Origin of the sequence: Streptococcus nidrosiense (assembly GCF_042140045.1) — a bacterium.
Lineage (GTDB): Bacteria > Bacillota > Bacilli > Lactobacillales > Streptococcaceae > Streptococcus > Streptococcus nidrosiense.
This window is the reverse complement of the sequence record NZ_CP152419.1, coordinates 115,343-173,013: the sequence shown is the minus strand read 5'-3', so window position 1 is coordinate 173,013 and position 57,671 is coordinate 115,343. Positions and strand designations below refer to the sequence as shown.

The following is a 57,671-nucleotide window of genomic DNA, read 5'->3' as shown; positions in this document are numbered from 1 at the left end:
CAGATGACCCGTATTTTTATTTAATTTATACCGAATCATAAATACCTACAAATCTCTTCCATTTCATTTAACATCTTACGACGCATAAGTTCAAAATACATATACGAACGAATGAAATCAGTGTAACGACCGTTTGAGTAAACCAAACTCAAATTAATAAAAGATGAAACTCGTCCTTCAATTTCAGAATTAATGTATGCTGATAAAATCTTTCGTAGTTCAATGGGCAAGTCTAAAGCTGATAAATCATCTAATTCTTTATAAATATCTTGCATATCTATTTCCTCTTTACTTTAAACTAACTTCGTTGACATCTTCAGCCCAAACTTCTATAACATCATAACTTTTATACTTGTTTTTTCCTCTGGGATTGACTAACTGATATAAATGTCTAAACTGAATCTTGTTCGCAATCTCCAAACTTGGAACAACAAGACTAATCAATTTAACCGAACCGTCATCGCGAGGCATCGAAAGAAACACTTCGTAGCCGATTGATTTGTCTGAAAAGACTGGGGCGTTTTTACCATTACTATTTTTCTCAAAACCGATAATTGGGAAGAATGGCTGTGGCTCAGTAACGCTAACAGCTACGCAAGTTGAGATGTTTGTGAGCAATGGGGCAATGCGACGATCGTTTACAATTGAACCTTCTGATTGTTTTGAATTGCTTCCAAACAATCCTGTTTGCAATAATTTGTCATTAACCTGTGACATTGGTATAACCTTTACTAGCTTCAAGCTAGTTCTTTCCGTTGAATCTTTCTTGTAAATATTTGAACCTTCTTATTTACATTTCAAGTGTATCATGATTAAAATTGACTGTCGATTGAGAGAGAAAACAGACATTTAAAAACATTCTCATACAACTATTTTAAACATGTGACATGAAATGAAATTAAGTGATTCATCATTCACAAGATAAGTATATCAAAAAACAAATTGTATTTTGTTGAAATAAAACAGACGGTAAATCAAATAAATTTCATACAACTATTATAATTATGCAACCTAAAAAACCAGTATATAAAGAAAAATATAGTTGTATAGAATAATTTAAAAAATAAACCACCGAAACAGTTGCTATATACAATCTATTGTGTTATACTCAAAATATAAACTTATAGAAAGTTGGAAATTAAATGTTTAAAAACACAGTAGAATTTGTAAAACGTGCAACGATAGATGCAGTACCTGAAAAGGTTAAAATCTTCAAAGATGAACAATTGCAAAAAGGACTGAAATATTATTGGTATATGTTTTTGCATGACGAAAGAATTGGAGAAGTATCTGATATATTTGCATATTACGGCGGAAACAAAGACACAGCTAAACAAAAAATGAGTCGATTAATGAAAGATAGTCGAACTCATTTGTCTGACAATATTTTAGAGTTGCTTGCTAAGAATATGAATGTAAGTGTTTCAGAATTGTTATGGGGTAATGAAGAAAACTGGAAGAAATTGCTTCCAAGTCTCTTTTATTTAATTATTTTTGAATCTATCAGCACATCTGATTTTAAAACAATTAGAGAGCAACAATTGAAATCAAATATGCTTGAAGTTTTGAAAGAGTCTGTCTTGTTTTCAAGTGAATTAGCTAAAAAAGAGATCGAAGCAGACTTATCTGATGGTATTGTTGCATTTGATATTTTTGATAAGAATTTATTTAAAGTTATTTCAAGACTTTATCAAAATGAAGTGGAAGAAAAATTTTACAGACTATTTCAAGAATTCTTTATTGAAAAAAACTATTGTTTGAAAAAATTAGATAATAGAATAATTGATTTTGCAGAACGAGTGTATGAAGATGTTATTTTTGATAACAAGAAAACAGAAGATTCACTAGGGATTCAGGTTTATCAGACTTCAAATTTATTTTTGAATGCGGATTATAGAGAATATAGAGCAAGTACTATACAAAAGAACTCCTTGAATGAACTAGTACTAGAAGATGGGCAAGTATTAGAACATTATTTAGAGGAAGAACAAAGAATGATAGTTGAACAAGTTTCAAAATTTGTAAATGGTTTAGATAAGATTCAAAGAAAACAAGATGAACGCTTAGGCTATCGAAAGAACAACAAAACTTTATTCAAATATGGATTTGATTTTGTTCAATTTGATGAAAAATATTTTAAGGAATCAGATGAGAAAGTAGAAGAAACTATATTATCTACTGAACAAATGACCGCAGATTTGAAAAAATTAGATATGTAAAAAAAACAACCGTTAAGATTTCATTCTTAGCGGTTGTTTATGTTATTTAATAGGGTTGCTACTGCATCAATTATATCTGTTTTTTGTGGTTCTGGTATTTGTTCAAGTTGATTGATAATATTTTCAATTTCTTTACTCTTTTCTGGAAAACCGAAATTAAAAAATGTTTTTTCATCTACTTCAAGAGCTATTAAAATTTTGTTTAGTGTTTGTATTTGAAAATTATATTTTTCATTTTCAATGTTATGGATATGCTTAGAACCTAAGCCAGCCAGTTCAGAAAGTTTTTCTTGGCTAATTCCTTTGGTTAATCGCAAATATCTAATTCTTTTGGCAATGAAAGTTTGTAAGTTATTTTGATTCATAGTTTTTACCTTTATTTATTATTTTAAAGATAAAAATTATAAATAATAAGTAGCACAAATTACACTTATATATTAAATAAGTGTTGCATATTACACTAAAAAATGATAGAATAGTGTAGTAAAATTATAAAAAAGCTCACTTTATTAGTTTTTAAAGGAGAATTGATGAAGAAACTGCAAACAATTACCACTTCAACAGCTATTGCGCTTGCATCAGTTGGTGGAACTGCATTTGCTCAAGAAGCTCAAACGACTTCAGTACCTGCTGACACTGCTGTCAATGAACCAGCTCTTGTTGCTAAGTCACAAGTGAAACCACTTGAAAAGAGCCAAGTTCCTGCACCTTCTACGGTAGAACCTGCACTTAATGCACAAAAAGCTGTTGTTAAAGATGCTGAAGCTAAAGTTGAAACAGCTAAAACTGATGTTCAAGCAAAAGAAGCTACTGTTGCTTCAATTGAAACAGAATATACTAATGCAGATAAAGCTGTTAACGATGCTGAAGCAATTGCTTCTCAAGTAACACCTGCAAAAGTTGCTCAAGTAAAAGAAGCTCAAGCTAAGAACCTTGACGCACAAACTACTAACCAAGAAGCAACTGAAGCTACAAACGAACAAATCAAAGCTGAGACTACTGTTCTTGCTGAAAAGCAATCAGACGTGGCAACAGCTAAAGAAAATCTTGACCAAGCTGAAAAAGATGTCCAAACAGCTGAACAAACAGTCGCAAATGCAGAATCTGCACTTGACGGAACTGGACTTACTCAAGCTGAAAACGACTTGAAAGACGCTCAAAAAGGTGTCAAACATGCTGAAGCTACAGTCGCTGAAGCTGAAGATGCTTTCAAGACAGCAAAAAAAGCTGATGAAGCACGTGAAGATACTATCAAATCAGCTGAAACTGATGTGAATACTAAAAATGATGCTGTCAAATTGGCGAAAGAAAAATTAACAACCGCTAATCAACATGCTGAATCAGTAGACGCTAAGTTGCAAACAGCTCAAGACGAGTTAACAAAAGCTCAAGACGCACTCAAAAATGTTGATATTGTCAAAATTGGTAATCCAACACTACCATTGTCTGCACTATCTGAAAAAGAACGTCAATCACTTGGTACATCTTTAAATGAAATTACATTTAAAGAAGCTTACGATTTATGGCAAAATAAGGATAACGAACTTACTAGAGAAATTCTACGCGCATCCGCAGTAAACATGGTCAATGCTTCAACCATCAAAATCAGCGAAGCTGATAAAAATCGTCCAATCGATTTAAATAACCTAACTGATAACCAATTAGTGGAAATCAGCCAGTTCTATGCTAAACTTGTAACTCAGTTGAAACATAATTTTGGTCAAAATTCAAGCAAAAACGTTCAAACTACACAAAAAATCTTAGAACATTCAAAATCAGTTGCTAAGAAATATGAAGAACGTGCTCTTGACCCAAATGTAGCTGGTCACATCCCAGGTGGACTTGAAAACCTTATGCCAATGAGCAACGGTAATCAAGTAACTAATATGTATGCACTCAAACACTCAGTAATGCGTTCATTCAAACTATCTTCATTCGAAGATGAACCATCTAAATGGGAGCATCTACGCAACAACTTGTCTAATGAAAACAGCAAAACTGTTGCTCTAACTGTTGCTAACATCAATGGTAAATATTGGATGATTACAACATTCGGAAGTCTCTATAATTTTGACAACGATACAGTCATCGAAGACAAAACAGACATCGCAACTCTTGAAAAAGCAGTCGCAACAGCTGAATCAAACCTTGAACAAGCTAAAACTGCATCAGAAAATGCTAAGAATGCTTTAACAACAGCTTCAACAGATTACGCAAGCGCACTTAGCTTGAAAACTGAAGCTGAAAAAGTCTTGGCAGACGCAATGGCTACGCCATTGCAAGCTCAAGTTGCTGAAAACAACCTACGTTTGGCAAACATTGCTCTTGAAAATGCTAAGAAACGTGAAGCTCAAGCAAATGAAGCAGTCGCTAACTTCTCAGCAAGTCTAGCTGACAAGAAAGCTACTCTTGAAAAGGCTCAAGACGCACTTAAATCAGCTAAAACGGCTAAAACAATTGCGTCACAAGCTCTTGAAAATGCTTCAGCTAAACTTGAAGACCAAGAAACTAAACTAGACAACTTGAACAAACAAGTTACAAAACTTCTTGCTGAAAAAGATGCTCTTGTTAAAGAAGCTAAAGAATTGGCTGAAACCTTGCAAGCATATTTGGACGCACCAGTTGCTCTAACTAAAGCAAAACAAGCTAGAACAGCCGTTAGTGTCAAATTGGAACTCGCTAAATCTGACCTAGAAATGGCACAGTCTAAGCTTGAAAACTTGTTGACTGCACAAAAAGCTGAAGAAGCTAAACTTGCAGAACTTGAAGCAACATATGCTAAACTCGTTGACCTTGCAGAAAAAGCTCAAGAAAACGTTGTTGCAACACTTCCTGACGGTACAGTAATCGCTGTCCCTAAAGTAGCACCAACAGTTGAAACACTTCCTGAGTTGAATCTTGATGCACTTGTCAAGGAAGATGCTAAAGATAGCATTGTGAAACAACTTCCTGACGGAACAATTGTTGCTGTTCCTAAAGATGCACCAGTTGCTGAAACTCTTCCTACTGTCAATGTTGACGAGTTGAAGAAAGCTCTTGATGCAGGTAAAGAAGTGACTATCGATACACAAGGGAATGTTGTTGTACGTGCAACAAAACCAGCTACTGATGAAAAACCAGTTAACGTTGATCGTCCACAAGTCAATAATGATAAATCAAATAAAGATTATGCAAGTGATAAAAACGTTACTATTGATAACAAAGGAAATGTTATCACAAAAGGTCAGACTTACACAAGTCAACAACAAGCATCAAATAAGACAACTTATTCACGAGTAGAACGTGCAAAAACATTACCAAATACAGGAGAGTCATCAAGTGTTGCAATGTTGGTACTCGGTGCAATTCTTGGAACATTTGGACTTGTAACAGTACGTAGAAAAAATTAGAATAATACAAAAATCTTCTTATTATAGGCTCATTGTCAACTGTAGTGGGTTGAATAAAAACTAACATCTGGAGAGGACAATTGATGTCCTCTTCATTTTTATATTCAGAGCGATGAAAATTCGTTTCTTAAAGTTGTCAAAGTTCCTAAAACCAAAGGCATTTCGTTTGATGAGTTTAATGAGATTATTGGTTGCTTCCAATTTAGCGTTGGAATAGGGCAATTGAAGGGCGTTGACAATTTTCTCTTTGTCCTTGAGAAATGTCTTAAAGACAGTCTGAAAAAGAGGATGAACCTGCTTCAGATTGTCCTCAATAAGTCCGAAAAATTTGTCAGCTTCTTTATTCTGGAAGTGAAAAAGCAAGAGTTGATAGAGATTATAGTGGTGTTTCAAGTCTTCTGAATAGCTCAAAAGCTTGTCTAGAATCTCTTTATTCGTTAAGTGCATGCGAAAAGTAGGGCGATAAAAACGTTTATCACTCAGTTTACGGCTATCTTGTTGGATGAGTTTCCAATAGCGCTTGATAGCCTTGTATTCATGAGATTTTCGCTCAAATTGATTCATGATTTGGACACGAACCCGACTTATAGCTCGGCTTAAGTGCTGAACAATGTGGAAACGATCAAGTACAATTTTTGCATTAGGAAAAAGCTGTTTAGCCAAGTTATAGTAAGGACTAAACATATCCATAGTAATGATTTTCACCTGATAGCGAACAGCCCTATCGTAGCGAAGAAAGTGATTGCGGATGATAGCTTGTGTTCTTCCCTCAAGAACAGTAATGATATTGAGCTTGTCAAAATCTTGTGCAATAAAGCTCATCTTTCCCTTGGTAAAGGCGTACTCGTCCCAAGACATAATCTCTGGAAGACGAGAAAAATCGTGCTTAAAGTGAAAGTCATTGAGCTTACGAATGACAGTTGAAGTTGAAATGGATAGCTGATGGGCAATATCAGTCATAGAAGTCTTTTCAATCAACTTTTGAGCAATCTTTTGGTTGATAATACGAGGAATTTGGTGATTTTTCTTGACGATAGAAGTCTCAGCGACCGTCATTTTCGAGCAATGATAGCACTTGAATCGACGCTTTTTAAGAAGAATTCTGGTAGGCATACCAGTCGTTTCGAGGTAAGGAATTTTCGACGGTTTTTGAAAATCATATTTCTTCATTTGACATCCGCACTCAGGGCAAGACGGGGCGTCATAGTCCAGTTTAGCGACGATTTCCTTGTGTGTATCCCTATTGATGACATCTAGAATCTGGATATTAGGGTCTTTAATATCGAGTAGTTTTGTGATAAAATGTAATTGTTCCATATGATTCTTTCTAATGATGGTTTGGTCGCTTTTCATTATAGATCTTATGGGACTTTTTTTCTACACCAAAATAAGCTCCATAATATCCATAGGGGATTTACCCACTACAAATATTATAGAGCCTTATTATAAATAGGAAGATTTTTTGGATTCACAAAAATAGTTTAAAAGACTACGCTATTTAGACCATTTTTGAGAATGAATATTGGACTATACCGATTGTGCCGAACACGGTATTGAACTATGTATAAAAAATTGTGATTATTAAATTCCAAGGCTATAAAATTAAAGCAAAAGTTTAAAATTTATTTGGTCAACCACTGGTCAATTTCCTCAATTTCAATACTAATTAGCGTGTGATAATATCTTGATTTAATCGTTTCTTGGTTATTTATTTTAACTTATTTTAACGCTAGTTTGTTGGCCGCCGGTATAGTATTAAAGACAAGGTTTTTAGACCTTGTCTTTTTTGTTGAATAATTTATTAAAATTTCACTAAAAAAGGTCTATACCATTTACAAATCGTTTTGAAAGGTTTATAATGTAATTGACATAATAAATAGTAGATTATTTCTTAAGGGGGTTATCATTATGCCTAAATATATTAAAGCTGATCAATTTTTCTATCCACATGGTATTCGTCGTGGAGGTTATTTGGAACTTATTGATGGCAAGTTTGGTAAGCATGTTGAAGAGATTTCTGGGGATGCTGAAATTTTAGATTATTCTGGTTATAGCATCGCACCTGGTCTCGTTGATACACACATTCACGGTTTTGGTGGTGTGGATGTCATGGATAATAATATTGAAGGAACTCTTCATACGATGAGTGAAGGTCTTCTTAGCACAGGTGTTACTAGTTTCCTACCAACTACACTAACTTCATCATACGAACAATTGCTGGCTGTTACTGAAAACATTGGTGCACGCTATCAAGAAGCATCTGGTGCTAAGATTCGTGGTATCTATTTTGAAGGGCCATATTTTACTGAGGAATTTAAAGGAGCTCAAAACCCTGCTTACATGAAAGATCCTCGTATGGATGAGTTCCGTGCTTGGCAGAAGGCTGCTAATGGTCTTCTTAATAAAATTGCTCTTGCACCTGAACGTGATGGTGTTGAGGACTTTGTACGTACTATTACTGGTGAAGGTGTAACTGTTGCTCTTGGTCACTCTAATGCTACATTTGATGAAGCTAAAAAAGCTGTTGATGCCGGGGCTAGTGTTTGGGTTCATGCCTATAATGGAATGCGTGGCTTAACACACCGCGAACTCGGTATGGTTGGTGCGATGTATGAGTTACCACACACTTATGCAGAATTGATTTGTGATGGTCATCACGTGGATCCTAAGGCCTGCGAAATTCTTCTTAAACAAAAGGGAACTGAAAATATTGCCCTTATCACTGATTGTATGACAGCCGGTGGTTTGCAAGATGGCGATTATATGTTAGGTGAATTTCCAGTTGTAGTTGCAAATGGGACTGCTCGCCTTAAATCTACAGGTAACTTGGCAGGTTCCATTCTCAAACTTAAAGATGGTTTGAAAAATGTCGTTGAGTGGGGAATTGCAAATCCTCATGAAGCAGTCATGATGGCTAGTCTGAACCCAGCTAAATCAGTTCATATCGATGACGTCTGTGGACAAATTCGTGAAGGCTATGATGCTGACTTTATCGTGCTAGATAAAGATTTGGAATTAGTAGCAACTTATCTAGACGGTGAAAAACGTTATCAAGCATAATTTCTAAAGAAGAAACTAGTTTAGTTTCTTCTTTTTTTAAAATAAATTTGTTATTTCTTTCACAAATCACTTGATTTTTTCAATGAAAAGGCTTACAATTATGATATAAATAATACAAATAAAAAAGTGGAGGATTGCTTATGAAAGCTTATACTTACGTTAAACCAAGCCTTGCGTCATTTGTTGATGTAGACAAACCAGTTATTCGCAAGCCAACAGATGCTATTGTGCGTATCGTTAAGACTACTATTTGTGGTACAGACCTTCATATTATTAAAGGCGATGTTCCTGCTTGTAAGAGTGGAACTATCCTAGGACATGAAGGAATTGGTATTGTAGAAGAAGTCGGAGCAGGAGTTTCAAACTTCAAAAAGGGTGATAAGGTTTTGATTTCTTGCGTTTGTGCATGTGGCAAGTGTTACTATTGTAAAAAAGGAATCTATGCCCACTGTGAAGACGAAGGTGGATGGATTTTTGGACATTTGATCGACGGTATGCAAGCAGAATATCTTCGTGTGCCTCATGCTGATAATACTCTTTATCATACTCCAGCTGACTTGTCTGATGAAGCTTTGGTTATGTTATCTGATATCTTGCCAACTGGCTATGAAATTGGTGTCTTAAAAGGGAAAGTTGAGCCTGGTTGTAGTGTAGCTATCGTTGGTTCAGGGCCAGTCGGATTGGCAGCTCTTTTGACGGCACAATTCTATTCTCCAGCTAAATTGATTATGGTGGACCTAGACGATAATCGCTTGGATACTGCAGTTTCTTTCGGTGCTACTCATAAGATTAATTCTTCAGACCCTGAAAAAGCAATTCAAGAAATTTATGATTTGACAGATGGTCGAGGTGTAGATGTCGCTATTGAGGCGGTAGGAATTCCTGCAACGTTTGATCTCTGTCAAAAGATTATCGGTGTAGACGGAACAGTAGCCAACTGTGGTGTGCATGGTAAACCAGTTCAGTTTGATTTGGACACTCTTTGGATTCGGAACATTAACGTAACTACTGGATTGGTTTCTACCAATACAACTCCTCAGCTTTTGAAGGCCTTAGAAAGTCATAAAATTGAACCTGAAAAATTGGTAACTCATTATTTCAAACTTAGTGAAATAGAAAAGGCCTATGAAGTATTTAGTAAGGCCGCCGATCATCATGCGATTAAAGTGATTATTGAAAACGATATTTCAGAAGGTTAATCTTGTTTTAAATCCAGTTATTCGTTTTTGAATAGCTGGATTTTTTGAAAATGTTATATAATTCGTGAAAATGAGCAAAATTCTTTCATTGTTCTTAAAATTTCGCTATAATATACGGTACAAAGGAAGTTAAACTATGTATCGAGTTATAAAAATGTACGGAGATTTTGAACCGTGGTGGTTTATAGAAGGCTGGGAAGACGACGTCATTGCGAGCAAAACATTTGATAACTATTATGACGCCTTGAAATATTATAAGTCTTGTTGGTTTGAGTTAGAAAAGGAAATTCCCCTTTACAAAAGTAGAGGAGACTTGATGACTATTTTTTGGGATCCAGAAGATAAACGCTGGTGTGAAGAATGCGATGAATTTCTTCAGCAATATCATTCCTTGGCTTTGTTGGAGGATGGTCAAGTCATTCCTGATGAAAAATTTAGACCTGGTTACGAAAAGCAGACTGGTTTAGAAATCCACCGTACTTGTCGCATCAAAAAAGAAGAAACAACTTTTTAATGAAGTTGTTTCTTCTTTTTTTATATTTTCTTCGAATAATAAGAATGAGGAGGAAGATATGGTACAAACACTTGCACAAGAATTGATTACACTGGCCAAAAAACAAGGAGCTCAGGACATCTATTTTGTTCCTAAAGAAAAGATTTATGAGCTACATATGCGAGTTGGAGATGAGAGACATTTGATTAACACCTATGACTTTGAAAAGTTGGGGGCTGTCATTAGTCATTTTAAGTTTATTGCGGGGATGAACGTTGGAGAAAAACGCCGTAGTCAGCTTGGTTCCTGTGATTATCAGCATGGAGATAAGGTTTCTTCATTACGCTTATCGACGGTGGGAGATTATCGTGGTCATGAGAGTCTAGTAATCCGGCTTTTGCATGATCAAGAACAAGAGTTGCGCTTCTGGTTTCAGGACCTTATAGAACTGGAAAAGGGCTTTAGGCAACGCGGGCTTTATCTTTTTGCAGGCCCCGTAGGAAGCGGCAAAACTACTTTGATGCATGAATTAGCCAAGTCATTGTTTAAGGGACAACAGGTCATGTCCATTGAAGATCCGGTTGAGATTAAGCAAGAAGCAATGCTACAATTACAGCTCAATGAAGCTATCGGACTGAGCTATGAAAACTTGATAAAACTTTCCCTACGACATCGTCCAGATCTTTTAATCATTGGAGAAATCAGGGATAGTGAAACAGCCCGTGCTGTTGTACGAGCTAGTCTGACAGGTGCCACGGTATTCTCGACAATCCATGCCAAGAGTGTTCGTGGTGTCTATGAGCGTCTTTTAGAACTGGGTGTCAGTGAAGATGAACTAGCAGTTGTTTTACAAGGCGTATGCTACCAGAGGTTAATCGGGGGAGGAGGAATTATTGATTTTGCAAATGGAAATTATCAAGAACACCAGGCAGAAAAGTGGAATGGACAAATTGACCAGCTTCTTAAAGAAGGACATATCACTGCCCTTCAAGCTGAAACGGAGAAAATTAGCTACCAGTAAGCAGAAGAAAATCATCACTCTCTTTAACAATTTATTTTCTAGTGGTTTTCATCTGGTAGAAATCATTTCCTTTCTAGATAGAAGTCTCTTGTTGGAAAAGGCATATGTATCGCAGATGCGCCTAGGACTTGCGCAAGGAAAGTCTTTTTCGGAAATGATGGGTCATTTAGGTTTCTCGAGTGCGATTGTCACGCAACTTTCATTGGCTGAAGTTCATGGGAATCTCCATTTAAGTTTGGGTAAAATCGAAGAATATTTAGATAATCTAGCTAAGGTCAAGAAGAAGTTAATCGAAGTTGCGACCTATCCAGTCATTTTGTTAGTTTTCTTACTGCTCATTATGATGGGTTTGCGTAATTATCTCTTGCCTCAACTGGATAGTAGCAACATAGCTACCTTAGTGATTAGTAACCTGCCACAGATTTTTCTTGGGCTTGTTCTAGCGTTAGGTCTAGTATCTTTAACAGGACTGATATTCTACAGAAAATCTAGGAAGATACAAGTATTTTCTTTTCTAGCTAGAATCCCCTTTCTAGGTGTGTTTATTCAGTATTATCTAACTGCCTATTATGCTCGAGAATGGGGTAATATGATTGGTCAAGGTCTGGAGCTATCACAGATTTTCCAGATGATGCAGGAGCAAGGAAATCCTCTTTTTAGGGAAATAGGACAAGATTTAGATCAAGCCTTGCAAAATGGGCATGAATTTTCGAAAGTTGTGCAACATTATCCTTTCTTTAGAAGAGAGTTGGGTTTAATCATTGAATACGGAGAGGTCAAATCCAAACTGGGGAGCGAATTGGAAATCTATGCAGAAAAAACTTGGGAGGCATTTTTTACCCGAGTCAATCGTACCATGAATCTAGTTCAACCGCTGGTATTTATTTTTGTAGCCCTGCTAATCGTTTTATTGTACGCAGCCATGTTGCTGCCAATGTATCAAAATATGGAGGTAAATTTTTAGATGAAAAAGATGATGATGAAATTAAAAGAAGCCAAGGCAAAAGCTTTTACACTGGTCGAAATGTTGGTCGTGTTGCTCATCATTAGTGTCCTACTCTTACTGTTTGTGCCAAATTTGACGAAGCAAAAGGATGCAGTCAATGATAAGGGGAAAGCAGCTGTCGTTAAAGTGGTAGAAAGCCAAGCAGAACTCTATAGTCTGGATAAAAATGAAGATGCTAGTCTAAGCAAATTACAGGCAGATGGACGCATCACTGCTGAGCAAGCGAAAGCCTATAAGGAATATCATGCAAAACAAAAGACAAGTCAAACAGTTGCGGATTAGGGCTTTTACTATGCTAGAAAGTTTATTGGTCTTAGGAATAGTCAGCCTGTTAGCCTTGGGTTTGTCAAGTTCAGTTCAATCAACTTTTGCAGCTGTAGAAGAACAGATTTTCTTTATGGAGTTTGAGGAACTTTATCGAGAAACCCAGAAACGAAGTCTGGCTAGTCAACAAAAGATGAATTTAGTGTTAGAAGAGAGGAGCATTAGTAATGGCTATCAAAAGTTAGCCATTCCTAAAGGGATTCAACTACAGTCCACTCAGTCAATCACTTTTGACAAGGCTGGAGGAAATTCGTCTCTTTCAAATGTAAGATTTCAAACGAGGAAAGAAGTGGTTCGCTACCAACTATATCTAGGAAATGGAAAGATTAAACGTATTCAAGAAGCAAAAAATTAAGGCGGTTATTTTACTGGAGGCAGTGATTTCACTAGCTATTTTTGCCAGTATTGCAACTCTCTTGCTAGGGCAGATTCAAGAAAGTAGACGACAGGAAGCAAGACTTATAGAACAGGAAGAAGTTTTGCGTGTGGCTCGTATGGCTTTGCAGACTGGACAAAAGCAGTTGACTGTCAATGGGCTTACGGTTCATGTTGTCTCGAATGAGCGAGATTTGGAGGTGTATCATGGGACGGAGAAATTACTGGCGATTCAAGATAAGTAGGGTCAGAGCTTTTACACTTTTAGAATCCTTGGTTGCCCTTATCGTTATTAGTGGTAGCTTGCTCCTTTTTCAAGCTATGAGCCAACTCTTGGTTTCAGAAGTTCGCTATCAGCAGAGAAGTGAGCAAAAAGAATGGCTTTTATTTGTGGATCAGCTGGCAGCGGAGTTGAATCGAGCCCAGTTTGAAAAAGTGGAGAATGATAGACTTTATCTCAAACAGGATGGGAACCCCATTTCCATGGGAAAATCAAATTCAGATGATTTTCGGAAAACAGATGCTAGTGGACGTGGCTATCAACCCATGGTCTACGGTCTGAAATCAGCACATATTTACCAAAAAGGGCAAAATGTTCATTTCAATTTTCAGTTTGAAAAGGGACTAGAGAGGGAGTTTATCTATCGTGTGGAAAAAGAAAAAAGTTAGAGCTGGAGTTCTCCTTTACGCTGTCACTATTGCCGGAATTTTTAGTCTCTTGTTACAGTTTTATCTAAATCGACAAGTGGCTCATCATCAGGATTATGCCCTCAATAAAGAAAAACTTCTTGCATTTGCAATTGCTAAGAGGACCTATGAAAAAGCTAGTTCTGAGAGTGGTCAGCAGTCATTTAATGCAGGAAAGGCAACTTATCGTAATGACCAAAAGGGATTTACAGCGATTGTTGACACTGGGAAAAATCAATTTGAATTTCGTTTTCCACCTTTTAAAAAGACTGACGACAAGACGAAGAAAACAGAAAAAAAGTCAAAAGAAGAAAGCGAGAAGAAAAAAGAAGAACAGGTAAAAAATGAGACCACCGAGACATCTAAAGTTGTTCCTTCTAAGAATGATAAGACATAGATTATCAGATTTGTAAAATCTAGTTTAAGTGGTGATGTTGGACTCAGTGGGTTAGGACGAGGTTTTTGCTTGAAATCATGCTATAATAGATACATATGGAGGACGGAAAATGGCAAGTGTAAAATTGTATCTAGTGCGTCATGGGAAAACAATGTTTAATACGATTGGGCGTGCTCAAGGTTGGAGTGATACTCCCCTAACAGCTGAGGGAGAGCGAGGTATTCATGAATTGGGAATTGGCTTGCGTGAATCAGGCTTAAGCTTCGAGCGTGCTTATTCAAGTGATTCAGGGCGTACCATTCAAACTATGGGAATTATCCTTGAGGAATTAGGTTTGACAGGGCAAATTCCTTATCGTATGGATAAGCGAATCCGTGAATGGTGCTTTGGTAGTTTTGATGGTGCATATGATGGAGACCTTTTTATGGGCATCATCCCACGTATCTTTAATGTCGACCATGTGCATCGTTTGTCCTATGCTGAGCTGGCTGAAGGTCTGGTAGAAGTGGATACAGCAGGCTGGGCTGAAGGCTGGGAAAAACTAAGTGGTCGCATCTGGGAAGGTTTTGAAGCCATTGCTAAGGAAATGGAAGCTAATGGGGGAGGAAATGCTCTCGTAGTCAGTCATGGAATGACTATTGGAACCATTGTTTATTTAATTAATGGCATGCATCCGCATGGCCTTGATAATGGAAGTGTGACGATTCTTGAGTACGAAGATGGTCAGTTCTCAGTCAAGATTGTTGGGGACCGTAGCTACCGTGAAATTGGACAAGCTAAACTAGAGGAGCAAGCTAGTTCAGAGAAATAAAAATTCTGTTCTCAATTAGAAGAATTTTAAACGATTTTATAGAATGCTGATGTCGTGATTCACAAGCTTGCGAGAACTGAGTACTTTGACAATAGCATTCTTTTTTGTTAGAATAGTATTAACATGAAAGCATAAGAAGGGACTGACAGAACTGTCGTCCCCTTTTGTCTATCTTATAAGGGGGAAATATGCTGTTTCAGAAAATAAAAGCCTATAAATGGCAGGCCCTGGCTTCCTTGGTTATGACAGGTCTAATGGTAACGAGTTCACTCTTGCAACCACGTTATTTGCAGGAGGTTTTAGAGGCACTGCTAACAGGTGATAACGAAGCTATTTATCATATTGGTTTTTGGTTAATCCTTGTTGCCTTGATTGGTTTGATTGCAGGTGGCATCAATGTTGTGTTAGCTGCCTACATTGCTCAAGGAGTTTCGTCAGACTTACGGGAAGATGCTTTTCGTAAGATTCAAACTTTTTCATACGCCAATATTGAGAAGTTTAATGCAGGGAACCTTGTTGTTCGTATGACCAACGATATCAATCAGATTCAGAACGTAGTCATGATGACCTTCCAAATTCTCTTTCGACTACCACTTTTGTTTATCGGTTCCTTTATTCTAGCAGTTGTCACCCTACCTTCTCTGTGGTGGGTGCTAGTTCTCATGGTCGTTCTGATTGTTGTCATAATGGGTTTTATGATGGGAGTTGTGGGACCACGCTTTGCAAAATTCCAGACCTTACTAGAGCGTATCAATGCCATTGCTAAAGAAAATTTGCGTGGTGTGCGCGTGGTTAAGTCTTTTGTCCGAGAAAAAGATCAGTTTGATAAATTTACGCAGGTGTCAGATGAATTGTTGGGAGAAAACCTTTATATCGGTTATGCCTTTTCTGTTATGCAACCTGCAATGATGTTGATTTCTTACGGGGCTGTTTTTCTCTCAATCTGGCTTGTAGCAGGTATGGCAGAGTCAGATCCATCAGTCGTTGGTTCCATTGCTTCCTTCGTGAATTATCTGAGTCAGATTATCTTTACTATCGTTATGGTCGGATTTTTGGGGAATTCAGTTACTCGTGCCATGATTTCCTTCCGTCGTATTCGTGAAATCCTGGATACAGAACCGGCTATGACTTTCAAGGATGTGGAAGATGAAGAATTGGAAGGAAGTCTCAGTTTTGAAAATGTAACCTTCACCTATCCAAATGATGAAGAACCTATCCTAAAAGATGTGTCCTTTGATATCGCAGCTGGTGAGATGGTTGGGGTTGTCGGAGCAACTGGTGCAGGGAAATCAACCTTGGCTCAGTTGATTCCACGTCTGTTTGATCCTCAGCAAGGTTCGATCAAAATTGGTGGAAAGGACATTCGTACAGTTAGTGAAGGGACACTTCGCAAGACAGTCTCTATCGTTCTACAAAGAGCCATTCTCTTTAGTGGAACCATCGCAGATAATCTCAGACAAGGAAAGGGAGATGCGACAGTTTCAGAAATGGAACGCGCAGCTCGTATTGCCCAAGCGAGTGAATTTATTAGTCGCATGGAATTGGCTTTTGAAAGTCCGGTTGAGGAACGTGGAACTAACTTTTCTGGTGGACAAAAACAAAGAATGTCTATTGCGCGTGGGATTGTTAGCAATCCTCGTATCTTGATTTTTGATGATTCAACCTCTGCCCTTGATGCCAAGTCAGAGCGCTTGGTTCAAGAGGCTCTTAACAAGGATTTGAAGGGGACGACTACGATTATCATCGCGCAAAAGATTAGCTCTGTTGTGCATGCTGATAAAATTTTAGTACTTGATCAAGGTCGACTGATTGGCCAAGGAAAACATGCTGACTTGGTTGCAACAAACCCAGTTTATCGTGAAATTTACGAAACACAAAAAGGAAAGGAGGAGTAGGATGAAGACATTTGAATTTTTTTGGAACTATTTTAAAGTTTATAAGATATCCTTTGTCGTTGTTATTGCTATGATTATCATTGCAACGATAGCCCAAGCCCTCTTTCCAGTATTTGCAGGTCAAACAGTCACGGAACTAGCTAATTTAGTTATAGCTTATCAAAATGGAAATCCTGATATGGTTTGGCAAAGTCTATTAGGACTCTTGCTTAATCTTGCTTATATTTTAATCGTTTTAGTAGTTTCTAGTCTTATCTATATGGTCTTGATGAGCCGCATTATTGCCGAATCTACAAATGAGATGCGTAAGGGACTTTTTGGCAAGCTTTCTCGCTTGACGGTTTCCTTCTTTGATCGCCATCAAGATGGGGATATCCTGTCACGTTTTACCAGTGATTTGGATAATATTCTCCAAGCTTTCAACGAAAGTTTAGTGTCTGTCATGACTAATATTGCCCTTTTTATTGGCTTGCTGATTGTTATGTTCGCAAAAAATGTCACCTTGGCTTTAATCACAATTGCCAGCACTCCAATAGCTGTTATCATGGTCTTCTTTATCTTAAAGCTAGCACGAAAATACACCAACCTCCAACAAAAAGAAGTTGGGAAGCTCAATGCTTATATGGATGAGAGTATCTCTGGACAAAAAGCCGTTATTGTTCAAGGCATTCAAGAAGATGTGATTGCAGGTTTTGTTGAGCAAAATGAACGGGTTCGAAAGGCCACTTTCAAGGGAAGAATGTTCTCAGGAATTCTTTTCCCTGTTATGAACGGGATGAGTTTGGTCAATACAGCTATTGTTATTTTTGTCGGTTCAGCTATTTTACTAAATGATAAGAACATCGAGACAGCAACTGCTCTGGGCTTGATTGTCATGTTTACTCAGTTCTCGCAACAGTATTACCAGCCCATTATCCAATTAGCAGCGAGCTGGGGAAGCTTGCAACTGGCCTTTACAGGTGCCGACCGTATCCAAGAAATGTTTGATGCAGAAGAAGAAGTCCGTCCTCAAGATGCTCCAGTCTTCACAGAATTGCGAGAGGGTGTGGAGATTCAGAACGTAGACTTCTCCTACCTTCCAGGAAAACCAATTTTGAAAGATGTTAGCATTTCAGCTCCAAAAGGAAAAATGATTGCGGTAGTTGGTCCGACAGGTTCAGGGAAAACAACCATCATGAACTTAATCAATCGTTTTTATGATGTGGATGCAGGAAGTATCAGCTTTGATGGCAGAGATATTCGCGAGTTTGATTTGGATAGTTTGCGAAGCAAGGTGGGAATTGTTCTACAGGATTCTGTTTTGTTTAGTGGAACTATTCGTGACAATATTCGATTTGGTGTACCAGAAGCTAGTCAGGAAATGGTCGAAGCAGCAGCTAAAGCTACACACATCCATGACTACATCGAAAGCCTGCCAGATAAGTATGATACTTTGATTAATGATGACCAGAGCGTCTTCTCAACTGGCCAAAAACAGTTGATTTCCATCGCCCGTACCTTGATGACAGATCCGCAGGTCTTAATCTTGGATGAGGCAACATCAAACGTTGATACTGTAACAGAAAGCAAGATTCAAAATGCCATGGAGGCAATTGTAGCAGGAAGAACTAGTTTTGTGATTGCTCACCGCTTGAAAACCATTCTCAATGCGGATCAGATTATTGTTCTTAAGGATGGTCAAGTTATCGAACAAGGAAATCACCATGAATTACTCAAGCTTGGAGGATTTTACTCCGAACTGTACCATAATCAATTTGTCTTTGAATAATACTCTTCGAACATCTCTTCAAACCACGTCAGCGTCCTCTTGCCGTATATGTGTTACTGACTTCGTCAGTTCTATCCACAACCTCAAAACTGTGTTTTGAGCAACCTGCGGCTAGCTTCCTAGTTTGCTCTTTGATTTTCATTGAGTATAAGCAAAAAAGTTGTCCTAAATTTGGGCAACTTTTTCTGATAAAAAAATTTTATCACGGACTTAAAAAATACATATTAGACAGGTGTGGGGAAGGATGGTAAGATAAGATTATCAATAGAAAACGAAAGGAAATCAGTAATGGCAAGAACGGTTGTTGGAGTTGCAGCAAATCTATGTCCTGTGGACGCAGAAGGAAAAAATATTCATTCATCAGTCTCTTGTAAATTCGCTGAGAGTATTCGTCAGGTTGGCGGACTTCCTTTGGTGATTCCAGTTGGTGATGAGTCAGTTGTTCACGACTACGTAGAAATGATTGACAAGCTTATCTTGACTGGAGGGCAAAATGTCCATCCTCAGTTTTATGGTGAAGAAAAAACGATTGATAGCGATGACTATAATCTAGCTCGAGATGAGTTTGAGTTGGCACTTTTACAAGAGGCCCTACGTCAGAATAAGCCAATTTTAGCCATTTGCCGTGGTGTTCAGCTAGTTAACGTTGCCTTTGGTGGTACGCTCAATCAGGAGATTGAAGGTCACTGGCAAGGCCTACCTTTTGGGACTTCACATTCTATTGAGACAGTGGATGGCAGTGTAGTGTCTAAATTATTTGGTAAAGAAAGTCAGGTTAATTCAGTCCATCGTCAGAGCATTAAAGACCTGGCACCCAATTTCCGTGTGACGGCTGTGGATCCACGTGATCAAACTGTTGAAGCAATTGAATCTATTGATGAACACCGTATTATTGGTCTCCAGTGGCATCCAGAATTTCTGGTCAATGAAGAAGATGGCAACTTAGAATTATTTGAGTATTTATTGAATGAATTGTAACGACTAGAAACCTAGTTGTTTTTTTATTCGCCGTTTACGAATATTTATAGAGTTGCATTTTTACGCAAACGTTTGAATTGTGATAAAAATTGGAAATTTTTAGTATAAAAACTTGAAAAAATTGTTAGTAAGCGTTATGATAGAAAAGAAGAAATTTTGGAGGAATACTATGTCACATATTAAATTTGATTATTCAAAAGTATTAGACAAATTTGTTGCACCACATGAAGTGGAGTACATGCAATCACAAGTTACAGCAGCAGACGAATTGATCCGTAAAGGAACTGGTGCTGGTAGCGACTTCTTGGGTTGGTTGGACCTTCCTGAAAACTACGACCGCGAAGAATTTGACCGCATCTTGAAAGCTGCTGAGCAAATTAAAGCAGACAGCGATGTTTTGGTCGTTATCGGTATTGGTGGATCATACCTTGGAGCGAAAGCTGCCATTGACTTCTTGAACCACCACTTTGCAAACTTGCAAACAAAAGAAGAGCGCAAAGCGCCACAAATCCTTTACGCTGGAAACTCAATCTCATCTACTTACCTTGCTGACTTGGTAGAGTATGTTTCAGATAAAGACTTCTCAGTAAACGTGATTTCTAAATCAGGTACAACAACTGAACCAGCCATCGCTTTCCGTGTCTTCAAAGAACTCTTGGTTAAGAAATACGGTCAAGAAGAAGCTAACAAACGTATCTACGCAACTACTGACCGCCAAAAAGGTGCTGTTAAAGTTGAAGCAGATGCTAACGGTTGGGAAACATTTGTTGTTCCAGATGATATCGGTGGACGCTTCTCAGTATTGACAGCAGTTGGATTGCTTCCAATCGCAGCATCAGGTGCAGATATCAAAGCCCTTATGGAAGGTGCTAATGCTGCTCGTAAAGATTACACATCAGACAAACTTTCAGAAAACGAAGCTTACCAATACGCTGCAGTTCGTAACATCCTTTACCGTAAAGGATATGCTACTGAAATCTTGGTAAACTACGAGCCATCACTTCAATACTTCTCAGAATGGTGGAAACAATTGGCTGGTGAGTCAGAAGGGAAAGACCAAAAAGGTATTTACCCAACTTCAGCTAACTTCTCAACAGACTTGCACTCATTGGGTCAATTTATTCAAGAAGGAACTCGTATCATGTTTGAAACCGTTGTCCGTGTTGACAAACCACGTAAGAACGTGATTATCCCTACTTTGGAAGAAGATCTTGACGGACTTGGATACCTTCAAGGAAAAGACGTTGACTTTGTAAACAAAAAAGCGACTGACGGTGTTCTTCTTGCCCACACTGACGGTGACGTGCCAAACATGTACGTGACTCTTCCTGAGCAAGACGCCTTCACTCTTGGTTACACTATCTATTTCTTCGAATTGGCTATCGCCCTTTCAGGTTACTTGAATGCTATCAACCCATTTGACCAACCAGGTGTTGAAGCTTACAAACGTAACATGTTTGCCCTTCTTGGTAAACCAGGATTTGAAGAATTGAGCAAAGAACTCAACGCTCGTCTATAATAGAGCTGAAAAGAGTGGTTTTACCACTCTTTTTTCTATTTCTCGAAAAGAGAAATTGGACTCTGGCACGACTTGTGATATAATATAGAGAGCAAAAAGGCAGACGCCTAGAGACTTTATAGGAGAAGATATGTCAAAAGATATTCGTGTGCGTTATGCACCAAGTCCAACAGGACTACTACACATCGGAAATGCCCGTACAGCATTGTTTAACTACTTGTATGCACGCCACCATGGTGGAACTTTTATCATCCGTATCGAAGATACTGACCGTAAGCGTCACGTCGAAGATGGAGAACGTTCTCAGCTTGAAAACCTTCGTTGGTTGGGCATGGATTGGGATGAAAGTCCAGAAACTCATGAAAACTACCGCCAATCAGAGCGTTTGGAACTCTATCAAAAATATATCGACCAATTGCTTGTTGAAGGGAAAGCCTACAAATCTTACGTCACTGAAGAAGAGTTGGCAGCTGAACGTGAACGCCAAGAAGCAGCTGGTGAAACACCTCGTTACATTAACGAATACCTTGGTATGAGCGAGGAAGAAAAAGCAGCTTATGTTGCAGAACGTGAAGCCGCAGGTATTATCCCAACTGTTCGTTTGGCAGTTAATGAGTCTGGTATCTACAAATGGCATGATATGGTCAAAGGTGATATCGAATTTGAAGGTGGCAATATCGGTGGGGACTGGGTTATCCAAAAGAAAGATGGCTACCCAACTTACAACTTTGCCGTTGTGATCGATGACCACGACATGCAAATCTCTCACGTCATTCGTGGAGACGACCACATTGCTAACACACCAAAACAGCTCATGGTTTATGAAGCACTTGGTTGGGAAGCTCCAGAGTTCGGTCACATGACCTTGATCATCAACTCTGAAACTGGTAAAAAGTTGTCTAAACGTGATACCAACACCCTTCAGTTCATCGAAGATTATCGTAAGAAAGGGTACCTTCCAGAAGCAGTCTTTAACTTTATCGCCCTTCTTGGTTGGAACCCTGGTGGGGAAGACGAAATCTTCTCTCGCCAAGAACTCATCAAGCTCTTTGATGAAAACCGTCTTAGCAAGTCTCCAGCAGCCTTCGACCAGAAGAAACTTGACTGGATGAGCAATGACTATATCAAGAATGCAGACCTTGAGACTATTTTTGAAATGGCAAAACCATTCCTTGAAGAAGCAGGACGTTTGACAGACAAGGCTGAGAAATTGGTGGAACTCTACAAACCACAAATGAAGTCAGTTGACGAAATCGTTCCATTGACAGACCTTTTCTTCTCAGACTTCCCAGAATTGACAGAAGCTGAACGAGAAGTCATGGCTGGTGAAACGGTGCCAACGGTACTTGAAGCCTTCAAAGCCAAGCTTGAAGCTATGTCAGATGACGAGTTTGTGGTAGAAAATATCTTCCCACAAATCAAAGCAGTCCAAAAAGAAACAGGTATCAAAGGGAAAAACCTCTTCATGCCAATCCGTATCGCTGTTTCAGGTGAAATGCATGGTCCTGAATTGCCAGATACTATTTACTTGCTTGGACGTGAAAAATCAATTCAACATATTGAAAAAATGTTGGCTGAAATTACGAAATAATCTGGCGAAATTAAATTTCGTTCTAGATATTTGTAGTAGTAAAATCTGAGAGAATCACATGGTTCTCTCTTTTTTATTGCCAAAGCAGAATCATATTCAATTAATACTCTTCGAAAATCAAATTCAAACCACGTCAGCTTTATCTGCAACCTCAAAGCCGTGCTTTGAGCAACCTGCGGCTAGCTTCCTAGTTTGCTCTTTGATTTTCATTGAGTATAAATTTTTAAGTGACGCTTTAAAAAGAGTTCTTTTTATATGTACTTATTTGAAAATGCAAAAGTTTTAGTGTATAATACTAAGTGACAGGGCAAGGGAAAGAAGTCAGTGATATGGTAAAATTCTTTACAAACAGACTCGAATTAGCCCAGACATCGTCTATGTTGTTTGTTGAGTCGACTTATTTTTTCTTTGCGTTTTGCTGGACACAGGAAGAAATTCATGAGTTCATGCAACTATCATCCATAACGATGCCTTCGTTTTCGATTCGAAGTTTATATGCGAGACTTTGGATTTAGATGTATATCTTACTAGAGGTGCATATTTTTCTCTTTCTTCTCCCAAAAATAGAAAGAAATCGACCTTGCTCTGTTTACCTTGCGTTAAGCAAGGTTTTTTTGTGGAATAGTAGTGGGCGATTTACGATTTTTCTATCAAGTGGTATAATATTAACTATCCTGATGAATTGAGGAAATCAAATGAAAGAATTTAACAAATCAATCAAATTAGAGCATGTGGCTTATGACATCCGTGGACCAGTTCTTGAGGAAGCCATGCGTATGCGAGCAAATGGAGAAAAAATCCTTCGCTTGAATACAGGAAACCCAGCTGAGTTTGGCTTTACAGCACCAGATGAGGTCATCCATGATTTGATTATGAATGCGCGTGATAGTGAAGGTTATTCGGACTCAAAAGGTATCTTTTCAGCCCGTAAAGCAATTATGCAATATTGCCAATTGAAAAAATTCCCTAATGTAGGTATCGATGATATCTACCTTGGAAATGGTGTGAGTGAGTTGATTGTCATGTCCATGCAAGGTCTCTTGGACAATGGCGATGAAGTCTTGGTTCCTATGCCTGACTATCCTCTCTGGACAGCTGCAGTTAGCTTGGCTGGAGGAAATGCCGTTCACTACGCCTGTGATGAAGAAGCTGAATGGTATCCAGACCTAGATGACATTAAGTCTAAGATTAGTTCAAATACTAAGGCTATCGTTTTAATCAATCCAAATAATCCAACGGGAGCCCTCTATCCTAAAGAACTCTTACTAGATATCATTGAGATTGCTCGTCAAAATGACTTGATTATCTTTGCGGATGAAATTTACGACCGTATGGTTATGGACGGCAATGTCCACACACCAGTAGCAAGTTTGGCTCCAGACCTTTTCTGTGTCAGCATGAATGGTCTGTCTAAATCTCACCGTATCGCTGGTTTTCGTGTAGGTTGGATGGTCTTGTCTGGGCCTAAACATCATGTAAAGGGCTATATTGAAGGTCTCAACATGCTTTCAAACATGCGCCTTTGTTCCAACGTCTTGGCTCAACAGGTTGTTCAAACTTCACTAGGTGGTCACCAGTCGGTGGACGAATTACTCTTGCCGGGTGGTCGTATCTATGAACAAAGAAACTTTATTTATAATGCCATTCAAGATATTCCAGGTTTGTCCGCGGTTAAACCTAAAGCGGGTCTTTATATCTTCCCTAAAATTGACCGCAATATGTACCGTATCGATGATGATGAACAGTTTGTTCTTGATTTCTTGAAGCAAGAAAAAGTACTTTTGGTTCACGGACGAGGATTTAACTGGAAAGAGCCAGATCACTTCCGTATCGTTTATCTGCCACGCGTAGATGAGTTAGCCCAAATCCAAGAAAAGATGACTCGTTTCTTGAAGCAGTATCGTAGATAAGGCTTTCATAGCAAAAAAGCTGGAAACATTTGCCAGAGCTATTGACAAATGCGAAAGAATCAGATAGAATAGTAAAGTATGTTTAGTAACTGATCACTTTATAGCCGGCTAAACGAATACAAAATCTATGAGGAGGTATTCATCGTGAAACGTACTTATCAACCAAGTAAACTACGTCGTGCGCGCAAACACGGATTCCGTAACCGTATGTCAACTAAAAACGGTCGTCGCGTATTGGCAGCTCGTCGTCGTAAAGGACGCAAAGTTTTGGCTGCATAATCCAAACGAATTCAACAAAGAAGTCAGTAGGAACTCGAGTCTACTGGCTTTTCTGTTGCCTAAAAAAGTGAATTTTCTAAAATACCTGTTTTAGAATAAAAACTTCAGCAGATGTATTGGAAAGACAACATATAGAAAAAAGCTCAAAATCAGAAGGTGAATTTCTGATTTTGAGCTTTTCTTTATTCTTTCAAATGATAAGAGTAGCTGGCAACGACGACATCTTCGTGCCATCTGAGAGCATATTTTAATTTGAGGCTCATTTGATTGTGTAGGATATTTTGCCAAGGTTTGTTAGGGATAAATTGGGGTACTAGAACTGTGACTGTGTAGTTCTTTTTCTTGGCTTCTTGAGAGATTTTTCGAACATAGCGAACTGTAGGAGTGATGATATCGCGATAGCTAGTATTAATGTTTTTAAGAGTGATATTTGGGAAGTAGTCGGCAAATTCTTGGAGGATTTCTTGGTCTTTTTCCTCAGTTTCCTTGGTGGAAATGTGCATCGCCAAAACCTCATCTCCAATGCTTTGAGCGTAATTAATAGCTCCGACGCTGACTCGAGTAACATTTCCTACTAAGACAAGGACGACATTGCCATCGTAGGTTTTCTTTTGAATTCCTTCATAAAGGCGAAGCTGTTTGGCCACTTTTTGGTAATGACTGTGGATGGACAAGAAGAGGAAGGTTAGGACCAGAATAATAGGGAAGAATGGCCAGATATCTCCAAGTCTGAAGAAGAGTAAGATAAGAACGATAGCATAACAAATGATGGCACCGAGGATATTTGCAAAAGCTGACTTCAAGAAATGAGAACCTTTTTCTTTTTTCCAGTGGCGAATCATCCCTGTTTGAGAAAGGGCAAAGGGGACGAAAACTCCGATAGTATAAAGAGGGATCAAGCGTTCTGTATTTCCGTTGAAAATAAGCAGGAGGATCATAGCACCGAAGGCCAATGTTAAAATACCGTTTGAGTAACCCAGGCGGTCTCCCTTTTCCATAAAGAGATGGGGCATGTACTTGTTCTTAGCCATATTGTATGCCAACATCGGGAAGGCAGAAAAACCAGTATTTGCAGCTACGGCTAGGATTAGGGCAGTTGAAAATTGGAAGAGATAATAAACAATCTGACCGAGAGCTGAATCCCCTAAAATTCCTTTAGCCATTTGTGAGAGGATTGTTTCTCCGTGTTGAGGTGTAATTCCCATCCAGTAATTTAAGAAGGTAATCCCTGCAAAGAGAAATCCAAGAATCAGAGACATGATGGTCAGTGTTTGAGCTGCATTCTTTTCTTTTGGGGTCTTGAAAAATGGAACAGCATTTGAGATAGCTTCAACTCCAGTTAGTGAAGCTGAACCGCTGGTAAAGGCTCTTAAAATCAGGACGATTGAGAGACTTGGGACAGTTTGACCAATTGCAGAAGTTGCATGATAGCTGAGAGAACCTGTCAACAGTTGGAATAAGCCAAATAATAAGAGGAAGACTGTACTAAAGATAAAGAGGTAGACCGGAATCATCAGAGAACTAGCAGATTCCCTCAATCCTCGCAGATTCAAAAGCATGAGCAAACAGACCAGAAAAATGGAGATGTGGAGGTTATAGGGGTGGAGGGTAGGCAGTGCTGCTGTGATAGCATCAGCTCCTGCAGCCACGGATACGGCTACTGTTAGCATATAGTCAACAAGCAGGCTTCCTCCAGCAATCAAACCTAGCTCAGGAGATAGATTTTCTCGAGTTACCATATAGGCACCTCCACCTTGAGGGTAGACGTGAATGATTTGCCGGTAGGAAATGGTCAGGCTAGCTAATAGTAAGAGGACAAAAATGCCGATAGGAAGACTCCACCAAATAGCGAGGGGAGAAAGACTAGCCAAGACGAGGACGACCTGCTCAGGCCCGTAAGCAATAGATGATAGAGCATCGCTTGAGAGCATTGCAAGTGCCTGCGTTTTTCCAAGTAGTCCTCCCTCGCCTTCAGTTAAGGACTTAAGGGGACGACCAATAAAGGTATACTTCAGTTTTGTAAACATTTTCTTTCCTTTTCTGAAAAATTTCAACAAGAGTTATTATACTGCTATGAAAAAAAGCCGTCAAGAAAAAATGAATGATTTCAAAATATTTTTTCCTATAAGAATGAGACTAGTTTTTTGGTATAATAGAAGGTAGAAAAAACGAGGGAATATACATGATTTTTGATACACATACCCACTTGAATGTGGAAGAATTTTCAGGAAGAGAAGCAGAAGAAATAGCATTAGCAGCTGAAATGGGTGTGACTCGGATGAATATTGTTGGTTTTGACAAACCGACTATTGAGCGTGCCCTAGAGTTGGTGGAAGAATATGACCAACTCTATGCGACTATTGGATGGCATCCTACAGAAGCAGGAGATTATACAGAGGATATTGAGAATTACTTGCTAGAAAAACTAAAGCATCCAAAAGTTGTTGCCCTAGGTGAGATTGGTTTGGACTATCACTGGATGACAGCGCCTAAAGAAGTGCAAGAGAAGGTTTTCCGTCGTCAGATTCAGCTATCAAAGGAATTGGACTTACCTTTTGTAGTTCACACCCGTGATGCGCTCGAAGATACCTATGAAATTATCAAAAGTGAGGGAGTCGGTCCCCGTGGTGGCATCATGCACTCCTTCTCAGGTTCTCTGGAATGGGCTGAAAAGTTTGTGGAGTTAGGTATGACCATTTCCTTTTCTGGAGTGGTAACTTTCAAGAAGGCAACAGATATCCAGGAAGCAGCCAAAGAATTGCCTTTGGATAAGATTTTAGTAGAGACAGATGCGCCTTATTTAGCCCCAGTACCCAAGCGTGGTCGCGAAAACAAGACAGCTTACACGCGCTATGTAGTGGACTTTATTGCAGACTTGCGTGGCGTGACGGCAGAAGAATTAGCTGCTGCGACCAGTGCCAATGCAGAACGAATCTTTGGACTGGAAAGTAAATTATGAAAAAGAAAATTTCCCAAGTCATCGTAGTCGAAGGGCGTGATGATACGGCCAATCTCAAACGTTATTTTGATGTGGAGACCTATGAGACTCGTGGCTCCGCTATCAATGAGCAGGACCTTGAGCGTATCCAACGTCTACACCAACGTCATGGGGTGATTGTCTTTACAGATCCTGACTTTAATGGGGAACGAATCCGTCGGATGATTATGACGGCTGTTCCATCAGTGCAACACGCTTTTCTCAAACGTGATGAGGCAGTTCCTAAGTCCAAGACCAAGGGACGTTCTCTGGGGATTGAACACGCAAGCTATGAAGATCTAAAAACAGCGCTGGAACAAGTCACAGAGCAGTTTGAAGCAGAAAGTGACTTTGACATTAGCCGTAGTGACTTGATTCGATTAGGGTTTCTAGCTGGAGCAGACAGCCGAAAACGCAGAGAATATCTAGGAGAAAGCCTTCGTATTGGTTATTCCAATGGCAAACAGCTCCTCAAGCGTTTGGAATTGTTTGGTGTCAGTTTAGCTGAAGTTGAAGATGCCATGAAATCGTATGAGAATTGAGAATCCGTTCCAAAATGTAGGGGGAATATGATACAATAGAAGTAATCATATACGGTTTAATCAGGCTTGATAGCAAGCATTAGAAAAGTGCTCCACGGGATTAGTCTTGCTTGGAGATAATGAGGAGAAGTTATGGGAATCTTTGATTTTTTAAAAAAGACGGAAACTGCAGAGGCAGCTGAAATCACTGAAGCACAGAAAGAAAGAGAAGAATCTAAAAACAATGCATGTATTGGTGTTCTAGATTTGTTCTCGATGAAGGAAACGAATCAATTATTGATTGTTGGGAGTTTAGAAGGTAGTCTGAATGTTGGGGATCAGTTGCAATTTTGCAATCCCGACCAAGGAATGGAAAGTCTTGGTAGTGTAGAGGTTAAAAAACTCAGCAGTCAAAACAAAGATGCAGATAGTCTTACTGATGAAGTTCTCGTGCATCTAGTGGTTGATAGGATTCCTTCTTTGGATAAACTGAAAAAGGGAAGCGTGCTCTTTAGTTCAGGTGTTGATGAAGAGCAAAAATTATCTAGCTATTCAGATGCTCTTTATCGTGCTTTTGTAGCCATCCAAGAGGGTCAGTTAACAAATGAAGACTATTTGGCAGCTAGCCTTGATGATAGCGTAGAAATTTTACGTCTCTTTTTATGGAAATGCCGTCAAAATCAGGAAACTGAAAGTGAAGAAAGCTATCAAGCTAACACCCGCAAGTTGGAGCGTCTAGCAGAAATTGTCAAGGATAAGTTGTTAGCAGCAGATTCAGTTTATGCAGTTTTCTCAGAAAAAACAGGCGAACCCTATCTTTTCTCAACGACCTATGACAGGGGAGAAGAGGGGTATCTCTGTACGGATCCCATGATCATGCTTTTGACGCCATCTTGGTATCGCCAATTCAAGGAAACCATTGATAGTCGACCAAACTCTGTCGTAAAACTGATTGAAAATACGGAAGATAAAAAAGGGATTGAGAATTTCCTTGGAACAGCCTTTTACTTAAATGGTGCCTTGGGAGCAATCTTTAATTCCAAGGAAGTCAGCATCAGTGCTTCAGCCTTAGTCCAAAAACCAGATTTTTCTGATTTACCAGAAATACAAGTTCCTGTAATGAATCCTGACCTAGTAAGATGGATGTTGTTGATGGGACAATTGGATAGCCCGACGACAGAAGATGAAGAAGTAATTTATAGGCTCTATTATAAGTTCTTTTCAGAAGCTATGCCGAAAGCTAAATTCCTAATTCCTCTAGATGTGGCTTCGGAATTTAAGGGCGATAGTCAGGAAGGAAATTCCTTCGTTTTAGAAAAAGATTCTAGTTTCAACATTCCAGTTAAAGAAGGAAAAGATGGGCGAAATTCTGTGCCTGTATTTACTGATTGGAAACGTCTGCGAATGGTCTTTGATGAAAAATGGAATGGCATGATTGAAGAAGCAGGAGGCATGATTGAAGTTTTTGACTATGCCATTAATCCAACGGAATACTATGAAGCGGGTGCCTATGTTAGCCTAACAGCTTTTAAAGAGATGCAAAAGCTCAGTGAGGAACTAGAAGGCAGAGCTAAAGATTAGAGAGTTTCTTTACATTGGGAAACTATATAGTTTTATCTACATCCTACTTGAACCACTAACCTTTTTCAAAGATTGTGAAAGGAAATGATATGGCAAATAGAACTTATATTTACTTAAAAAACGGAGATGAAGCTCGTATTCTAACAGAGGGAATTTACACAATACCCTATTTTTGGCAATTATTTTGGGATGAAGAAGATTTAAAAGCTCCGATTGCTCTCTGGGAAACAGCAGAAAAACTGGAAGAAGATGAAGAGCAAGCAGAAAGATTTTACCAAGAGCAGAATGTAGATATCTTGCTTTCTATTGAAAAATTCCAGCAGAATGCCCTCAAAAACCGATCTTTTTTAGAAGAGAATGCCCCACAATCCGTGCAACTATATGATGCCTTTGTTCGTTATATTCTTGCAAACGTAAAAGATGGTGATGTGCTCGGATTTGATGTCTTAGATGTTGTTTTTATGGACCAAGTGTCTGTTGTTTCTGATAAACTGTTAAAAAATATACGGGCTATTCGGGAAAATCAACCCAAAGATTTAGATTTTTCTTTGACAGAAGAGAACTTAATTGGTCTTGCTATGGGTTTTCCTGACTATTATGCTTCAGAATTATTGCCAGAAGACAATATTCTAGATTCGGTTGCCTATCAGGATGAACTCAAGAAAACGAACCCCCAAGAAGATAAGAAAGTGCTTGATATGACTGGATCTGATTCAAAAGGGAACAAACCTCGTGTTCTTTTAGTGTTTTGGATTTTGTTGGCACTAGGAATTATGTGGGTTTTATATATTATTTTTAGCTAATAAATAGAAAAGAGAATAAATGAGAATTGCAGATTATAGCGTGACCAAGGCAGTGCTGGAGCGTCACGGCTTTACTTTTAAAAAGTCCTTCGGACAAAATTTCTTGACCGATACCAATATCCTTCAAAAAATTGTGGATACGGCTGAGATTGATGACCAGGTCAATGTCATTGAGATTGGGCCGGGTATTGGTGCCTTGACGGAATTTTTGGCTGAGCGTGCAGCTGAAGTTATGGCCTTTGAGATTGACCATCGCTTGGTACCAATTTTAGCTGATACCTTGCGTGATTTTGATAATGTAACCGTAGTTAACGAAGATATTCTCAAGGTTGATTTGGCGCAGCATATCCAGAATTTCAAAAATCCTGATTTACCAATCAAGGTAGTGGCCAACTTACCCTACTATATCACGACACCTATTCTCATGCACTTGATTGAAAGTGGCATTCCTTTTAGTGAGTTTGTGGTCATGATGCAAAGAGAAGTGGCGGATCGTATCTCTGCTAAGCCAAATACCAAGGCTTACGGTAGCTTGTCGATTGCCGTTCAGTATTACATGACAGCTAAGGTTGCCTTTATTGTACCTCGTACGGTCTTTGTGCCAGCACCAAATGTAGACTCAGCTATCCTGAAAATGGTACGTCGTCCAGAACCTGCTGTAGCAGTAACAGATGAGAACTTCTTCTTTAAGGTTTCCAAGGCTAGTTTCACCCATCGTCGCAAGACCTTGTGGAACAACTTGACAGGTTACTTTGGCAAGACTGAAGAAGTCAAGGATAAATTGACTAAGGCTTTGGACCAGGCCGGACTATCCCCAAGTGTACGCGGTGAAGCTCTTGGATTAGAAGAATTTGCCAGTCTAGCAGATGCGCTTAAAGGACAAGGACTCTAAGATGCAGGGACAAATTATTAAAGCCTTGGCGGGCTTCTACTATGTGGAAAGTGAGGGTCAGGTCTATCAGACACGCGCGCGTGGGAATTTCCGTAAAAAAGGTCACACGCCCTATGTTGGAGATTGGGTAGATTTTTCTGCGGAGGAAAATTCCGAAGGTTATATTCTCAAGATTCACGAACGAAAAAATAGTCTGGTTCGCCCACCCATTGTCAATATTGACCAGGCCGTTGTCATTATGTCGGTTAAAGAACCTGACTTTAATAGCAACTTGCTGGATCGCTTCTTGGTTCTTTTAGAGCACAAGGACATTCATCCTATTGTCTATATTTCCAAAATGGACTTATTAGAGGATAGGGGAGAGCTGGATTTTTACGAGAAAACCTATGATGCTATTGGTTACGACTTTGTGACGAGTAAAGAAGAACTTTTACCCTTGTTGACAGGCAAGGTTACGGTCTTTATGGGGCAGACGGGTGTTGGGAAGTCAACCCTCCTCAATAAAATCGCACCAGATCTCAATCTTGAAACAGGAGAAATCTCAGACAGTCTGGGTCGCGGTCGTCACACCACTCGAGCGGTTAGTTTTTACAATCTCAATGGTGGTAAAATTGCAGATACCCCAGGATTTTCATCGCTAGATTATGAAGTGACAACAGCAGAAGACCTGAATCAGGCTTTTCCAGAGATTGCTAGTGTCAGTCGTGATTGTAAGTTTCGTACCTGTACTCATACCCATGAGCCATCTTGCGCTGTAAAACCAGCTGTTGAAGAAGGTACCATTGCTACCTTCCGTTTTGACAACTACCTGCAATTTCTTAGTGAGATAGAAAATCGCAGAGAAACCTATAAAAAAGTCAGCAAAAAAATTCCAAAATAAGGAGAAGCCTATGTCTCAATACAAGATTGCTCCGTCAATTCTGGCAGCAGATTATGCCAACTTTGAACGTGAAATTAAACGCCTAGAAGCAACTGGGGCAGAATACGCCCATATCGATATCATGGATGGTCACTTTGTACCTCAGATCAGCTTTGGTGCAGGTGTGGTTGAAAGCCTTCGTCCTCATAGCAAGATGGTTTTTGATTGCCACTTGATGGTATCAAATCCTGAACATCATCTAGAAGACTTTGCGCGTGCAGGAGCGGATATTATCAGCATCCATGTCGAGGCAACACCTCATATCCATGGGGCCCTTCAAAAAATTCGTTCTCTTGGTGTCAAACCTTCAGTCGTCATTAATCCTGGTACACCTGTTGAGGTGATTAAGCATGTGCTACACTTAGTTGACCAAGTATTAGTCATGACAGTTAACCCTGGATTTGGTGGGCAAGCCTTTCTGCCAGAAACCATGGATAAGGTACGTGAATTGGCTGCCCTTCGTGAGGAAAAAGGATTGAATTTTGAAATTGAAGTGGATGGTGGGATTGATGATCATACCATAGCTCAAGCCAAAGAAGCTGGCGCCACAGTCTTTGTAGCAGGGTCCTATGTCTTTAAGGGAGATGTCAATGAACGAGTGCAAGCTCTCAGAAAAGAACTGGACTAGGGTTGCAGTTTTTGCTGGTGGAGACCGTGGTCACTATCGAACAGATTTTGATTGCTATGTCGGTGTGGATCGAGGCTCGCTTTGGGTACTAGAGAAAAAACTTCCTCTTGCTCTTGCAGTTGGGGATTTTGATTCTGTGACTGTAGAAGAACGGCAGTTGATTCAAGCGAATGCCCAGCACTTTGTCCAAGCCCAGCCAGAAAAAGATGATACGGATCTGGAACTAGCGCTTTTAACGATTTTTGAAAAAAGTCCTCAAGCTCAGGTTACTATTTTTGGTGCCCTAGGTGGTCGCATTGACCATATGTTAGCTAATGTCTTTCTACCCAGCAATCTTAAATTGGCGCCCTATATGCGTCAAATAGAGATTGAGGATGGACAAAATTTGATTCGTTACTGTCCAGAAGGAACCAGTCAACTTGAACCACGTTCAGACTATGATTACCTTGCTTTTATGCCTGTGAGGGATAGTCGTTTGACAATACTCGGTGCCAAGTATGAACTGACAGAGGAGAATTTTTTCTTTAAGAAAGTTTATGCTTCTAACGAATATATAGATAGGGAAGTGTCAGTGACTTGCCCAGATGGCTATGTGGTCGTCTTGCATAGCAAAGATAGGAGGTAGGATGGAAAGTTTACTTGTTGTTTTATTAGTTGCTAATCTAGCCGGCCTCTTTCTCATATGGCAAAGGCAGGACAAGCAGGAAAAATATCTGACCAAGAGTTTGGAGGACCAAGCAGATAACCTATCAGACCAGCTAGATTATCGATTTGAACAAGCCAGACAAGCTAGTCAGCTAGATCAAAAAAATCTAGAAGTAGCTGTTAGTGACCGTTTGCAGGAGGTGCGGATTGAATTGCACCAAGGCTTAACTCAAGTTCGGCAGGAAATGAACGAAAACCTCCTCCAAACCAGAGATAAGACTGACCAACGCCTCCAAGCCTTGCAGGAATCAAATGAGCAACGCTTAGAACAAATGCGCCAAACGGTTGAGGAGAAATTAGAAAAGACCTTGCAGACACGCTTGCAGGCCTCCTTCGAGACGGTTTCTAAACAACTGGAATCTGTCAATCGAGGTCTGGGTGAAATGCAAACTGTTGCGCGAGATGTCGGTGCGCTAAATAAAGTTCTTTCTGGGACTAAAACGCGAGGAATTCTAGGTGAATTACAACTGGGACAGATTATTGAAGATATCATGACACCTGCCCAGTATGAACGAGAATTTGCAACTGTTGAAAACTCGAGTGAACGTGTGGAATACGCTATTAAGTTGCCTGGGCAAGGAGACCAAGAATATGTTTACCTACCGATTGACTCCAAGTTTCCGCTGGCGGATTATTACCGCTTAGAAGAAGCTTATGAAGCAGGTGATAAGGACGAGATTGAGCGCTGTCGTAAGTCTCTCCTAGCAAGCGTCAAGCGTTTTGCTAAGGATATTAAGAGTAAGTACCTGGCGCCACCTCGGACAACCAATTTTGGAGTCTTGTTTGTTCCGACAGAAGGACTCTATTCGGAAATTGTTCGAAATCCGATTTTCTTTGATGATTTGAGACGGGAGGAGCAAATTATCGTTGCAGGTCCAAGTACCTTGTCGGCTCTTCTTAACTCCCTATCGGTTGGTTTCAAGACTCTGAATATCCAAAAGAGTGCCGATCATATTAGCCAAACTCTAGCCAATGTCAAAACCGAATTTGGCAAGTTTGGTGGGATTCTGGTCAAGGCACAAAAACATCTCCAACATGCCTCAGGCAATATTGATGATTTATTAAACCGTCGTACTACAGCTATCGAGCGAACGCTTCGTCACATTGAGTTATCAGAAGGTGAGCCTGCGCTTGATTTGCTTCAATTCCAAGAAGATGAGGAAGAATATGAAGATTAGTCACATGAAGAAAGATGAGCATTTTGAAGGTTTTTACCTAATCAAGTCAGCTGACCTGAGACAGACACGTGCTGGGAAAAACTACCTAGCCTTCACCTTCCAAGATGATAGTGGAGAAATCGAAGGGAAGCTCTGGGATGCTCAACCCCACAATGTTGAAACCTTTACAGCAGGGAAAGTAGTCCACATGCAGGGACGCCGAGAAGTTTATAATAACACCCCTCAGGTTAATCAGATCACCCTTCGCTTACCTCAGCCTGGCGAACCCAACGACCCAGCGGACTTTAAGGTTAAATCTCCAGTAGATGCCAAAGAGATTCGTGAGTATATGTCACAGATGATTTTCAAAATTGAAAATCCTATTTGGCAGCGAATTGTTCGGAAACTCTACACCAAATATGACAAGGAATTCTACTCCTATCCAGCTGCTAAGACCAACCATCATGCTTTTGAGACAGGTCTTGCTTACCATACTGCTACTATGGTTCGTTTGGCAGAAGCGATAGCAGATATTTATCCTCAGCTCAATAAAAGTTTACTTTATGCAGGAATCATGCTCCATGATTTAGCCAAGGTCATCGAGTTGACAGGTCCTGACCAAACTGAGTACACGGTCAGAGGCAATCTCCTCGGGCACATTGCTTTGATTGACAGTGAAATCACAAAAGCAGTTATGGAACTTGGAATCGATGATACCAAAGAAGAGGTTGTCCTTCTTCGTCATGTCATTCTCAGTCACCATGGCCTCCTTGAGTACGGAAGCCCAGTCCGTCCACGCATTATGGAGGCAGAGATTATTCACATGATTGACAATCTGGACGCAAGTATGATGATGATGTCAACGGCTCTCGCTCTTGTTGATGAGGGAGAAATGACCAATAAGGTCTTTGCCATGGACAATCGTTCCTTTTATAAGCCAAAATTAGACTAGAAACTAAAAAAATGAGCTTTATTTAGGTAATAAAGTTCGTTTTTTTAACTCTAGTGTGATATAATGAGAAAAAGACTAAATAAAAAAGAATGGTAAATGCATAATGAAATTAAGAAGAAGTGATCGGATGGTTGTTATTTCCAATTACTTGATCAACAATCCATACAAATTAACCAGTCTCAACACCTTTGCAGAAAAGTATGAATCTGCCAAGTCTTCTATTTCAGAAGATATCGTCATCATCAAACGTGCTTTTGAAGAGATCGAAATTGGTCATATCCAAACAGTGACAGGTGCAGGTGGAGGAGTTATTTTTACACCATCTATTTCTACCCAAGATTCTAAAGCTATTATTGATGAGTTGCGTGAAAAGCTCTCAGAAAGCGACCGTATCCTTCCAGGTGGCTACATTTATCTATCGGATCTGCTCAGCACACCGTCCATCTTGAAAAATATTGGTCGCATTATTGCTAAGAGCTTCATGGATCAAAAGATTGATGCGGTTATGACTGTGGCAACCAAAGGGGTTCCGCTTGCTAATGCAGTTGCAAATGTCCTCAATGTACCTTTTGTCATTGTCCGTCGAGACTTGAAAATCACAGAAGGTTCGACCGTAAGTGTCAACTACGTTTCAGGTTCTAGCGACCGTATTGAAAAAATGTTCCTTTCAAAACGTAGCCTCAAAGCGGGAAGTCGTGTCTTGATTGTCGATGACTTCTTGAAGGGTGGAGGAACCATTAACGGGATGATTAGCCTTTTAACAGAGTTTGATTCAGAGTTGGCTGGTGTAGCTGTCTTTGCTGATAATGCTCAGGAAGATCGTGAACAACAGTTTGACTATAAATCACTCTTGAGAGTCACAAATATTGATGTGAAGAACCAACAAATTGCTGTTGAAGTTGGAAATATCTTCGATACAGAAAAATAAGAATTGACTTGAAATACAAAGGTTGGAACTTTCGTCCCAGCCTTTCTTTGATAATGAATATGAAGGAGTCCTATGAAAACACCATTTATTAAACGTGAAGCTTTAGAAAAGATTGTCGAAGAGTTTCCAACCCCTTTTCACCTCTACGATGAAAAAGGGATTCGTGAGAAAGCACGCGCAGTAAACAAAGCCTTTTCTTGGAATAAGGGCTTTAAAGAATACTTCGCAGTTAAAGCAACCCCAACACCAGCTATCTTGAAGATTTTGCAAGAAGAAGGATGTGGAGTGGATTGTTCTAGTTATGTCGAACTCTTGATGAGTCACAAGCTTGGGTTTACAGGGGCGGATATGATGTTCTCATCTAATAACACCCCAGATAGAGAATATGCCTATGCTCGTGAATTAGGTGCGACGATTAATTTAGATGCCTTTGAAGATATCGAGCATTTGGAACGTGCAGCAGGCATCCCAGAAATCATCTCTTGCCGTTACAATCCTGGTGGCGTATTTGAACTGGGTACGGACATTATGGATAATCCTGGTGAAGCTAAGTTCGGGATGACTAAGGAACAGCTTTTTGAAGCCTTTGCCATCTTGAAAGAAAAGGGAGCTAAAACCTTTGGGATTCATTCCTTCCTAGCTTCCAATACAGTGACCCATCTCTACTATCCAGAATTAGCACGTCAGCTTTTTGAATTGGCAGTAGAAATCAAGGAAAAGTTAGGTATTTCACTGGATTTTATCAATCTTTCAGGTGGTATCGGGGTTAACTATCGCCCAGATCAAGAACCTAATGACATTGCTTTGATTGGTGAGGGAGTTCGTCAGGTTTATAAAGAAGTCCTCACACCAGCAGGTCTTGGTCAGGTTAAAATCTTTACAGAACTAGGTCGCTTTATGTTGGCACCCCATGGCATTCTTGTTACAAGAGTTACTCATAAAAAGAAAACCTACCGTACTTATCTAGGAGTAGATGCGTCAGCTGTCAATCTTATGAGACCGGCTATGTATGGCGCTTATCACCACATCACCAATATGATGCATCCTGATGGTCAGACTGAAGTGGTTGATGTTGTTGGTTCTCTTTGTGAAAATAACGATAAGTTTGCAGTTAATCGTGAACTACCTCAAACAGAAATTGGTGATTTGTTAGTCATTCATGATACAGGTGCGCATGGCTTCTCTATGGGCTACCAGTACAATGCCAAGCTTCGTTCGGCAGAAATTCTATATACAGAGGATGGTGGAGCACGCTTGATCCGCCGAGCAGAGCGACCAGAGGACTATTTTGCGACTCTCTATGGCTTTGATTTTGACAAGGATTAATAAATATTTTGAAAATCATGAAAGTTGAAAGTGAAAAACAGATTGTTTTCTAAAAAATAGGCAAAATCTGTGGTTTTTCTTTTCAGTCATGGTATAATAAAAACTATAAAACGTTTTCAAGGAAGGTAACGATATGTCTGAGGAAATAATTGACTATGGACAAGTGACAGGAATGGTGCATTCGACAGAGAGTTTTGGGGCGGTAGATGGCCCTGGGATTCGTTTTATTGTCTTTTTGCAAGGCTGTCAGATGCGTTGCCAATATTGCCATAACCCAGATACTTGGGCTATGGAAACAAATAAATCTCGTGTACGAACAGTAGATGATGTTCTAGAAGAAGCGCTTCGTTATCGTGGTTTCTGGGGTGACAAGGGAGGTATCACAGTCAGTGGAGGAGAAGCCCTCTTGCAGATTGATTTCTTGATTGCCCTCTTTACTAAGGCAAAGGAAAAAGGTATCCACTGCACCTTGGATACTTGTGCCCTTCCATTCCGTAACAAACCACGCTATCTAGAAAAGTTCAACAAGTTAATGGCCGTGACTGACTTGGTTCTCCTTGATATCAAGGAAATCAACGAAGCACAACACAAGATTGTAACCAGTCAAACAAATAAAAACATCTTGGCTTGTGCTCAGTACTTGTCAGAAATCGGTAAACCTGTTTGGATTCGTCACGTTCTTGTACCTGGATTGACAGACAGAGATGAGGATTTGATTGAACTTGGTAAGTTTGTAAAAACTCTCAAAAATGTTGATAAGTTTGAAATCTTGCCTTACCACACCATGGGTGAGTTCAAGTGGCGTGAACTTGGGATTCCATATTCCCTTGAAGGAGTTAAACCTCCAACAGCAGATCGCGTCAAGAATGCTAAGGAATTAATGGACACAGAAAGTTATCAAGATTACATGAAACGTGTACATGGATAAAAAAGAAGCCTGATGGAAACATCGGGCTTTTAAGTTTACACAAATAAATATAGATAAGACTAAATTAAACAAAATAAAATTTTTATGAGTTATATGACAGTACAGATTTTACAAAGATTTAAAATTCTGAAAAAAATCCGAAAATTATTGGTTAATATATACTTGTTTAAATTGATACAACAAATTGAATAGGAGAATATCATGGAACAAAGTATTACCATTAAAAATCTATGTAAGTCATATGGTCAAACTCAAATTTTAAAAGATATTTCTTTTGAAGCAAAAGCAGGTAGAGTGACTGCTTTCCTGGGTCCAAATGGAGCTGGTAAAAGTTCAACCTTACGTATCTTATTAGGATTAGATAAAGCAACATCTGGTCTTACCAAAATTGGAGATCAAGCTTATAAGGAATTACAATTTCCTCTAAAGACTGTAGGAGCTTCATTTGACAGTGTCGGAGCTCCTGATGATCGGACTGTTTATCAACATTTGAAAATTGTTGCTGCTAGTAATGGGATATCCAGTCAGCGAATTGAGCAAGTCTTGGATATGGTGGATATTAGCCATAAGAAAAAATCTAAAATTGGGAAATTATCATTAGGAGAAGGACAACGCTTGGGAATTGCAACAGCTCTATTAGGGAATCCTCAGTATCTGATATTGGATGAACCGACAAATGGGTTGGATCCAAGAGGAATTCGTTGGTTTAGAGAGTTTATAAAAAAACAGGCTCAAGAAGGGAAGACAGTCTTACTATCATCTCATATATTATCGGAAGTGGAAGCAGTAACAGATGATGTCGTCATCATAAATAAAGGCAAAGTTCTTATAAAAGGGACTTTACAAGAAGTGATGAAAAATCTTTCTTCACTAGAAGAAGTCTTCTTTAGTTTAACAGAGGGAGGAAAGTGACATGGGACTTATTTACTCTCTTCATTCTGAAATCTTGAAATTACTTTATAAGAAAGCTACTCATATTGTACTATTCTTGATACTGGTATTTCAAACGTTTTTAGCAAATATTGGTGCTTCTCAAATTGTTTCAGTTGGTATCCATGCTACACCAGAGACAACCCCAGAGTTAGTAGAAGCTATTCCACCTATTGAATTTTTAGGATTTGATGTTACTCTAGTTGGCATTTTTTTTATGATTATCTTAGGCTCAATCTACGGAGCTGAAGAGTATAAAGGCTCTGCTATTCGCACAAGCCTCCTCTCGAATACGAGTCGAATTACTCTCCTAGTTTCAAAGACATTAATTTGGCTGGCATTTTCTTTTGTCATTTCCTTCCTATCAATATTTCTGACGATTAACATGACACATTATGTTTTAGGACAAGATGGTTTATTGCTTTTTTCACTAAATGGGACAGTTTGGTTCTATATGTTTTTGGACAGTATAGCTTGGACATTGTTGGGGCTTTTAGCCTATGTTCTAGCTTTAACATTTAAAAAAGCCCTTGTTCCCCTATTGTTTTTGCTTCCTCAAGTCTACAATTTAGGAACATTCTTAGCCGACCATATATCAATTGCAAAATTTCTGCCAGTTTCATTGAGCTATGGACTGATTGCTACATCTCCTCAAATGTTAGAACAGAATAGTTTACAAAATATTTTGCTTTTACTATGTTGGAATTTGTCATTCTTGGCTTTGGCAATCTACCGATTACTTCAGTCAGATATCGGAGGAGGTGAGTAAGTTGAAAGATCAACTTAAAAGTGAGTATCTCAAGTTTATGATGAATCCTTGGCACTGGTTGATTATAGGTGCTCTGTTACTTTGTGTTCCGGCGATGGTTATTTTTTTAAATAGTAAGCCAGACCAGTTGACACTAGACTTTGTTTTGGAACAGCTACTGCAAAGTCTCTATCTAGGACAGGCAGGTTTCATTAGTCTAGCTGTCCTATTTATAGGTCAAGAATTTACAGGTTCTAGCCTTCGTACCAGTTTTCTTACCTGTCCAAACCGTTTGAAATTTATAATATGTAAACTAGCTATTGTGTTATGTGTGGAAATTGTATTATTGCTAGCTGTAATATCAGTATGTATACTAATTGCCCAAGGATACTACAATATCAATCTTTTGAGCAATATTAAACATGTTCTAACAATCCTATTTACAGTTTGTATTTCTATTTTAACCTTCTCTCTTTTAAGTGGTATTTTTGTATTTATTTCCCAGTCTTTTATCTTAATTTTGGGAATAAGTTTATCCCTTTTATTGGGGTTGGGACAAATGCTACTACAATTCAGTTCTTTTTTTAGAAATTTACCATTACTAGCTAGTATGAACTGTTACTATATCCATCCTTTATCACTTTATTATCCAGTTTGGCAAGGTCTGGGGATACAAATAGTTTGGTTATTAATTGTTTTTGTAGTTGCTACACTGATACTTAGAGAAAGAAATGTACGCTAAAGACAGGGGATATCCTGTCTTTTTATCAGTTAATGATATAATATAATTTAGGAGCGTGAGTTATGGCTTATAAAATTTTAGTGGTAGATGATGATCTTGCTATTCTTCGCCTAATAAAAAAGGTACTAGAGTATGAAAAGTATGAAGTAGTCATACGAAATAACATAGAAGAGATTGATCTTTGTGATTTTACAGAATTTGACTTGATTTTGTTAGATATTATGATGCCTGTTAGTGGTTTAGAAATCTGTCAGATGATTCGCGATCAGATAACTGTTCCTATCTGTTTTATAACTGCTAAGGATATGGCTGAAGATTTGGTAGCTGGAATCAATGCAGGCGCCGATGATTATATTATGAAACCTTTTAGTATGCAGGAGCTTTTAGCACGTGTTAAAATGCACCTACGTCGTGAAGAACGGACTAAAGGAACTGTTCATCAGATAAAAAGCGGGAAGCTTGTACTATATACTGATAGTAAGGAACTATTTATAAAGAATGATAAGATTGCCTTGACAAGAAGGGAATTTGATATTGTCAGCCTTCTAGCAAGTCACCCAAATAAAATATACTCAATTGAGGAAATTTATAATTATCTATATCCACAAAGTTCAGAAGCTCTTTTACGTTCGGTTTCAGAGTATATTTATCAAATTCGTCAAAAGCTGAAACCTTATCAATTAAATCCGATTAAAACCTTGTACGGTGGAGGTTATCAATGGGTAGAATCAAAAGTTTTAGACAATTAATTCGAGAAACCTGTTGGAGAATTATTTGGCAGTTTAGTCTTGGCTTATTAATGGCCTATCTTATTCCCTTAGCTTCTGTATCCATACAAATAATGGAGGATGGAAAACCTCTTAAAAATAATGATGTTCAATCAATTTTTTTCAATGTGTCATCATGGGTATATATTTGTGTTTTATTGATTGTTCTAATAAGTTATCACATTGGAAAATTGTTGAAAAAACTGAGTTATGAAATGAATTTGATTTATGAAAAGAGTATGTGGCTAGAAAGCGAATGTACAGAAAGATTAACAGTTAAGGAATTTCGTGAGACTGGAAATCGAATTATTGTGATGCAAGATCGTATTCGACAGCTATTAGATGATGAGAAGCAACAGAAAGAAGATTTGATGTTTCAGGTTTCAGCAGTGTCTCATGATTTGAAGACACCTTTAACTATCATCAAAGGGAATGCAGAATTTTTGCACACGTCCACTAAAGATGAGCAGTCTAAAGAATGTTTAGCAGATATAGTTCATGCTAGTCAACGCTTGCTTGATTATTTTAATCAGTTGATTCATTATTCTAAAACTTACTATGATGATGAGACAGGTTGGACGGAGTATTCTTCTTCAGATTTTATCAATGAATTAGAGAAAGAAGTCTCTTTTTTGATAAAAAATCAGATGAAGTTTTCTTTTGAACAAAATTTGAAAGGAACTGAAAGCTATTATATAAATCCATCTCTTCTGATTCGTGCAATACAAAATATTTTAACAAATGCTTTGGAGTACGCAGATAAACAGAATCCTAAAATTAAAATTAGAGTAGAGCAAGAGGGAAAAGAATTAAAAATAGGTATATGGAATAATGGCTCTGAATTTCCAGAAGAAGTTTTAAATAATTATGGGAAGCTCTTTTATCGTATGGATAAAGCTAGATCGTTTAAAGAGCAACACTATGGTATTGGACTTAGTTTTGTATGTAGAGTTGCAAAACTGCATAAAGGCCAAGTCGAACTGAGGAATAGAGACGAGGGAGCAGAAGTTTTAATGACTCTCAATTGTATTAAATCAAAGTGATTTACTTACTAATTTGTTGTTATAGGATTTAAATAAATTAAGATGTGAAAGTAGATAATAAAAACGAATGAATGATACCTAGTTCATGAAAACTATTTGTCATTCATTCGTTTTTTAATTATTGGATAATACACGTAGCTTTATCTAGAATGTTGTTTGCCAGAATTGCGTTTTTTGTTTTTCTTCTTGTTAGAAGTTGCGATAGCTGAGACTGGTTCAGGTGTGACATCTTTACGAGTAGCTGAAGTTTTACTTGCTTTTGGTGGATTCTTGGCATATTCTTCACGTACTTTTTTACGAAGTTTTGGACGAACGATGTAGTTGATGATAAATTGTTGAAGAATCATCATGAAACCACCGACAACCCAGTAAAGTGTAACGCTGGCTGGTGAGAAGACAGAGAACACGACAATCATGAGAGGGCTCATATAGAGCATCTTCTTGATTTGTTCTCTTTGAGTTTCATCCTCAACTCCATGTAAAGAAAGGAGTGATTGAAGATAGTAAAGGATACCAGCAAAGGCAACCAAAATCATACTAGGTGAGCCTAGAGGAATTCCTAGGTAGCTTGCTTGGGCAACTCCTTCAGTATGTTGGGCAGCAAAGTAGATAGCAGAGAAGAAAGGCATTTGAATGAGAATAGGGAAACATCCCACGCCGCCAAACATGCTGATGCCGTGCTCTTTTTGAGCAGCAAAGAGAGCTTGTTGAGCTTCTAATTTTTCTTCTTGAGTCGTTGCTTCTTTCAGACGAGTCTGATGTGGTTCAAGAACATGCTTGAGAGCATTCATCTTCTCAGAGTGAAGCGTTGCTTTCCATGATTGGTAGATACCAAGTGGGAGGATAATCAAGCGGACGATAATGGTTACAATGATGATTCCAACACCGAAACCGAGGCCTTGGTCATTAGCGAAGTATTTGATAGCTTCTCCCATCGGAGCACCCAAGAAATCCCAAACGGGACCAATTGGCTTACCTGTTGCTTTATCAACCTGGACACAACCTGTCAAGACTAATAGCATAGCCACTCCCATGACTGAGAGAGCGATTCGTTTAATTGATTTCACTGTTTTTATTCCTTCTTTAAAAATTATACCTTTCTATTCTACTGTTTTTTTGGAAAATATACAATAGTTCTAGAGACCTAATTTGCGACTTTGAAGTCTGAATAAGATGGAAAGTTACTCATTTGCACATCTAGGTAGGTTACTTTAGAGAATGGGGTAGGGCCTTTTCGAATCTCTTGGATAAACTTGGCCATGATGGCAGAAGACTCAGCCTGAGCTAGAATTTCAACTGTTCCATCGTCGTTATTCCAGACACGACCCGTAATGCCACCTAGTTCTAGAGCTAGGGTATAGACACCCCAGCGGAAGCCCACTCCTTGGACGCGACCTTGGGCGATCATTTTAACCTTTTGCATACCAAACCTCCTTGATTGTGTTATAATATTTCTATGACTATTATAACCTCTAAAGCCAATTCTGTGGTGAAAAATGCCAAAAAATTACATCAAAAAAAATATCGGAAAACCTCTTACTTGATTGAGGGTTGGCACTTGTTTGAAGAAGCTGTTCAAGCTGGTGCAAAGATTGAAAAAATTTTTGCTCTGGTAGAGTATGGAGATAAACTGGTAGACTATCCTCAAACTGTTTTTGTAACCGAAGAAATTCTGCTTGATTTAGCAGATTCCCAAACGCCTCAGGGCATTGTTGCCATTGTTCAAAAGGAAGAGGACCAGTTGCCAGATTTGAGCCAAGGGAAGTATCTCTTTTTAGAAGATGTGCAGGATCCTGGAAATGTAGGGACCATGATTCGGACAGCAGATGCGGCAGGTTTTTCAGGAGTCATTGTTTCAAGCAAATCAGCAGATATTTATAGTTTGAAGGCTCTCCGCTCCATGCAAGGCAGTCATTTCCATTTGCCCATTTATCGCATGTCTGTTGAAACATTCGTTGAAGAGGCTAAAAATAGTGATTTACCGGTTCTGGCAACTACCTTGTCTCAAAATTCTAAAGATTATCGTGAACTGGCTTGCCTAGAAGATTTTGCCTTGGTCATGGGGAATGAAGGTCAAGGCATTAGTCCATTCATGACAGACCAGGCAGACCAGCTGGTTCATATCAGCATGAAAGGGCAGGCAGAAAGTCTCAACGTTGCCATTGCTGCAGGCATACTCATGTTTTATTTGAGTTAAAATAGTTTATTTTTGTTATAATCAGTAAAAAGATTTCATAAGGAGAAAAAGATATGAATCAAACAATTATTCAAGAAAGTTCTGGCCTGAATCAATTTTATGCAAAAGTCTATGCTTTTGTAGGGATTGGGATCGCCTTATCTGCACTTGTTTCAGCCTTAATGTTAACAACCTTCCAAGACCTTCTTGTTCAGTTGATGTTTAACGCCCGCATATGGCTAATCGTAACAGGAGTAGTTGAAGTTGCTCTTGTCATTGCAGCCAGTAATATGGCTTATAAAAATAGCCCAGCAGCTCTTCCGATGTTTCTCATCTATTCAGTAGTGAACGGTTTTTCACTGAGTTTCATCGTGTCGCTCTATCTACCAGGAACGGTTCTAACGGCCTTTATTTCCAGCGCAGCTCTCTTCTTTGTCATGGCTATTATTGGAGTTGTGATTAAAAAGGACTTGAGTGGTATCGGACGTGCTTTGATTGGAGCCTTGGTAGGTCTCATCTTGGCTATGATTGTTAATGTATTCTTAAACAGTGGTCTATTCGATTACATTATCAGTATTGTCATGGTTCTTGTTTTTGCAGGTTTGATTGCTTGGGATAACCAAAAGATTCGCTATGTTTATGAAGAATCAAATGGTCAAGTCGCTACAGGTTGGGCAATTTCATTAGCACTTAGCCTCTATCTTGACTTTATTAACCTCTTCCTTAGCTTCTTGCGTATCTTTGGAAGTGACGATTAATACTTTTAGAGCTCAAATGAGCTCTTTTTTTAATTTTTACTTTTATTTTTACTGGCAAAAGGGTATAATCATCTTATTATTCAAAAGGAGAGATGTATGAAGAAAAGTTTTATCCATCAACAGGAAGAAATTTCCTTTGTAAAAAATACCTTTACCCAGTATTTGAAAGATAAATTAGAAGTTGTAGAAGTGCAAGGACCAATCTTGAGTAAGGTTGGTGATGGGATGCAGGATAACCTTTCAGGGATTGAACATCCAGTTTCTGTTAAGGTTTTGCAAATCCCGGATGAAACCTATGAAGTGGTGCATTCCCTTGCTAAGTGGAAACGCCATACCTTAGCTCGTTTTGGTTTTGGCGAGGGTGAAGGCCTCTTTGTTCACATGAAGGCCCTTCGTCCAGACGAAGACTCGCTAGATGCGACTCACTCAGTCTATGTGGACCAGTGGGACTGGGAAAAGGTCATTCCTAATGGGCAACGCAATCTTGCCTATCTTAAAGAAACAGTAGAAAAGATTTATAAGGCTATTCGTTTGACAGAGTTAGCAGTAGAAGCACGCTATGATATTGAGTCCATTTTGCCTAAGCAAATTACCTTTATCCATACAGAAGAATTGGTAGAACGCTACCCAGACTTGACACCAAAAGAACGTGAAAATGCTATCTGTAAGGAGTTCGGTGCGGTCTTCCTAATTGGTATCGGTGGAGAATTGTCAGATGGAAAACCTCATGACGGACGTGCACCAGACTATGATGACTGGACAACTGAGTCTGAAAATGGCTATCATGGCTTGAATGGGGACATCCTTGTTTGGAATGATAATTTGGGTGCAGCCTTTGAATTGTCTTCAATGGGCATTCGTGTCGATGAAGACACTCTCCGTCGTCAAGTAGCTATCACAGGAGACGAAGACCGTTTAACCTTAGAATGGCATAAGGCTCTTCTAAATGGACTCTTCCCATTGACAATCGGTGGAGGAATTGGCCAATCTCGTATGGCTATGTTCCTGCTTCGTAAGAAGCACATCGGTGAAGTCCAAACCAGTGTTTGGCCGCAAGAAGTGAGAGATACTTACGAAAATATTCTTTAATCAATCGAGCCGTAAGGTTCGATTTTCTTTTTTTGATAAGAATTTGGTATAATAGACGTTATGAAAATCGTATCAGGAATCTACGGTGGGCGTCCTTTAAAGACGCTGGACGGTAAAACGACAAGGCCAACATCAGACAAGGTTAGGGGCGCTATTTTCAATATGATTGGTCCCTACTTTGAAGGAGGACGTGTGCTAGATCTTTATGCTGGCAGTGGTGCTCTATCCATCGAAGCAGTCTCAAGAGGGATGTCCAGTGCCGTTCTGGTTGAGAAGGATCGCCGAGCCCAGAATATAGTCGCAGAAAATATCCGAATGACTAAGGAAACCTCTAAGTTTCAATTGTTGAAAATGGAATCCAGTCGTGCATTAGAACAGGTTGATGGTGTCTTTGATCTTATTTTTTTGGACCCTCCCTATGCAAAAGAACAAATCGTGTCAGATATTAAAAAAATGGCAGAGAGAGATCTTTTTTCAGAAGATGTCATGGTGGTATGTGAGACAGATAAATCAGTAGAACTTCCAGAAGAAATCGCCTGTTTGGGTATCTGGAAGGAAAAAATATATGGAATTAGTAAGGTGACGGTTTATGTCAGATAAGATTGGGCTATTTACAGGTTCCTTTGATCCGATGACCAATGGACATCTGGATCTCATTGAGCGTGCAAGTAAGCTCTTTGATCAATTGTATGTAGGAATTTTTTATAATCCTCATAAAACAGGATTTTTGACGATAGAGAGCCGAAAGAAAACTGTTGAAAAAGCAGTGGCACATCTAGAGAATGTCCAAGTCATAGCTTCTCACGATGAATTAGTCGTTGATGTTGCTAGAAGATTAGGTGCAGGGATCTTGGTGCGTGGCTTGCGTAATGCAACAGATCTTCAGTATGAAGCTAGTTTTGATTTTTACAACCATCAACTAGCGGGAGAAATGGAGACAATCTACCTTCACAGTCGCCCAGAGCATGTATACATCAGCTCTTCGGCTGTGAGAGAACTATTGAAATTTGGTCAAGATATCAGCGGGTATGTACCAAATGCTGTCCTAGAGGAGTTAAACAATGAAGAAAAAAACTAGATGGCCCTTATATCTCATTATTGGGCTCATTATCACTTTTATCGCTTTTACGGTGCCCCTGCCTTATTATATCGAGGTGCCAGGAACTTCTGAAGATATTCGAAAGGTTTTACAAGTTAATAACCAACCTGACCAAGAGGAAGGTTCCTACCAATTTGTGACGGTTGGAGTTAAGCACGCTAGAATGGTTGACTTGTTTTATGCCTGGCTAACTCCTTTTACGGACATACATAGTGCCAAAGAGATGACGGGTGGTTCATCAGATGCGGAATTTATGCGAATCAACCAGTTTTATATGGAAACTTCGCAAAACATGGCCAAATATCAAGGTTTGAAGACGGCTGGTAAGGAAATCGAGCTCAAATATCTGGGTGTCTATGTTTTGACTGTAACAGATAATTCGACTTTCAAGGGAGTTCTTAATATTGCTGACACTGTAACCGCAGTGAATGATAAGACTTTTGAGAGCTCCAAGGAGATGGTTGACTACGTTAATTCTCAAGCTCTAGGTGATCAGGTTAAGGTTACTTATGAGGAGGATGGAAAAGTCAAGACTGCCGAAGGAAAGATCATTACTCTAGAAAATGGGAAGAATGGTATCGGAATCGGCTTGATTGACCGCACAGAAGTATCTAGTGATGTACCAATCAAGTTTTCAACTGCTGGCATTGGTGGACCTAGTGCTGGGATGATGTTTAGTCTGTCTATTTATACACAAATTGCAGACCCTACTCTTCGAAATGGACGGATTATTGCGGGTACAGGAAGCATCGATAGAGATGGGAACGTAGGTGACATTGGTGGAATTGATAAAAAGGTTGTGGCCGCAGCTAAAAAGGGAGCAACTGTATTCTTTGCTCCTAACAATCCAGTAACTGAAGAAGCTAAAAAAGCAAATCCAAATGCCAAGAGTAATTATGACACAGCTCTAGAAGCAGCTCAAATGATTAAAACAGACATGAAAATCGTTCCAGTCAAAACGCTTCAAGATGCGATTGACTATTTGAAAAACAATCCCTAAACAGTAGGCGAATCCCTAAACTAGCTTAGAAAAAAAGAAGATGGTATAATAGGCAAATGATTCAATTGTTTTTTACCCTTAGTAGTCATATGTTTTTTGTCTACCTAGTCTTTCAGCTCTTGAAAGATTTGGTCAGATGGGATCAAATTTTGAAGGTGACAAAGGATAATGCGAAGAAGGTTCGACTCTTGGTAGTATTGTGTAGTATCGGTTTAGGATATCTGATTAGTTCCTTTTTCCTAAATCTCTACCAACTTTGGCAAGAAGCAGTTAGAACACTATTCTAAAATTGTAAGTGAAGGAAAATACTCTATGGAAAAAATTGTAGTTCAAGGTGGCGATAATCGTTTGGTTGGAAGTGTTACCATCGAGGGCGCAAAAAATGCAGTTTTGCCACTGCTTGCAGCAACTATTTTAGCAAGTGAAGGAAAAACAGTCTTAAAAAATGTTCCTATTTTATCGGATGTTTTTACCATGAATCAGGTGGTTCGTGGATTAAATGCGAAAGTAGACTTTGATCAAGAAGCACATATTGTTGAAGTTGATGCGACTGGAGATATCACAGAAGAAGCTCCCTATAAGTATGTCAGCAAGATGCGTGCTTCTATTGTAGTATTGGGGCCAATCTTGGCTCGTGTAGGACATGCTAAAGTTTCGATGCCAGGTGGCTGTACGATCGGTAGTCGTCCGATAGACCTCCACCTTAAAGGACTCGAAGCAATGGGGGCTGAGATTACTCAGACGGCAGGTTATATTGAAGCTAAGGCGGAACGCTTGCACGGTGCACATATCTACATGGACTTTCCAAGTGTAGGTGCTACTCAAAACTTGATGATGGCAGCAACTCTTGCTAACGGCGTTACAGTCATTGAAAATGCTGCGCGTGAACCTGAGATTGTCGACTTGGCTGTTCTCCTAAATAAAATGGGTGCCAAAGTTAAGGGGGCAGGAACAGAAACTATTACCATTACTGGTGTTGAGCAACTACACGGTGCAACCCACAATGTTGTGCAAGACCGTATTGAAGCAGGGACCTTCATGGTAGCAGCTGCCATTACAGGTGGAGATGTCTTGATTCTGGATGCTATCTGGGAACATAATCGCCCCTTGATTGCTAAATTACAGGAAATGGGTGTTGAAGTCATCGATGAGGACGAAGGAATTCGTATTCGTTCTCAACGTGAAAAATTAAAGGCTGTTCACGTTAAGACACTTCCACATCCAGGATTTCCGACGGATATGCAAGCGCAGTTCACTGCTCTAATGACCGTTGCTCAAGGTGAGTCAACTATGGTAGAAACTGTATTTGAGAATCGTTTTCAACATTTAGAGGAAATGCGTCGTATGGGCTTGCACTCTGAAATCATCCGTGATACAGCCCGTATCGTCGGAGGACAGCCTCTCCAAGGTGCAGAAGTTCTATCGACAGACTTACGTGCCAGTGCAGCCTTGATTTTGACAGGCTTGGTAGCTGAAGGCGAAACAGTTGTAGGAAAGCTTGTCCATTTAGATAGAGGTTACTACCGTTTTCATGAAAAATTAGCCCAGTTAGGAGCTAAGATTGAACGGGTAAGTGTGGAAGCTGATGAAGATGAATAAACAATCCAAATATGTCTTACGTCGCTTAATCTTAGTAATTGTAGTATTACTACTAGGAGTCTTAGCTCTTGCTATTGGTTTGATGATTGGCTATGGTATTCTAGGAAAAGGTCAAGATCCTTGGGCTATTTTAGCACCAGCAAAATGGCAAGAACTCATCGCAAAATTTACAGGAAAATAGAGAGTGGGACAGAAATCGGTAATTCGTTAGAATTCGATTTCGTCGTCCCACCTCCGCACAGTTGAGTAGGGCTGTAAAAGCTGATGAAATCAGCGTAGTAGAGCCCACTCAACCACTGCGTCTTGCTCGACAATCCAAAGACAATTGAGAGACTAGGACTTTTGTCCCAGCTTTTTTCTAGAAATTGAATGTAATACTCAATGAAAATCAAAGAGCAAACTAGGAAGAGAGCCGCAGGTTGCTCAAAACACCGTTTTGAGGTTGCAGATGGAAGCTGACGTGGTTTGAAGAGATTTTCGAAGAGTACAAGGAGAAAATATGAATAAAAAAACAAGGCAGGCTCTAATTGGCCTCTTGCTCTTTTTGCTCTTGTCAGCAGGAAGCTACTATATTAAACAAATGCAGTCTTCCAACACTGCACCACAAACACGAGTAAAACAAAAATCACAGTCGTCTGATACTCCAAGTCAAGAACTGGCTGAAAGTGTACTGACCGATTCAGTTAAAAAACAAATTAAGGGCACTCTAGAGTGGAATAGCGCAGGAGCCTTTATCGTCAATAACAATAAAACCAATCTAGACGCCAAGGTTTCAAGTAAACCCTATGCGGATAATAAAACAAAGACTGTAGGAGGAGAGACAGTTCCCACAGTAGCGAATGCAATCATGTCAAAAGCGACCAGACAGTACAAGGACCGTGAAGAAACTGGCAATGGTTCAACATCTTGGACGCCTGCGGGTTGGCATCAGGTTAAGAATCTAAAGGGAAGTTACAACCATGCGGTCGATAGAGGGCATTTGTTGGGCTATGCCTTAATCGGTGGTTTAGATGGCTTTGATGCTTCTACTAGCAATCCTAAAAACATTGCCGTACAGACAGCTTGGGCCAACCAAGCGCGTGCAGAAGATTCGACAGGTCAAAACTACTATGAGAGCTTGGTTCGAAAAGCCCTAGATCAGAATAAACGAGTGCGTTACCGTGTGACGTTGCTCTATGCGACTGAGGAAGACTTGGTGCCGTCCGCATCGCAGATTGAAGCCAAGTCCTCTGATGGGGAGCTGGAGTTTAATGTCGTTATTCCAAATGTCCAAAAGGGAATTCAGTTAGATTACCGAACTGGTGAGGTCACAGTCACAAAAAATAGCTAATTGATCAAGAGGTTGAGGAAAAATCCCAACCTCGTTTTTTATTAGTCATGAACTGTAGAAACGATTGCTTGTTTTTTGCACTTCTGATTTTAAAGAGCTTTTTTAAAGATTCACAAGGCTTGAACTAGGGCGTCGAGACTTGGATTGCGGCTCTCTATTCAGCGCCCCTTTATCATAGAAATTGAAAATTAATGTGTAAAAATTGGAAAATATGGTATAATGGTTTCAATTATACTTTTTAGGAGAAGGAAAATGGAAGACCCGAGCAGTCAGGATTTGTTACTGCAATTTGTTTTATTAGTTGTTTTGACCTTTTTAAATGCCTTTTTCTCTGCAACAGAAATGGCCATGGTTTCACTTAGTCGTTCACGTGTTGAGCAAAAAGCTGAAGAGGGAGATAAACGCTATATCCGTTTACTAAAGGTACTTGAAAACCCCAATCACTTTTTATCAACCATTCAAGTTGGTATCACCTTAATTACGATCTTGTCAGGGGCTAAACTAGCAGATTCACTTGGAGAGTTGATCGCCTCTTGGATGGGAAATAGCGAAACTGCCTATGCGGTAGCTAGCTTCTTATCATTAGCTTTCTTGACCTATATTTCTATTGTTTTTGGTGAGCTTTATCCTAAGCGAATTGCTCTAAATCTTAAGGATGCCTTGGCTATCCGAACAGTACCGTTTATTATTGCTCTTGGTAAGATTGTGAGTCCCTTCGTTTGGATGCTCTCAGCATCAACTAATCTCTTGAGTCAATTGACACCGATGACATTTGACGATGCAGATGAAAAAATGACTCGTGATGAGATTGAGTACATGTTGTCTAAGAGTGAAGAAACCTTGGATGCTGATGAAATTGAAATGTTACAAGGGATTTTCTCGCTAGACGAGCTCATGGCACGTGAAGTCATGGTTCCTCGAACCGATGCTTTCATGGTAAATATTCAGGATGACACTCAAACCATTATCCAAAGTATCTTAAAACAGAATTTTTCTCGGATTCCTGTTTATGATGGAGATAAGGACAATGTTATTGGATTGATTCATACTAAGAGTCTCCTTAAAGAAGCCTTTGCCAGCGGGTTTGACAATATTGTCTGGAGGCGAATCTTACAAGATCCACTCTTTGTACCTGAAACTATTTTTGTGGATGATTTATTAAAAGAGTTTAGAAATACTCAAAGACAGATGGCTATCCTTCTGGATGAGTATGGAGGTATGGCTGGTCTAGTTACGCTGGAGGATCTCCTTGAGGAGATTGTTGGTGAAATTGATGATGAAACTGACCGAGCTGAAGTTTATGTTTATACAATTGGCGAAGATACCTATATCGTCCAAGGGACAATGAATTTAAATGACTTTAATGCTTACTTTGATGTTGAACTTGAAAGTGATGATGTAGATACAATCGCTGGTTACTATTTGACCGGTGTGGGAACTATTCCAACATCAGAAAAACTTAGCTATGAGTTAGAAAGTAGCAATAAGCATATCACCCTAACTAATGATAAGGTCAAAAATGGACGTGTAACCAAGCTTAAGGTTCAAATTCAAGAACTTGAATCAGAAGAAGAAACAGAATAAAACAAAAGCTTTATCAGAGCAGAACTGATAAAGCTTTTCTAGTAGTTAAAAGAAAAAGACTCCTGTGGGAGCCTTCGATAATATAGAGGCGGTAGACGGATTTGAACCGACGATCAAGCTTTTGCAGAGCCGTGCCTTACCACTTGGCTATACCGCCTTAACTTTTATTATTATACCTTTTAAATTAAATCTCGTCAATAGTTTCTTTTCTGAAAATGTAAGTTTTCCTGCTTTTAAAAGGTATGCGACAAAATATTCTGAAAATTCGTTTACTTTTTAAAAAAACTGTGGTATAATTTTCAATATCCACAATTTAAAACGAGGAGTTTATAAATATGAAAAAAAGTCGTATTTTTGCAGTAGCAGGGGTTGCGCTACTTGCAACAGGTGTTCTCGCAGCTTGCGGTTCTTCAAAATCATCAAATGCTGAAGCACCAAAGGCTTATGGCTATACTTATACTGCTGACCCAGAAACATTGGACTATCTTATCTCTGGTAAACAAAGTACTAAAGTTGCCACTTCAAACGGTATCGACGGGCTCTTTACAAGTGATAAGTATGGTAACCTTACTCCTGCAGTCGCAGAAGACTGGTCAGTGTCTCAAGATGGTTTAACATACACTTACAAAATTCGTAAAGGTGTAAAATGGTTAACATCTGATGGTGAAGAATATGCAGAAGTAACTGCAAATGACTTTGTTACAGGTTTGAAACACGCAGCCGACAATAAATCAGCCGCTCTTTACCTAGCACAAAATTCTGTTAAAGGATTGGCTGACTATGTATCAGGGAACAATACAGACTTCTCTGCTGTAGGTGTAAAAGCTGTTGATGATTACACTCTTCAATACACTTTGAACCAACCAGAACCATACTGGAACTCTAAATTGTCTTACGCAATCTTCTGGCCTTTGAACGCAGAGTTTGAAAAATCAAAAGGTAAAGACTTTGGTAAGGCGACAGATCCAACATCATTGCTTTACAATGGTCCATTCTTGCTTAAGGGATTGACAGCTAAGTCTTCTATCGAATTTGCAAAGAATGATCAGTATTGGGATAAGGACAATGTTCACATCGATACTGTAACACTTTCTTACTATGATGGTTCAGACCAAGAGTCACTTGAGCGTAACTTTACAAATGGTGCATACAGTTATGCCCGTCTCTTCCCTACTAGCTCAAACTATTCTAAGGTAGCAGAAACATATAAAGACAATATTTACTATACTCCACAAGGAGCTAGTATTGCTGGTTTGGGTGTTAATATTGACCGTCAAAGCTATAAGTACACATCAAAAACAACTGACGAAGAAAAAACATCTACTAAGAAAGCCCTTCTTAATAAAGATTTCCGTCAAGCTTTGAACTTTGCTTTTGATCGTACTGCTTATTCAGCTCAGCTAAATGGTAAGGATGGAGCAGCCCTTGCTGTCCGTAACCTCTTCGTAAAACCAGAATTTGTTTCAGCAGGTGAAAAAACATTTGGTGACTTGGTCAATGAGAAAGTTGTTTCTTATGGTGATGAGTGGAAAGATGTAAACTTTGCGGATGGCCAAGATGGTCTTTACAATGCTGATAAAGCTAAAGCAGAACTAGCTAAAGCTAAAAAAGACCTTGAAGCAGATGGTGTGAAATTCCCAATCCACTTGGATATTCCAGTTGACCAAACATCTAAAAACTATATCGCTCGTATCCAATCATTTAAACAATCTGTTGAGACTGCTTTGGGTACAGATAATGTAGTCATCGATATCCAACAAATCACTACAGATGAATTACAAAACGTCACATATTATGCAGCTAGTGCAGCAGCAGAAGATTGGGATCTTTCAGGTGCCGTTGGATGGAACCCAGACTATGAAGATCCGTCAACTTACCTTGATATCCTAAAATCTACTAACAGTGAAACAACTAAGACTTACATGGGCTATGATAATCCATCAAACCCAGCGGTCGCTCAAGTTGGCTTGAAAGACTATGACAAATTAGTTGATGATGCAGCTAGTGAAACAAGCGATCTTAACAAACGTTATGAGAAATATGCAGCAGCTCAAGCTTGGTTGACAGATAGCTCACTCTTCCTTCCAGCTATGTCTTCTACAGGAGCAGCACCAGTTATTTCTCGTGTAGTGCCATTCTCAGCATCTTACACTCAATCTGGTGATAAAGGCTCAGATATTTACTTCAAATATCTTCAATTGCAAGCAAACACTGTAACAACCAAAGAGTACAAAGAAGCTCGTGAAAAATGGCTCAAAGAAAAAGCTGAATCAAACGAAAAAGCTCAAAAAGAGTTAGCGAGTCATGTGAAATAAATAATGCTCATCAGAACTTTCTCTCCTAAAGGAGAAGGTTCTTTTGGGATTTTAAAGGAAATAATATGAAAAAATATGTTTTTATGCGTATCTTGCGGTCGTTGGTTTCTATTTTCTTAGTAACGACCTTGATTTACACAATCATCTATACGATGGTTCCACGGAAGTTGATCTTCAAACAAGATACTAACTACAATAAAATTGCAACAACAGCTGATAAACGTGATAACTATGAAAATACCGTTTATGAGCGTATGGGGTATATCGAATATTACGATACGAAAGAGTTGCAGGAAAAAGCTAGTAGCATTGACTCTTCTGTTACAGTAGATGCAAATGATACAAATAAAGCTATCTATGAAAAATATATCCAACAACTTGGTAATGGTTGGACTCTAGGTGAGTTTACAGAGAGCGGTCAATTCTATGCTACTCGTGAAATTCCTATTTTTGAGCGTGTGTTCAAATTCTACGCAAACTTGCTTGATATTGACCATACAAACAAGATCCAAGACCCTGAGAATCCTAACTTAGAGCGTTATTTGCGCTTTGAGAATGACCCTGCGATCGGTTGGTCTCTTGTGGGTTCAGGTACTAAACACAAATACCTCTTGTACTTCAATAGTCAGTTCCCATTTGTTCACCAAAACTTTGTCAACTTGAACCTAGGAGATTCTTATCCAACTTATGCAAATACTCCTGTTCTTCAAGTTATTACACAAGGACAAGGACAAACGAAGACTTCTGAAGTTCAATTCCCAACTGGTAAGAAAACATCATCAGTTAACATTTACTCAAGAACTTATAAATCTCCGAGTCAAGCAGATGCTCGTGAAGTAGCGAACTACGGTAAAGATGATCCATATACAGCTACTGAAAGCAACTATCAGTACCCATCTATGATTGCAAGTTCTGCTATCACTGGTTTGATTGGTCTTGCGATTTCATATGCGATTGCGATTCCTCTTGGTTCAGCAATGGCTCGTTTCAAAAACACTTGGATCGATAGTTTCGCAACAGGGACTTTAACGTTCTTGTTGGCTCTTCCAACGATTGCCCTAGTTTATATTATTCGTTTGATTGGTTCTTCAATCGGCTTCCCAGACTCATTCCCAATCTTGGGTGCTGGTGATTGGCGTTCTTATGTCCTTCCTGCAGTGATTCTGGGATTGCTAGGAGCACCTACTATGGCAATTTGGATTCGCCGTTATATGATTGACTTGCAATCACAAGATTTCGTTCGTTTTGCTCGT

59 protein-coding genes and 1 tRNA gene (2 of these 60 running past the window's edge) are annotated in these 57,671 nt (G+C 39.2%); 51 read left to right on the top strand and 9 right to left on the bottom strand.

Features of this window, described 5'->3' with window-relative positions; genetic code table 11:
* The 3 genes in view from AAFQ93_RS00770 to AAFQ93_RS00760 are tightly spaced (at most 13 nt apart) and all read right to left on the bottom strand, a layout consistent with a single transcriptional unit that may run on beyond the window.
* Positions 1–39, bottom strand: the start of a protein-coding gene (locus AAFQ93_RS00770) for an FtsK/SpoIIIE domain-containing protein (RefSeq protein WP_375555371.1). Its footprint begins 1,410 nt before the window's first position; 39 of the gene's 1,449 nt are visible here — the first part of the coding sequence; it begins with the start codon at positions 37–39; the stop codon falls past the left edge of the window.
* Entirely contained in the window at positions 36–275 is a 240-nt protein-coding gene (locus AAFQ93_RS00765) for a hypothetical protein (protein ID WP_261040764.1), read from the bottom strand. Before AAFQ93_RS00765 ends, AAFQ93_RS00770 begins: the two co-directional genes overlap by 4 nt.
* Before the next feature lie 13 nt (positions 276–288).
* Positions 289–741, bottom strand: coding sequence for a hypothetical protein (locus tag AAFQ93_RS00760; protein ID WP_375555370.1), 453 nt, complete (start codon positions 739–741; stop codon positions 289–291).
* Between the two features lie 401 nt (positions 742–1,142).
* Between AAFQ93_RS00760 and AAFQ93_RS00755 the strand changes: the two genes are divergently transcribed.
* Complete coding sequence (locus AAFQ93_RS00755) at positions 1,143–2,219, top strand: hypothetical protein (RefSeq protein ID WP_375555369.1); 1,077 nt, start codon at positions 1,143–1,145, stop codon at positions 2,217–2,219.
* 26 nt (positions 2,220–2,245) lie between these two features.
* Here the strand turns inward: AAFQ93_RS00755 and AAFQ93_RS00750 are convergent, their stop codons facing one another.
* Positions 2,246–2,584, bottom strand: coding sequence for a helix-turn-helix domain-containing protein (locus AAFQ93_RS00750; protein WP_375555368.1), 339 nt, complete (start codon positions 2,582–2,584; stop codon positions 2,246–2,248).
* A 165-nt stretch (positions 2,585–2,749) separates the two neighbouring features.
* Here AAFQ93_RS00750 and AAFQ93_RS00745 point away from each other — a divergent pair, with 165 nt between their 5' ends.
* Entirely contained in the window at positions 2,750–5,608 is a 2,859-nt protein-coding gene (locus AAFQ93_RS00745) for an SEC10/PgrA surface exclusion domain-containing protein (protein ID WP_375555367.1), read from the top strand.
* 60 nt (positions 5,609–5,668) lie between these two features.
* Here AAFQ93_RS00745 and AAFQ93_RS00740 read toward each other — a convergent pair whose 3' ends face one another.
* The gene (locus tag AAFQ93_RS00740) at positions 5,669–6,925 is read right to left on the bottom strand and encodes an ISL3 family transposase (RefSeq protein ID WP_375555366.1); all 1,257 of its coding nucleotides are present in this window, start codon (positions 6,923–6,925) and stop codon (positions 5,669–5,671) included.
* Positions 6,926–7,516: 591 nt separating this feature from the next.
* Between AAFQ93_RS00740 and nagA the strand changes: the two genes are divergently transcribed.
* From nagA to rpmH, 18 genes are all read left to right on the top strand, one after another.
* The gene (gene nagA, locus AAFQ93_RS00735; RefSeq protein WP_049509183.1) at positions 7,517–8,668 is read left to right on the top strand and encodes an N-acetylglucosamine-6-phosphate deacetylase; all 1,152 of its coding nucleotides are present in this window, start codon (positions 7,517–7,519) and stop codon (positions 8,666–8,668) included.
* A gap of 140 nt (positions 8,669–8,808) precedes the next feature.
* A complete protein-coding gene (locus AAFQ93_RS00730; RefSeq protein ID WP_375555365.1) occupies positions 8,809–9,867 on the top strand; it encodes a zinc-dependent alcohol dehydrogenase family protein in 1,059 nt (352 codons plus the stop codon).
* Between the two features lie 136 nt (positions 9,868–10,003).
* Positions 10,004–10,381, top strand: coding sequence for a DUF1033 family protein (locus AAFQ93_RS00725; RefSeq protein ID WP_223140241.1), 378 nt, complete (start codon positions 10,004–10,006; stop codon positions 10,379–10,381).
* Between the two features lie 58 nt (positions 10,382–10,439).
* Complete coding sequence (gene comGA, locus AAFQ93_RS00720) at positions 10,440–11,381, top strand: competence type IV pilus ATPase ComGA (protein WP_375555364.1); 942 nt, start codon at positions 10,440–10,442, stop codon at positions 11,379–11,381.
* On the top strand, positions 11,302–12,345 hold the full coding sequence (comGB, locus tag AAFQ93_RS00715; protein ID WP_223141129.1) for a competence type IV pilus assembly protein ComGB: 1,044 nt from the start codon (positions 11,302–11,304) through the stop codon (positions 12,343–12,345). The genes comGA and comGB overlap by 80 nt, the downstream gene beginning before the upstream one ends.
* Positions 12,346–12,669: a competence type IV pilus major pilin ComGC gene (gene comGC / locus AAFQ93_RS00710; RefSeq protein ID WP_375555363.1), complete on the top strand. Its 324-nt coding sequence runs from the start codon at positions 12,346–12,348 to the stop codon at positions 12,667–12,669.
* Positions 12,632–13,066 carry a competence type IV pilus minor pilin ComGD gene (gene comGD / locus AAFQ93_RS00705; protein WP_375555362.1) on the top strand — a complete coding sequence of 145 codons (435 nt, stop codon included), beginning with the start codon at positions 12,632–12,634 and terminating at the stop codon, positions 13,064–13,066. The genes comGC and comGD overlap by 38 nt, the downstream gene beginning before the upstream one ends.
* Entirely contained in the window at positions 13,029–13,331 is a 303-nt protein-coding gene (gene comGE, locus AAFQ93_RS00700) for a competence type IV pilus minor pilin ComGE (RefSeq protein ID WP_223140199.1), read from the top strand. Before comGD ends, comGE begins: the two co-directional genes overlap by 38 nt.
* A complete protein-coding gene (gene comGF / locus AAFQ93_RS00695; RefSeq protein WP_223140198.1) occupies positions 13,294–13,755 on the top strand; it encodes a competence type IV pilus minor pilin ComGF in 462 nt (153 codons plus the stop codon). The genes comGE and comGF overlap by 38 nt, the downstream gene beginning before the upstream one ends.
* Positions 13,733–14,170: a competence type IV pilus minor pilin ComGG gene (gene comGG, locus AAFQ93_RS00690; RefSeq protein ID WP_223140197.1), complete on the top strand. Its 438-nt coding sequence runs from the start codon at positions 13,733–13,735 to the stop codon at positions 14,168–14,170. The genes comGF and comGG overlap by 23 nt, the downstream gene beginning before the upstream one ends.
* Positions 14,171–14,279: 109 nt before the next feature.
* Positions 14,280–14,981, top strand: a complete 702-nt coding sequence (locus AAFQ93_RS00685; protein ID WP_000179052.1) for a histidine phosphatase family protein — start codon at positions 14,280–14,282, stop codon at positions 14,979–14,981.
* A gap of 188 nt (positions 14,982–15,169) precedes the next feature.
* Entirely contained in the window at positions 15,170–16,876 is a 1,707-nt protein-coding gene (locus AAFQ93_RS00680) for an ABC transporter ATP-binding protein (RefSeq protein WP_375555361.1), read from the top strand.
* Position 16,877: 1 nt separating this feature from the next.
* Positions 16,878–18,644, top strand: a complete 1,767-nt coding sequence (locus AAFQ93_RS00675) for an ABC transporter ATP-binding protein (protein WP_375555360.1) — start codon at positions 16,878–16,880, stop codon at positions 18,642–18,644.
* Between the two features lie 288 nt (positions 18,645–18,932).
* A complete protein-coding gene (locus AAFQ93_RS00670; RefSeq protein WP_045614750.1) occupies positions 18,933–19,622 on the top strand; it encodes a gamma-glutamyl-gamma-aminobutyrate hydrolase family protein in 690 nt (229 codons plus the stop codon).
* A 169-nt stretch (positions 19,623–19,791) separates the two neighbouring features.
* Positions 19,792–21,141: a glucose-6-phosphate isomerase gene (locus tag AAFQ93_RS00665; RefSeq protein WP_375555359.1), complete on the top strand. Its 1,350-nt coding sequence runs from the start codon at positions 19,792–19,794 to the stop codon at positions 21,139–21,141.
* 130 nt (positions 21,142–21,271) lie between these two features.
* Complete coding sequence (gene gltX, locus AAFQ93_RS00660) at positions 21,272–22,732, top strand: glutamate--tRNA ligase (RefSeq protein ID WP_375555358.1); 1,461 nt, start codon at positions 21,272–21,274, stop codon at positions 22,730–22,732.
* A 695-nt stretch (positions 22,733–23,427) separates the two neighbouring features.
* A complete protein-coding gene (locus tag AAFQ93_RS00655) occupies positions 23,428–24,642 on the top strand; it encodes a pyridoxal phosphate-dependent aminotransferase (RefSeq protein WP_375555357.1) in 1,215 nt (404 codons plus the stop codon).
* 144 nt (positions 24,643–24,786) lie between these two features.
* Entirely contained in the window at positions 24,787–24,921 is a 135-nt protein-coding gene (gene rpmH, locus AAFQ93_RS00650; RefSeq protein ID WP_000831905.1) for a 50S ribosomal protein L34, read from the top strand.
* A gap of 182 nt (positions 24,922–25,103) precedes the next feature.
* On the opposite strand, the gene AAFQ93_RS00645 is transcribed toward rpmH, so the two are convergent.
* Positions 25,104–26,948, bottom strand: a complete 1,845-nt coding sequence (locus AAFQ93_RS00645) for an APC family permease (protein WP_375555356.1) — start codon at positions 26,946–26,948, stop codon at positions 25,104–25,106.
* A gap of 155 nt (positions 26,949–27,103) precedes the next feature.
* Here AAFQ93_RS00645 and AAFQ93_RS00640 point away from each other — a divergent pair, with 155 nt between their 5' ends.
* The 18 genes from AAFQ93_RS00640 (at position 27,104) to AAFQ93_RS00555 (ending at position 43,468) form a co-directional block, all read left to right on the top strand.
* Complete coding sequence (locus tag AAFQ93_RS00640; RefSeq protein ID WP_223140192.1) at positions 27,104–27,880, top strand: TatD family hydrolase; 777 nt, start codon at positions 27,104–27,106, stop codon at positions 27,878–27,880.
* Complete coding sequence (gene rnmV / locus AAFQ93_RS00635; RefSeq protein WP_223140191.1) at positions 27,877–28,440, top strand: ribonuclease M5; 564 nt, start codon at positions 27,877–27,879, stop codon at positions 28,438–28,440. The genes AAFQ93_RS00640 and rnmV overlap by 4 nt, the downstream gene beginning before the upstream one ends.
* Before the next feature lie 132 nt (positions 28,441–28,572).
* The gene (locus tag AAFQ93_RS00630; RefSeq protein ID WP_223140190.1) at positions 28,573–30,000 is read left to right on the top strand and encodes an SseB family protein; all 1,428 of its coding nucleotides are present in this window, start codon (positions 28,573–28,575) and stop codon (positions 29,998–30,000) included.
* An 89-nt stretch (positions 30,001–30,089) separates the two neighbouring features.
* Complete coding sequence (locus tag AAFQ93_RS00625) at positions 30,090–30,803, top strand: dimethyladenosine transferase (protein ID WP_223140189.1); 714 nt, start codon at positions 30,090–30,092, stop codon at positions 30,801–30,803.
* 19 nt (positions 30,804–30,822) lie between these two features.
* On the top strand, positions 30,823–31,695 hold the full coding sequence (gene rsmA, locus AAFQ93_RS00620; RefSeq protein ID WP_223140188.1) for a 16S rRNA (adenine(1518)-N(6)/adenine(1519)-N(6))-dimethyltransferase RsmA: 873 nt from the start codon (positions 30,823–30,825) through the stop codon (positions 31,693–31,695).
* Position 31,696: 1 nt separating this feature from the next.
* Positions 31,697–32,575, top strand: coding sequence for a ribosome small subunit-dependent GTPase A (gene rsgA / locus AAFQ93_RS00615; protein WP_223140187.1), 879 nt, complete (start codon positions 31,697–31,699; stop codon positions 32,573–32,575).
* Positions 32,576–32,585: 10 nt separating this feature from the next.
* Positions 32,586–33,242 carry a ribulose-phosphate 3-epimerase gene (gene rpe, locus AAFQ93_RS00610; protein WP_223140186.1) on the top strand — a complete coding sequence of 219 codons (657 nt, stop codon included), beginning with the start codon at positions 32,586–32,588 and terminating at the stop codon, positions 33,240–33,242.
* Positions 33,205–33,867, top strand: a complete 663-nt coding sequence (locus AAFQ93_RS00605) for a thiamine diphosphokinase (protein ID WP_075227334.1) — start codon at positions 33,205–33,207, stop codon at positions 33,865–33,867. The genes rpe and AAFQ93_RS00605 overlap by 38 nt, the downstream gene beginning before the upstream one ends.
* A gap of 1 nt (position 33,868) precedes the next feature.
* Positions 33,869–35,125, top strand: coding sequence for a DNA recombination protein RmuC (rmuC, locus tag AAFQ93_RS00600; RefSeq protein ID WP_375555355.1), 1,257 nt, complete (start codon positions 33,869–33,871; stop codon positions 35,123–35,125).
* Positions 35,115–36,056 (top strand): 3'-5' exoribonuclease YhaM family protein, encoded by a 942-nt coding sequence (locus AAFQ93_RS00595; protein ID WP_375555354.1) that lies wholly within the window; start codon positions 35,115–35,117, stop codon positions 36,054–36,056. The genes rmuC and AAFQ93_RS00595 overlap by 11 nt, the downstream gene beginning before the upstream one ends.
* A gap of 103 nt (positions 36,057–36,159) precedes the next feature.
* The gene (purR, locus tag AAFQ93_RS00590; protein ID WP_375555353.1) at positions 36,160–36,984 is read left to right on the top strand and encodes a pur operon repressor; all 825 of its coding nucleotides are present in this window, start codon (positions 36,160–36,162) and stop codon (positions 36,982–36,984) included.
* Positions 36,985–37,056: 72 nt separating this feature from the next.
* Positions 37,057–38,310 carry a diaminopimelate decarboxylase gene (locus AAFQ93_RS00585; protein WP_375555352.1) on the top strand — a complete coding sequence of 418 codons (1,254 nt, stop codon included), beginning with the start codon at positions 37,057–37,059 and terminating at the stop codon, positions 38,308–38,310.
* A 133-nt stretch (positions 38,311–38,443) separates the two neighbouring features.
* The gene (gene pflA / locus AAFQ93_RS00580) at positions 38,444–39,238 is read left to right on the top strand and encodes a pyruvate formate-lyase-activating protein (RefSeq protein WP_001287990.1); all 795 of its coding nucleotides are present in this window, start codon (positions 38,444–38,446) and stop codon (positions 39,236–39,238) included.
* Positions 39,239–39,439: 201 nt separating this feature from the next.
* Positions 39,440–40,150, top strand: a complete 711-nt coding sequence (locus AAFQ93_RS00575; protein ID WP_070460800.1) for an ABC transporter ATP-binding protein — start codon at positions 39,440–39,442, stop codon at positions 40,148–40,150.
* Between the two features lies 1 nt (position 40,151).
* Positions 40,152–40,937 (top strand): ABC transporter permease, encoded by a 786-nt coding sequence (locus AAFQ93_RS00570; RefSeq protein ID WP_070460798.1) that lies wholly within the window; start codon positions 40,152–40,154, stop codon positions 40,935–40,937.
* Between the two features lies 1 nt (position 40,938).
* Positions 40,939–41,658 carry an ABC transporter permease gene (locus AAFQ93_RS00565; RefSeq protein ID WP_375555351.1) on the top strand — a complete coding sequence of 240 codons (720 nt, stop codon included), beginning with the start codon at positions 40,939–40,941 and terminating at the stop codon, positions 41,656–41,658.
* 62 nt (positions 41,659–41,720) lie between these two features.
* Entirely contained in the window at positions 41,721–42,407 is a 687-nt protein-coding gene (locus AAFQ93_RS00560; RefSeq protein WP_049528276.1) for a response regulator transcription factor, read from the top strand.
* Positions 42,377–43,468, top strand: a complete 1,092-nt coding sequence (locus AAFQ93_RS00555; protein ID WP_049528273.1) for a sensor histidine kinase KdpD — start codon at positions 42,377–42,379, stop codon at positions 43,466–43,468. Before AAFQ93_RS00560 ends, AAFQ93_RS00555 begins: the two co-directional genes overlap by 31 nt.
* Before the next feature lie 140 nt (positions 43,469–43,608).
* Here the strand turns inward: AAFQ93_RS00555 and yidC are convergent, their stop codons facing one another.
* Together yidC and AAFQ93_RS00545 are read right to left on the bottom strand one after the other, a co-directional pair.
* Positions 43,609–44,535: a membrane protein insertase YidC gene (yidC, locus tag AAFQ93_RS00550; RefSeq protein ID WP_049528270.1), complete on the bottom strand. Its 927-nt coding sequence runs from the start codon at positions 44,533–44,535 to the stop codon at positions 43,609–43,611.
* A 77-nt stretch (positions 44,536–44,612) separates the two neighbouring features.
* Positions 44,613–44,891 (bottom strand): acylphosphatase, encoded by a 279-nt coding sequence (locus AAFQ93_RS00545; RefSeq protein WP_049502928.1) that lies wholly within the window; start codon positions 44,889–44,891, stop codon positions 44,613–44,615.
* 33 nt (positions 44,892–44,924) lie between these two features.
* On the opposite strand from AAFQ93_RS00545, the gene AAFQ93_RS00540 reads away from it, so the two are divergent.
* The 11 genes from AAFQ93_RS00540 to AAFQ93_RS00490 all read left to right on the top strand — a co-directional run bounded on the left by AAFQ93_RS00540 (position 44,925) and on the right by AAFQ93_RS00490 (position 54,103).
* Positions 44,925–45,665 (top strand): RNA methyltransferase, encoded by a 741-nt coding sequence (locus AAFQ93_RS00540; protein WP_070460792.1) that lies wholly within the window; start codon positions 44,925–44,927, stop codon positions 45,663–45,665.
* A 53-nt stretch (positions 45,666–45,718) separates the two neighbouring features.
* Positions 45,719–46,402: a Bax inhibitor-1 family protein gene (locus tag AAFQ93_RS00535; RefSeq protein ID WP_375555350.1), complete on the top strand. Its 684-nt coding sequence runs from the start codon at positions 45,719–45,721 to the stop codon at positions 46,400–46,402.
* Positions 46,403–46,498: 96 nt separating this feature from the next.
* The gene (gene asnA / locus AAFQ93_RS00530) at positions 46,499–47,491 is read left to right on the top strand and encodes an aspartate--ammonia ligase (protein ID WP_000747986.1); all 993 of its coding nucleotides are present in this window, start codon (positions 46,499–46,501) and stop codon (positions 47,489–47,491) included.
* 60 nt (positions 47,492–47,551) lie between these two features.
* On the top strand, positions 47,552–48,091 hold the full coding sequence (rsmD, locus tag AAFQ93_RS00525; RefSeq protein WP_375555349.1) for a 16S rRNA (guanine(966)-N(2))-methyltransferase RsmD: 540 nt from the start codon (positions 47,552–47,554) through the stop codon (positions 48,089–48,091).
* On the top strand, positions 48,081–48,569 hold the full coding sequence (coaD, locus tag AAFQ93_RS00520) for a pantetheine-phosphate adenylyltransferase (protein ID WP_375555348.1): 489 nt from the start codon (positions 48,081–48,083) through the stop codon (positions 48,567–48,569). Before rsmD ends, coaD begins: the two co-directional genes overlap by 11 nt.
* Positions 48,553–49,590: a SepM family pheromone-processing serine protease gene (locus AAFQ93_RS00515; protein ID WP_223140177.1), complete on the top strand. Its 1,038-nt coding sequence runs from the start codon at positions 48,553–48,555 to the stop codon at positions 49,588–49,590. The genes coaD and AAFQ93_RS00515 overlap by 17 nt, the downstream gene beginning before the upstream one ends.
* Positions 49,591–49,646: 56 nt before the next feature.
* A complete protein-coding gene (locus AAFQ93_RS00510) occupies positions 49,647–49,877 on the top strand; it encodes a DUF1146 family protein (protein ID WP_000615324.1) in 231 nt (76 codons plus the stop codon).
* A 25-nt stretch (positions 49,878–49,902) separates the two neighbouring features.
* Positions 49,903–51,189, top strand: a complete 1,287-nt coding sequence (murA, locus tag AAFQ93_RS00505; RefSeq protein WP_070460789.1) for a UDP-N-acetylglucosamine 1-carboxyvinyltransferase — start codon at positions 49,903–49,905, stop codon at positions 51,187–51,189.
* The gene (locus tag AAFQ93_RS00500; RefSeq protein ID WP_049502949.1) at positions 51,182–51,370 is read left to right on the top strand and encodes a DNA-directed RNA polymerase subunit beta; all 189 of its coding nucleotides are present in this window, start codon (positions 51,182–51,184) and stop codon (positions 51,368–51,370) included. Before murA ends, AAFQ93_RS00500 begins: the two co-directional genes overlap by 8 nt.
* Before the next feature lie 318 nt (positions 51,371–51,688).
* The gene (locus AAFQ93_RS00495) at positions 51,689–52,519 is read left to right on the top strand and encodes a DNA/RNA non-specific endonuclease (RefSeq protein WP_049503082.1); all 831 of its coding nucleotides are present in this window, start codon (positions 51,689–51,691) and stop codon (positions 52,517–52,519) included.
* A 252-nt stretch (positions 52,520–52,771) separates the two neighbouring features.
* On the top strand, positions 52,772–54,103 hold the full coding sequence (locus AAFQ93_RS00490; protein ID WP_049502736.1) for a hemolysin family protein: 1,332 nt from the start codon (positions 52,772–52,774) through the stop codon (positions 54,101–54,103).
* A gap of 86 nt (positions 54,104–54,189) precedes the next feature.
* On the opposite strand, the gene AAFQ93_RS00485 is transcribed toward AAFQ93_RS00490, so the two are convergent.
* Positions 54,190–54,260: transfer RNA gene (locus AAFQ93_RS00485), tRNA-Cys, on the bottom strand.
* 178 nt (positions 54,261–54,438) lie between these two features.
* On the opposite strand from AAFQ93_RS00485, the gene AAFQ93_RS00480 reads away from it, so the two are divergent.
* Together AAFQ93_RS00480 and AAFQ93_RS00475 are read left to right on the top strand one after the other, a co-directional pair.
* Positions 54,439–56,418, top strand: a complete 1,980-nt coding sequence (locus AAFQ93_RS00480) for a peptide ABC transporter substrate-binding protein (protein WP_375555347.1) — start codon at positions 54,439–54,441, stop codon at positions 56,416–56,418.
* Between the two features lie 65 nt (positions 56,419–56,483).
* Positions 56,484–57,671 carry the 5' portion of an ABC transporter permease gene (locus AAFQ93_RS00475; protein WP_375555346.1) on the top strand. 309 nt of this gene lie beyond the right edge of the window, so only the first 1,188 of its 1,497 coding nucleotides appear in the window; the start codon lies at positions 56,484–56,486; its stop codon lies beyond the right edge, outside the window.

Coding starts and splice junctions, on each gene's coding strand:
- gltX (WP_375555358.1), top strand. CDS start 21,272: ATGTCAAAAGATATTCGTGTGCGTTATGCACCAAGTCCAACAGGACTA.
- comGE (WP_223140199.1), top strand. CDS start 13,029: ATGGAAAGATTAAACGTATTCAAGAAGCAAAAAATTAAGGCGGTTATT.
- AAFQ93_RS00645 (WP_375555356.1), bottom strand. CDS start 26,948: ATGTTTACAAAACTGAAGTATACCTTTATTGGTCGTCCCCTTAAGTCC.
- AAFQ93_RS00755 (WP_375555369.1), top strand. CDS start 1,143: ATGTTTAAAAACACAGTAGAATTTGTAAAACGTGCAACGATAGATGCA.
- asnA (WP_000747986.1), top strand. CDS start 46,499: ATGAAGAAAAGTTTTATCCATCAACAGGAAGAAATTTCCTTTGTAAAA.
- AAFQ93_RS00585 (WP_375555352.1), top strand. CDS start 37,057: ATGAAAACACCATTTATTAAACGTGAAGCTTTAGAAAAGATTGTCGAA.
- AAFQ93_RS00500 (WP_049502949.1), top strand. CDS start 51,182: ATGAATAAACAATCCAAATATGTCTTACGTCGCTTAATCTTAGTAATT.
- AAFQ93_RS00560 (WP_049528276.1), top strand. CDS start 41,721: ATGGCTTATAAAATTTTAGTGGTAGATGATGATCTTGCTATTCTTCGC.
- AAFQ93_RS00605 (WP_075227334.1), top strand. CDS start 33,205: ATGAACGAGTGCAAGCTCTCAGAAAAGAACTGGACTAGGGTTGCAGTT.
- rsgA (WP_223140187.1), top strand. CDS start 31,697: ATGCAGGGACAAATTATTAAAGCCTTGGCGGGCTTCTACTATGTGGAA.
- comGB (WP_223141129.1), top strand. CDS start 11,302: ATGGACAAATTGACCAGCTTCTTAAAGAAGGACATATCACTGCCCTTC.
- AAFQ93_RS00765 (WP_261040764.1), bottom strand. CDS start 275: ATGCAAGATATTTATAAAGAATTAGATGATTTATCAGCTTTAGACTTG.
- AAFQ93_RS00740 (WP_375555366.1), bottom strand. CDS start 6,925: ATGGAACAATTACATTTTATCACAAAACTACTCGATATTAAAGACCCT.
- AAFQ93_RS00665 (WP_375555359.1), top strand. CDS start 19,792: ATGTCACATATTAAATTTGATTATTCAAAAGTATTAGACAAATTTGTT.
- murA (WP_070460789.1), top strand. CDS start 49,903: ATGGAAAAAATTGTAGTTCAAGGTGGCGATAATCGTTTGGTTGGAAGT.
- AAFQ93_RS00675 (WP_375555360.1), top strand. CDS start 16,878: ATGAAGACATTTGAATTTTTTTGGAACTATTTTAAAGTTTATAAGATA.
- AAFQ93_RS00510 (WP_000615324.1), top strand. CDS start 49,647: ATGATTCAATTGTTTTTTACCCTTAGTAGTCATATGTTTTTTGTCTAC.
- AAFQ93_RS00495 (WP_049503082.1), top strand. CDS start 51,689: ATGAATAAAAAAACAAGGCAGGCTCTAATTGGCCTCTTGCTCTTTTTG.
- AAFQ93_RS00625 (WP_223140189.1), top strand. CDS start 30,090: ATGGCAAATAGAACTTATATTTACTTAAAAAACGGAGATGAAGCTCGT.
- purR (WP_375555353.1), top strand. CDS start 36,160: ATGAAATTAAGAAGAAGTGATCGGATGGTTGTTATTTCCAATTACTTG.
- AAFQ93_RS00540 (WP_070460792.1), top strand. CDS start 44,925: ATGACTATTATAACCTCTAAAGCCAATTCTGTGGTGAAAAATGCCAAA.
- AAFQ93_RS00745 (WP_375555367.1), top strand. CDS start 2,750: ATGAAGAAACTGCAAACAATTACCACTTCAACAGCTATTGCGCTTGCA.
- rsmA (WP_223140188.1), top strand. CDS start 30,823: ATGAGAATTGCAGATTATAGCGTGACCAAGGCAGTGCTGGAGCGTCAC.
- AAFQ93_RS00545 (WP_049502928.1), bottom strand. CDS start 44,891: ATGCAAAAGGTTAAAATGATCGCCCAAGGTCGCGTCCAAGGAGTGGGC.
- AAFQ93_RS00570 (WP_070460798.1), top strand. CDS start 40,152: ATGGGACTTATTTACTCTCTTCATTCTGAAATCTTGAAATTACTTTAT.
- AAFQ93_RS00685 (WP_000179052.1), top strand. CDS start 14,280: ATGGCAAGTGTAAAATTGTATCTAGTGCGTCATGGGAAAACAATGTTT.
- rpe (WP_223140186.1), top strand. CDS start 32,586: ATGTCTCAATACAAGATTGCTCCGTCAATTCTGGCAGCAGATTATGCC.
- AAFQ93_RS00480 (WP_375555347.1), top strand. CDS start 54,439: ATGAAAAAAAGTCGTATTTTTGCAGTAGCAGGGGTTGCGCTACTTGCA.
- AAFQ93_RS00730 (WP_375555365.1), top strand. CDS start 8,809: ATGAAAGCTTATACTTACGTTAAACCAAGCCTTGCGTCATTTGTTGAT.
- rsmD (WP_375555349.1), top strand. CDS start 47,552: ATGAAAATCGTATCAGGAATCTACGGTGGGCGTCCTTTAAAGACGCTG.
- AAFQ93_RS00750 (WP_375555368.1), bottom strand. CDS start 2,584: ATGAATCAAAATAACTTACAAACTTTCATTGCCAAAAGAATTAGATAT.
- AAFQ93_RS00555 (WP_049528273.1), top strand. CDS start 42,377: ATGGGTAGAATCAAAAGTTTTAGACAATTAATTCGAGAAACCTGTTGG.
- AAFQ93_RS00670 (WP_045614750.1), top strand. CDS start 18,933: ATGGCAAGAACGGTTGTTGGAGTTGCAGCAAATCTATGTCCTGTGGAC.
- AAFQ93_RS00680 (WP_375555361.1), top strand. CDS start 15,170: ATGCTGTTTCAGAAAATAAAAGCCTATAAATGGCAGGCCCTGGCTTCC.
- AAFQ93_RS00630 (WP_223140190.1), top strand. CDS start 28,573: ATGGGAATCTTTGATTTTTTAAAAAAGACGGAAACTGCAGAGGCAGCT.
- comGA (WP_375555364.1), top strand. CDS start 10,440: ATGGTACAAACACTTGCACAAGAATTGATTACACTGGCCAAAAAACAA.
- AAFQ93_RS00535 (WP_375555350.1), top strand. CDS start 45,719: ATGAATCAAACAATTATTCAAGAAAGTTCTGGCCTGAATCAATTTTAT.
- comGC (WP_375555363.1), top strand. CDS start 12,346: ATGAAAAAGATGATGATGAAATTAAAAGAAGCCAAGGCAAAAGCTTTT.
- AAFQ93_RS00575 (WP_070460800.1), top strand. CDS start 39,440: ATGGAACAAAGTATTACCATTAAAAATCTATGTAAGTCATATGGTCAA.
- AAFQ93_RS00515 (WP_223140177.1), top strand. CDS start 48,553: ATGAAGAAAAAAACTAGATGGCCCTTATATCTCATTATTGGGCTCATT.
- comGF (WP_223140198.1), top strand. CDS start 13,294: ATGGGACGGAGAAATTACTGGCGATTCAAGATAAGTAGGGTCAGAGCT.
- coaD (WP_375555348.1), top strand. CDS start 48,081: ATGTCAGATAAGATTGGGCTATTTACAGGTTCCTTTGATCCGATGACC.
- rmuC (WP_375555355.1), top strand. CDS start 33,869: ATGGAAAGTTTACTTGTTGTTTTATTAGTTGCTAATCTAGCCGGCCTC.
- pflA (WP_001287990.1), top strand. CDS start 38,444: ATGTCTGAGGAAATAATTGACTATGGACAAGTGACAGGAATGGTGCAT.
- comGD (WP_375555362.1), top strand. CDS start 12,632: ATGCAAAACAAAAGACAAGTCAAACAGTTGCGGATTAGGGCTTTTACT.
- AAFQ93_RS00595 (WP_375555354.1), top strand. CDS start 35,115: ATGAAGATTAGTCACATGAAGAAAGATGAGCATTTTGAAGGTTTTTAC.
- AAFQ93_RS00640 (WP_223140192.1), top strand. CDS start 27,104: ATGATTTTTGATACACATACCCACTTGAATGTGGAAGAATTTTCAGGA.
- AAFQ93_RS00725 (WP_223140241.1), top strand. CDS start 10,004: ATGTATCGAGTTATAAAAATGTACGGAGATTTTGAACCGTGGTGGTTT.
- AAFQ93_RS00490 (WP_049502736.1), top strand. CDS start 52,772: ATGGAAGACCCGAGCAGTCAGGATTTGTTACTGCAATTTGTTTTATTA.
- AAFQ93_RS00655 (WP_375555357.1), top strand. CDS start 23,428: ATGAAAGAATTTAACAAATCAATCAAATTAGAGCATGTGGCTTATGAC.
- nagA (WP_049509183.1), top strand. CDS start 7,517: ATGCCTAAATATATTAAAGCTGATCAATTTTTCTATCCACATGGTATT.
- rnmV (WP_223140191.1), top strand. CDS start 27,877: ATGAAAAAGAAAATTTCCCAAGTCATCGTAGTCGAAGGGCGTGATGAT.